Source organism: Streptosporangium sp. OZ121 (genome assembly GCF_051918885.1).
Lineage (GTDB): Bacteria > Actinomycetota > Actinomycetes > Streptosporangiales > Streptosporangiaceae > Streptosporangium.
In genome coordinates this window covers 57,340-113,997 of record NZ_JBPXMC010000017.1, presented here as the reverse complement: position 1 = coordinate 113,997, position 56,658 = coordinate 57,340, and the positions used below count along the sequence as shown (strand labels likewise).

Annotated in this window: 48 protein-coding genes (2 of these 48 cut by a window edge); 23 read left to right on the top strand and 25 right to left on the bottom strand. The window is 72.0% G+C overall.

From position 1 onward, the window contains the following. From ACTOQ1_RS27035 to ACTOQ1_RS27025, 3 genes are all read right to left on the bottom strand, one after another. Position 1 carries a 1-nt sliver of an ABC transporter permease gene (locus tag ACTOQ1_RS27035; RefSeq protein WP_440070811.1) on the bottom strand. Its footprint begins 965 nt before the window's first position, so only 1 of the gene's 966 nt is visible here; only part of the start codon is in view: it crosses the left edge, with 1 base visible at position 1; its stop codon lies beyond the left edge, outside the window. Positions 2–65: 64 nt separating this feature from the next. Next, a complete protein-coding gene (locus ACTOQ1_RS27030; RefSeq protein WP_440070810.1) occupies positions 66–1,073 on the bottom strand; it encodes an ABC transporter permease in 1,008 nt (335 codons plus the stop codon). Beyond that, positions 1,070–2,878: an ABC transporter substrate-binding protein gene (locus ACTOQ1_RS27025; RefSeq protein ID WP_440070809.1), complete on the bottom strand. Its 1,809-nt coding sequence runs from the start codon at positions 2,876–2,878 to the stop codon at positions 1,070–1,072. Before ACTOQ1_RS27025 ends, ACTOQ1_RS27030 begins: the two co-directional genes overlap by 4 nt. Positions 2,879–3,169: 291 nt before the next feature. Between ACTOQ1_RS27025 and ACTOQ1_RS27020 the strand changes: the two genes are divergently transcribed. After that, entirely contained in the window at positions 3,170–4,417 is a 1,248-nt protein-coding gene (locus tag ACTOQ1_RS27020) for a M20/M25/M40 family metallo-hydrolase (protein WP_440070808.1), read from the top strand. After that, positions 4,414–5,247: a GNAT family N-acetyltransferase gene (locus ACTOQ1_RS27015; protein ID WP_440070807.1), complete on the top strand. Its 834-nt coding sequence runs from the start codon at positions 4,414–4,416 to the stop codon at positions 5,245–5,247. Before ACTOQ1_RS27020 ends, ACTOQ1_RS27015 begins: the two co-directional genes overlap by 4 nt. A gap of 37 nt (positions 5,248–5,284) precedes the next feature. Here the strand turns inward: ACTOQ1_RS27015 and ACTOQ1_RS27010 are convergent, their stop codons facing one another. Next, on the bottom strand, positions 5,285–6,271 hold the full coding sequence (locus ACTOQ1_RS27010) for a LysR family transcriptional regulator (RefSeq protein ID WP_440070806.1): 987 nt from the start codon (positions 6,269–6,271) through the stop codon (positions 5,285–5,287). 312 nt (positions 6,272–6,583) lie between these two features. Here ACTOQ1_RS27010 and ACTOQ1_RS27005 point away from each other — a divergent pair, with 312 nt between their 5' ends. Together ACTOQ1_RS27005 and ACTOQ1_RS27000 are read left to right on the top strand one after the other, a co-directional pair. Next, entirely contained in the window at positions 6,584–7,297 is a 714-nt protein-coding gene (locus ACTOQ1_RS27005; protein WP_440070805.1) for a sensor histidine kinase, read from the top strand. Between the two features lie 272 nt (positions 7,298–7,569). Then, a complete protein-coding gene (locus tag ACTOQ1_RS27000; RefSeq protein WP_440070804.1) occupies positions 7,570–8,658 on the top strand; it encodes a cellulose binding domain-containing protein in 1,089 nt (362 codons plus the stop codon). Between the two features lie 150 nt (positions 8,659–8,808). On the opposite strand, the gene ACTOQ1_RS26995 is transcribed toward ACTOQ1_RS27000, so the two are convergent. Next, entirely contained in the window at positions 8,809–9,375 is a 567-nt protein-coding gene (locus ACTOQ1_RS26995; RefSeq protein ID WP_440070803.1) for a ferritin-like domain-containing protein, read from the bottom strand. A 137-nt stretch (positions 9,376–9,512) separates the two neighbouring features. On the opposite strand from ACTOQ1_RS26995, the gene ACTOQ1_RS26990 reads away from it, so the two are divergent. Together ACTOQ1_RS26990 and ACTOQ1_RS26985 are read left to right on the top strand one after the other, a co-directional pair. Continuing rightward, the gene (locus tag ACTOQ1_RS26990; RefSeq protein ID WP_440070802.1) at positions 9,513–10,565 is read left to right on the top strand and encodes a YihY/virulence factor BrkB family protein; all 1,053 of its coding nucleotides are present in this window, start codon (positions 9,513–9,515) and stop codon (positions 10,563–10,565) included. A 249-nt stretch (positions 10,566–10,814) separates the two neighbouring features. After that, positions 10,815–12,914, top strand: coding sequence for a tetratricopeptide repeat protein (locus ACTOQ1_RS26985; protein ID WP_440070801.1), 2,100 nt, complete (start codon positions 10,815–10,817; stop codon positions 12,912–12,914). A 71-nt stretch (positions 12,915–12,985) separates the two neighbouring features. On the opposite strand, the gene ACTOQ1_RS26980 is transcribed toward ACTOQ1_RS26985, so the two are convergent. The 6 genes from ACTOQ1_RS26980 to ACTOQ1_RS26955 form a co-directional block, all read right to left on the bottom strand. Continuing rightward, on the bottom strand, positions 12,986–13,792 hold the full coding sequence (locus ACTOQ1_RS26980; RefSeq protein ID WP_440070800.1) for a hypothetical protein: 807 nt from the start codon (positions 13,790–13,792) through the stop codon (positions 12,986–12,988). A gap of 228 nt (positions 13,793–14,020) precedes the next feature. Beyond that, positions 14,021–14,905: a Gfo/Idh/MocA family protein gene (locus ACTOQ1_RS26975; protein WP_440070799.1), complete on the bottom strand. Its 885-nt coding sequence runs from the start codon at positions 14,903–14,905 to the stop codon at positions 14,021–14,023. Continuing rightward, on the bottom strand, positions 14,902–16,128 hold the full coding sequence (locus ACTOQ1_RS26970; RefSeq protein WP_440070798.1) for an ROK family protein: 1,227 nt from the start codon (positions 16,126–16,128) through the stop codon (positions 14,902–14,904). Before ACTOQ1_RS26970 ends, ACTOQ1_RS26975 begins: the two co-directional genes overlap by 4 nt. 21 nt (positions 16,129–16,149) lie before the next feature. After that, a complete protein-coding gene (locus ACTOQ1_RS26965; RefSeq protein WP_440070797.1) occupies positions 16,150–17,016 on the bottom strand; it encodes a carbohydrate ABC transporter permease in 867 nt (288 codons plus the stop codon). Continuing rightward, positions 17,013–18,026 (bottom strand): carbohydrate ABC transporter permease, encoded by a 1,014-nt coding sequence (locus tag ACTOQ1_RS26960; protein ID WP_440070796.1) that lies wholly within the window; start codon positions 18,024–18,026, stop codon positions 17,013–17,015. The genes ACTOQ1_RS26965 and ACTOQ1_RS26960 overlap by 4 nt, the downstream gene beginning before the upstream one ends. 34 nt (positions 18,027–18,060) lie before the next feature. Next, a complete protein-coding gene (locus tag ACTOQ1_RS26955; RefSeq protein WP_440070795.1) occupies positions 18,061–19,461 on the bottom strand; it encodes an ABC transporter substrate-binding protein in 1,401 nt (466 codons plus the stop codon). 147 nt (positions 19,462–19,608) lie between these two features. Here ACTOQ1_RS26955 and ACTOQ1_RS26950 point away from each other — a divergent pair, with 147 nt between their 5' ends. From ACTOQ1_RS26950 to ACTOQ1_RS26915, 8 genes are all read left to right on the top strand, one after another. Further along, positions 19,609–20,655, top strand: a complete 1,047-nt coding sequence (locus tag ACTOQ1_RS26950) for a zinc-dependent alcohol dehydrogenase (protein WP_440070794.1) — start codon at positions 19,609–19,611, stop codon at positions 20,653–20,655. A 14-nt stretch (positions 20,656–20,669) separates the two neighbouring features. Further along, the gene (locus tag ACTOQ1_RS26945; RefSeq protein WP_440070793.1) at positions 20,670–21,488 is read left to right on the top strand and encodes a TIM barrel protein; all 819 of its coding nucleotides are present in this window, start codon (positions 20,670–20,672) and stop codon (positions 21,486–21,488) included. After that, a complete protein-coding gene (locus tag ACTOQ1_RS26940) occupies positions 21,485–22,894 on the top strand; it encodes an MGH1-like glycoside hydrolase domain-containing protein (RefSeq protein WP_440070792.1) in 1,410 nt (469 codons plus the stop codon). The genes ACTOQ1_RS26945 and ACTOQ1_RS26940 overlap by 4 nt, the downstream gene beginning before the upstream one ends. Then, entirely contained in the window at positions 22,891–24,894 is a 2,004-nt protein-coding gene (locus ACTOQ1_RS26935) for an amylo-alpha-1,6-glucosidase (RefSeq protein WP_440070791.1), read from the top strand. The genes ACTOQ1_RS26940 and ACTOQ1_RS26935 overlap by 4 nt, the downstream gene beginning before the upstream one ends. A 48-nt stretch (positions 24,895–24,942) precedes the next feature. After that, complete coding sequence (locus ACTOQ1_RS26930; RefSeq protein WP_440070790.1) at positions 24,943–25,311, top strand: TetR/AcrR family transcriptional regulator C-terminal domain-containing protein; 369 nt, start codon at positions 24,943–24,945, stop codon at positions 25,309–25,311. Positions 25,312–25,537: 226 nt separating this feature from the next. Continuing rightward, positions 25,538–26,572 (top strand): LacI family DNA-binding transcriptional regulator, encoded by a 1,035-nt coding sequence (locus ACTOQ1_RS26925; protein ID WP_440070789.1) that lies wholly within the window; start codon positions 25,538–25,540, stop codon positions 26,570–26,572. A 406-nt stretch (positions 26,573–26,978) separates the two neighbouring features. Further along, positions 26,979–27,722 carry a hypothetical protein gene (locus ACTOQ1_RS26920; RefSeq protein ID WP_440070788.1) on the top strand — a complete coding sequence of 248 codons (744 nt, stop codon included), beginning with the start codon at positions 26,979–26,981 and terminating at the stop codon, positions 27,720–27,722. A gap of 174 nt (positions 27,723–27,896) precedes the next feature. Continuing rightward, on the top strand, positions 27,897–28,331 hold the full coding sequence (locus ACTOQ1_RS26915; protein ID WP_440070787.1) for an ester cyclase: 435 nt from the start codon (positions 27,897–27,899) through the stop codon (positions 28,329–28,331). Positions 28,332–28,568: 237 nt separating this feature from the next. Here ACTOQ1_RS26915 and ACTOQ1_RS26910 read toward each other — a convergent pair whose 3' ends face one another. After that, positions 28,569–30,185 (bottom strand): FAD-dependent oxidoreductase, encoded by a 1,617-nt coding sequence (locus tag ACTOQ1_RS26910; protein ID WP_440070786.1) that lies wholly within the window; start codon positions 30,183–30,185, stop codon positions 28,569–28,571. 349 nt (positions 30,186–30,534) lie between these two features. Between ACTOQ1_RS26910 and ACTOQ1_RS26905 the strand changes: the two genes are divergently transcribed. Next, positions 30,535–31,233 (top strand): neutral zinc metallopeptidase, encoded by a 699-nt coding sequence (locus ACTOQ1_RS26905; RefSeq protein WP_440070785.1) that lies wholly within the window; start codon positions 30,535–30,537, stop codon positions 31,231–31,233. A 331-nt stretch (positions 31,234–31,564) separates the two neighbouring features. Here ACTOQ1_RS26905 and ACTOQ1_RS26900 read toward each other — a convergent pair whose 3' ends face one another. The 4 genes from ACTOQ1_RS26900 to ACTOQ1_RS26885 form a co-directional block, all read right to left on the bottom strand. Continuing rightward, positions 31,565–32,473 (bottom strand): tetratricopeptide repeat protein, encoded by a 909-nt coding sequence (locus ACTOQ1_RS26900; protein ID WP_440070784.1) that lies wholly within the window; start codon positions 32,471–32,473, stop codon positions 31,565–31,567. 142 nt (positions 32,474–32,615) lie between these two features. After that, positions 32,616–34,031 carry a hypothetical protein gene (locus ACTOQ1_RS26895; RefSeq protein WP_440070783.1) on the bottom strand — a complete coding sequence of 472 codons (1,416 nt, stop codon included), beginning with the start codon at positions 34,029–34,031 and terminating at the stop codon, positions 32,616–32,618. Positions 34,032–34,326: 295 nt separating this feature from the next. Next, the gene (locus tag ACTOQ1_RS26890; RefSeq protein ID WP_440070782.1) at positions 34,327–34,467 is read right to left on the bottom strand and encodes a hypothetical protein; all 141 of its coding nucleotides are present in this window, start codon (positions 34,465–34,467) and stop codon (positions 34,327–34,329) included. A 201-nt stretch (positions 34,468–34,668) separates the two neighbouring features. Continuing rightward, on the bottom strand, positions 34,669–37,428 hold the full coding sequence (locus tag ACTOQ1_RS26885) for an AAA family ATPase (protein ID WP_440070781.1): 2,760 nt from the start codon (positions 37,426–37,428) through the stop codon (positions 34,669–34,671). 1,282 nt (positions 37,429–38,710) lie between these two features. On the opposite strand from ACTOQ1_RS26885, the gene ACTOQ1_RS26880 reads away from it, so the two are divergent. The 3 genes from ACTOQ1_RS26880 to ACTOQ1_RS26870 all read left to right on the top strand — a co-directional run bounded on the left by ACTOQ1_RS26880 (position 38,711) and on the right by ACTOQ1_RS26870 (position 41,369). Continuing rightward, entirely contained in the window at positions 38,711–39,745 is a 1,035-nt protein-coding gene (locus ACTOQ1_RS26880) for a carboxymuconolactone decarboxylase family protein (RefSeq protein ID WP_440070780.1), read from the top strand. Positions 39,746–39,855: 110 nt separating this feature from the next. Continuing rightward, positions 39,856–40,416: an RNA polymerase sigma factor gene (locus tag ACTOQ1_RS26875; protein WP_440070779.1), complete on the top strand. Its 561-nt coding sequence runs from the start codon at positions 39,856–39,858 to the stop codon at positions 40,414–40,416. Beyond that, a complete protein-coding gene (locus tag ACTOQ1_RS26870) occupies positions 40,413–41,369 on the top strand; it encodes a hypothetical protein (RefSeq protein ID WP_440070778.1) in 957 nt (318 codons plus the stop codon). Before ACTOQ1_RS26875 ends, ACTOQ1_RS26870 begins: the two co-directional genes overlap by 4 nt. A 63-nt stretch (positions 41,370–41,432) precedes the next feature. On the opposite strand, the gene ACTOQ1_RS26865 is transcribed toward ACTOQ1_RS26870, so the two are convergent. The 3 genes from ACTOQ1_RS26865 to ACTOQ1_RS26855 all read right to left on the bottom strand — a co-directional run bounded on the left by ACTOQ1_RS26865 (position 41,433) and on the right by ACTOQ1_RS26855 (position 45,138). Continuing rightward, on the bottom strand, positions 41,433–42,383 hold the full coding sequence (locus ACTOQ1_RS26865; RefSeq protein ID WP_440070777.1) for a winged helix-turn-helix transcriptional regulator: 951 nt from the start codon (positions 42,381–42,383) through the stop codon (positions 41,433–41,435). A 45-nt stretch (positions 42,384–42,428) separates the two neighbouring features. Beyond that, the gene (locus ACTOQ1_RS26860) at positions 42,429–43,655 is read right to left on the bottom strand and encodes an acetyl-CoA acetyltransferase (protein ID WP_440070776.1); all 1,227 of its coding nucleotides are present in this window, start codon (positions 43,653–43,655) and stop codon (positions 42,429–42,431) included. A gap of 178 nt (positions 43,656–43,833) precedes the next feature. Then, positions 43,834–45,138, bottom strand: coding sequence for a pyridoxal phosphate-dependent aminotransferase (locus ACTOQ1_RS26855; protein ID WP_440070775.1), 1,305 nt, complete (start codon positions 45,136–45,138; stop codon positions 43,834–43,836). 371 nt (positions 45,139–45,509) lie between these two features. Here ACTOQ1_RS26855 and ACTOQ1_RS26850 point away from each other — a divergent pair, with 371 nt between their 5' ends. Next, positions 45,510–47,909, top strand: coding sequence for a hypothetical protein (locus ACTOQ1_RS26850; protein ID WP_440070774.1), 2,400 nt, complete (start codon positions 45,510–45,512; stop codon positions 47,907–47,909). Positions 47,910–48,129: 220 nt separating this feature from the next. Here ACTOQ1_RS26850 and ACTOQ1_RS26845 read toward each other — a convergent pair whose 3' ends face one another. Continuing rightward, positions 48,130–49,032 carry an AraC family transcriptional regulator gene (locus tag ACTOQ1_RS26845; RefSeq protein WP_440070773.1) on the bottom strand — a complete coding sequence of 301 codons (903 nt, stop codon included), beginning with the start codon at positions 49,030–49,032 and terminating at the stop codon, positions 48,130–48,132. Between the two features lie 157 nt (positions 49,033–49,189). Between ACTOQ1_RS26845 and ACTOQ1_RS26840 the strand changes: the two genes are divergently transcribed. The 3 genes from ACTOQ1_RS26840 (at position 49,190) to ACTOQ1_RS26830 (ending at position 51,365) form a co-directional block, all read left to right on the top strand. Next, positions 49,190–49,495 carry a putative quinol monooxygenase gene (locus ACTOQ1_RS26840; protein ID WP_362694653.1) on the top strand — a complete coding sequence of 102 codons (306 nt, stop codon included), beginning with the start codon at positions 49,190–49,192 and terminating at the stop codon, positions 49,493–49,495. Positions 49,496–49,549: 54 nt separating this feature from the next. Then, a complete protein-coding gene (locus tag ACTOQ1_RS26835) occupies positions 49,550–50,512 on the top strand; it encodes an alpha/beta hydrolase (protein ID WP_440070772.1) in 963 nt (320 codons plus the stop codon). A 94-nt stretch (positions 50,513–50,606) separates the two neighbouring features. Further along, on the top strand, positions 50,607–51,365 hold the full coding sequence (locus ACTOQ1_RS26830; protein ID WP_440070771.1) for an SDR family NAD(P)-dependent oxidoreductase: 759 nt from the start codon (positions 50,607–50,609) through the stop codon (positions 51,363–51,365). A 334-nt stretch (positions 51,366–51,699) separates the two neighbouring features. On the opposite strand, the gene ACTOQ1_RS26825 is transcribed toward ACTOQ1_RS26830, so the two are convergent. From ACTOQ1_RS26825 to ACTOQ1_RS26805, 5 genes are all read right to left on the bottom strand, one after another. Then, on the bottom strand, positions 51,700–52,071 hold the full coding sequence (locus ACTOQ1_RS26825; RefSeq protein WP_440070770.1) for a YciI family protein: 372 nt from the start codon (positions 52,069–52,071) through the stop codon (positions 51,700–51,702). Between the two features lie 441 nt (positions 52,072–52,512). Then, complete coding sequence (locus tag ACTOQ1_RS26820; protein WP_440070769.1) at positions 52,513–53,334, bottom strand: phosphoenolpyruvate hydrolase family protein; 822 nt, start codon at positions 53,332–53,334, stop codon at positions 52,513–52,515. After that, positions 53,331–54,551, bottom strand: coding sequence for a Tm-1-like ATP-binding domain-containing protein (locus tag ACTOQ1_RS26815; protein ID WP_440070768.1), 1,221 nt, complete (start codon positions 54,549–54,551; stop codon positions 53,331–53,333). Before ACTOQ1_RS26815 ends, ACTOQ1_RS26820 begins: the two co-directional genes overlap by 4 nt. Positions 54,552–54,826: 275 nt before the next feature. After that, the gene (locus ACTOQ1_RS26810) at positions 54,827–55,186 is read right to left on the bottom strand and encodes a PRC-barrel domain containing protein (protein WP_440070767.1); all 360 of its coding nucleotides are present in this window, start codon (positions 55,184–55,186) and stop codon (positions 54,827–54,829) included. 352 nt (positions 55,187–55,538) lie between these two features. Continuing rightward, a complete protein-coding gene (locus ACTOQ1_RS26805) occupies positions 55,539–55,757 on the bottom strand; it encodes a hypothetical protein (RefSeq protein WP_440070766.1) in 219 nt (72 codons plus the stop codon). Positions 55,758–56,331: 574 nt separating this feature from the next. On the opposite strand from ACTOQ1_RS26805, the gene ACTOQ1_RS26800 reads away from it, so the two are divergent. Continuing rightward, on the top strand, positions 56,332–56,658 hold the beginning of the coding sequence (locus tag ACTOQ1_RS26800; protein ID WP_440070765.1) for a cellulose binding domain-containing protein. It continues 972 nt past the right edge of the window; the window shows 327 of its 1,299 coding nt (coding positions 1–327); its start codon is at positions 56,332–56,334; its stop codon lies off the right edge, out of view.

The window sequence follows — 56,658 nt, the reverse complement described above, 5'->3', positions numbered from 1 at the left end:
TGCGACCACCTCCGCCACCGGTGTGACCTGCGGGCCGCCTCCTGCGGCTCCCCTGATTCGCCCGGTCATGACGCCTCCTGTCCGGAACGGACCCGTGGGTCGATGGCGGTGTAGAGCATGTCGGCCACGATGTTGGCGATGACGATCGCCACGGTGATCAGCAAGAAGGCCCCGCCCATCAGCGCGTAGTCGCGGTCGGTGATGCTGTTGAGCAGCAGCAGGCCCAGCCCCGGGTAGGTGAAGATCCGCTCGATGAAGATCGCGCCGCCGAACAGCAGGCCCAGCGAGAGCGCCAGGATGGTGAACAGCGGCAGGATGGCGTTGCGCGCCACGTAGCGGAAGATGATCCCGCGCTTCATGCCGCGCAGCTCGGCGGCGAGGATGAAGTCGTCGCCCAGCACGGTGACCACGCTCGACTTCATCGCCAGGATCCAGCCCCCGTACCCGGCCAGCGCGTAGGTCAGGACCGGCAGGGTGGCGTACTGGACCAGCGAGCCGATGTAGGCGGCGTTGAGGCCGGGTTCGAGCGTGACGTCCGCGGTGCCGCTGGAGGGGAAGATCGGCAGCAGGGTCGTGAAGACCGCGCTCAGCAGCAGCGCGAGGACGTACTGCGGCAGGCCGTGCAGGAGCGAGCCGGAGACGGCCAGGATGTCGCCCAGCTTGCTCGACCGTTTGATCGCCGCGTAGACGCCCAGGATGATGCCGACCGCGAAGCTGAGCAGGGTGCCGACGAGGACCGGCAGGATCGTCCAGGTGGCCGCCGAGCCGAGCAGGGTGGTCACCTCCGCGCCGGGGACGCTCAGCGACTGGCCGAGGTCGAGGTGGAGCAGGCCCCGCATGTAGTCGAGGTACTGCTCCCACATCGTGCCCTTCGGCATGAACCCGTACAGCACCGCGACGGCCCGCTCGGCCTGGTCGGGCGACATGCCCTGCTCGACCAGCTTCTCGTAGCGGGCCCGCATGGGGTCGCCGGGGATGTTCCTGATGATCACGAAGCTGATCGTGGTGACCACCAGGATCATGGCGAGCCCGCGGACGAGGTGGCCCGCGAGGCGGCGTGCGATGACCGTCATATGTGGCCCTTCCTCTTGACCATGCCGAGCTGGAGCCAGACCCCGGAGGTGAGGCGCAGCGCGTCGCTGTCATCGCCCGGGAATCCGGTGAAACGGGTGGTGTTGACGACCTGGGTGTTGACGTAGTCCCACAGCTGGATCACCGGGAGGTCCTGGTTGGCGGTCCTGGCGAGGGTCGAGACGATCCGCCGCTGCTCGGCCTCGGGGACGGAGTTCAGCTTCACCGCCAGCTCACCGGGGTTGACCCTGCCCACGCCCCTGACGTCGATGAGCTCGGCGCCGCCCATCCAGTTGCCCTCCGTGCCGGGGGCGACGTGCTTGAGCCTGCCGCCGAAGAGCTGCCAGCCGTTCTGGGCCCCGTACAGGCGCTGGAAGATGTTGTACGGTGCGGGGCCGAGCGCCACCAGCCAGAAGCCGAGGTCGTACTTACCCGCCGCCATCTCCTCCAGGTAGAGCGGGTAGTCGGCGGTGGTGACGACCTGCGCGTCGATGCCGGCGTCGTTGAGCTGGCTGGTGACGGCCTTGGCGCCGGCCAGCCAGTCGGAGAAGGACGCGGGCACGTTGATGGTCATCTTCCAGGGGCTGCCGTCGGGCATCGCCCACCTGCCGTCGACCTTCCTCATGCCCGCGGCCCGCAGCTCGCTCGCGGCCCTGGCGGGGTCGTGCCGGTACGGCTCCAGGGCGGCGAGGCCGTCGCCCAGCCACGCCTTCGCGGCCTCCTGGTGCAGGCCCGAGGTGGTGACCGAGGCGGTGCCGCCCTCGGGGGAGGCGACCTTGGTGACCTGCCTGCGGTCGATCAGGTAGGCCAGCGCCCGGCGGACGTGCACGTTGTCGTAGGGCTTCCTGGACTGGTTGAACGCCAATCCCTCGCTGACGGGCGAGTATCCCCTGACGACGGCGTTGCCCGAGGTCTCGGTGATCCGCCGCATCACGCCGGCGGGGACCGCGGTGAACGGCGCGCTGTCCAGCCTGCCGGCGACCAGGTAGTTCCAGACCTGCTCGTTGCCGGTGTAGTTGAGGATGCGCACCTGGTCGGCGGCGACGTTGGCCGCGTTGTAGAAGTTCTTGTTCTTGACCAGCAGCGCCTCGCCCGGGTTGACGCGCTTCAGGACGAACGGCCCCGCGGAGACGTCCTTGGCCGGGGCGAAGGAGATGACCTTGTCCGCGAGGCTGGTGATCCCGGCCCGCGCCGCCTCGGCCCCGGGGGCGGTGCTCTGCGCGAGCTTCAGCTTCTGCCAGAAGTCGGCGGGCAGCACGCCGCGCCAGACGTGCTCGGGGACGATGACGGTCTCCATGACGCTGCGGACGAAGGAGGAGCTGGGATTCCTCGCCGCCTGGGTGATCTTGATCGTCCTGTCGTCCACGATCGTGATGTCGGAGGCCGTACCGGCCGCGGAGGGATCGAGGGCGTAGGCGGTGCCGCCCTGGGTGTACGCCAGGCCGATGGAGAACTTCACGTCCTCCGCGGTGATCGGCTCGCCGTCGGACCACTTCCCGCCCGGGCGGAGCCGCAGGGTGATCGAGGACTGGTCGGGGGCGATTCGCCAGCTCTGCGCGACCCCCGGGTAGAACTGGTTCGGGTCGGTCAGGTGGTTCTTGGTCCACCCGAGCCACTCGGCGTTGTAGCCCCGGAAGGCGTTGCCCTTGGGGTTGTACGGGTTGATCGGCGCGTTCGCGTCGATGCCCGGCTTGAGCGCGTCGATCGTGGTGAAGACGCCACCGGCGGAGCTGTCGCCGCCGCCGCCACACGCCGCGGCACCGGCGGCGAGGCAGAGGGAGACCGCTGCCGCTGCTAGTCGCTTCATGAACCGCTCCGTTGGGTGTTCTTCGAGGTCAAGGCACCAATACCGAGGCGTCGGCGTTGTCCGGACAATACGTTCGACCCACCGTTCGCGTCAATTATCTCCACTTCCGTGATACTCCCTGTAACTTTCCTTCACCGACCGGCCGCCCCGGCGCCGCCCCGCGCCGGTCGTCGCCGGCCCCGCGCGGGGCGGGCGATCCGGGCCGGACGGCGGAGTGGACGATCTCGGCCTGTCATACGGTCGCGGTAACAACGGATCGGCGGAGAGGCGACCACGGTGAACCTGGACGGCATGCTTGAGGACCTGCGAGAGCTCGTCGCGTGCGAGTCGTTCTCGGCCGACCACCGGGCGGTGACCCGCAGCGCGCGGGTGGTCGCCGACCAGGGGCACCGCCGGCTCGGCGTCAGGGCCGAGACGATCGTGATCGGCGGCGTCACCCACCTGCGGTGGACCTTCGGCACCCCCAGGGTGCTGCTGCTCGGCCACCACGACACCGTCTGGCCGATCGGCTCGCTCCTGGCCCGCCCCTGGTCGGTCGCCGACGGGATCGCCCGGGGTCCCGGGGTGTTCGACATGAAGGCCGGGCTGGTCCAGATGTTCCACGCGCTGGCCGCGCTGCCGTCGCCGGAGGGGGTGTGCGTGCTGGTCACCGGGGACGAGGAGGTCGGGTCTCCGACCTCTCGCGCGCTGGTCGAGGAGTCGGCGCGCGCCTGCGCGGCCGCGTTCGTCCTGGAGGCGAGCGCCGAGGGCGGCGCACTCAAGATCGCACGCAAGGGCACGTCGATGTACGAGGTCGTGGTGCACGGCCGTGGCGCGCACGCGGGGCTCGACCCCGGCAGGGGCGCGAACGCGGGGGTCGAGCTGGCCCACCAGATCCTCGCCGTCACCGGCATCGCCGAGCGGGTGAACGGCGGCCGGGAGGACGGCGACCGGACGAGCGACGGCCGGGCGGGCAGCGGCCAGAGCCACGACCACCGGACCGGCGGCCGGGAGGACGGCGGCCGGACGAGCGACGGCCACACCGGCGGCGGCCGGGCCCCCGGGCACCGGACGGGCGGCGGCCGGGTGACGCGAGGGCCCCTCGGACCTGCCACCGTCACGCCCACCGTGCTGTCGGCCGGGACCACGGCCAACACCGTGCCCGCGCTGGCCCGCCTGGCGGTGGACGCCCGCGTGCCCACCCTCGCCGCGCAGAGGCGGGTGGACGAGCTGATGAGGGCGCTCTCCCCCCGGATCGCCGGGACCCGGCTGGAGATCACCGGCGGCCCGAACCGTCCTCCCCTGGAGCACGCCTCGTCGGCCGGGCTGTTCGCCCTCGCCCAGGAGGTCGCCGCCGATCTGGGACTCGCCCCCCTCACCGGTGCCGGCGTGGGCGGGGCCTCCGACGGCAACTTCACCGCCGGGGCGGGCTGCCCCACCCTCGACGGGCTCGGCGCGGTGGGCGGCGGCGCCCACGCCGACGACGAGCACGTCGTCGTGGCCGAGATGCCCGGCCGCGCGGCGCTGCTGGCGGGCCTGATCAGGGCGGTGCTCTCGTGAGCGGCGCGATGTCACCGGCGAACCGGGGAAACGCCCGGGTGAACGACCCGGTGTTGCGCGAGCTGCGCTCCATCGAGGAGTTCGAGGACGTCTTCCGCCTGTTCGACGGCATCTGGCACCCTGCCCCCGGCGGCGCGCCCGTCACCGTGGAGCTGATGCGGGCGCTGTCGCACGCGGGCAACTACGTGGCCGGAGCGTACGAGGGCGGCAGGCTGGTGGGCGCGTCGGTCGGCTTCCTGGGCGCTCCGGCAGGGCAGGTGCTGCACTCGCACGTCACCGGCACCCTGGCCGGGCGCGGGATCGGGTTCGCGCTGAAGCTGCACCAGCGGGCGTGGGCGCTGGAGCGCGGCCTGGAGCGGATCACCTGGACCTACGATCCGCTGGTGCGGCGCAACGCGCATTTCAACCTGGCCAAGCTGGGGGCCCGCCCGGAGGAGTACCTGCCGTCCTTCTACGGCGCGATGGGCGACGCGATCAACGCCGGGGACGCCTCGGACCGGGTGCTGGCCGTCTGGCGGCTGACCGAGCCGCACGTCCTGGCCGCCGTCCGGGGGGAGCCGCACCACCCGGTGATCCCGCCGGACGCGGTGAGCGCGCTGATCGAAGGAGACGACGGCAGCCCGGTGCGGGAACCGTCCGAGGCGGCCGGGGCGGGAACGGTGCTGGTCGCCGTACCCCGGGACGTCGAGGCGCTGCGCCGCGCCGATCCGCGGGCCGCCGGGGCGTGGCGGCTGGCCGTGCGCGAGGTGCTGGGCGGCCTGCTGGAGGGCGGCGCCCGCGTGACCGGCTTCCACGACAGGTCCTGCTACGTCGTGGAACGGCCTCCGTGACGTGCCCTCGGAACCGGGCCGCGGACCATCATGAGGATCACCGGTATCGGGTCGCGGCCGGTGGCTCTTTCCCCGCCGAGGGTGGCCGGGGCCCCGGACCCGCCGGCCCTGCGGCGCGGAACGGGTCGCCGGCCGGCAGCCACGCCCCCTCGTCGTCCAGACCGAGGCCGCCGACGTCGCGGGTCAGCGTTTCGACGGTGGCCAGCACGGCCTCGCGGGTCTCGTCGCGCCGGGAGACGAGGGCCCATGTCCAGCACGGTGCCGGGCCGACCACCGCGCGCCGGTGGAGGTCCGGCGGCACCGGTGCGCCATGGCCCTTCACCGAGTTGATCACGGGGCGGCGGAGCCGGCGTACGTGGTCGAAGAAGGCCCGGCCGGTGATGCCGCCGTCGTCGATGTGCACGAGGTGGGCGCCGGTGTCGCGGGCGAACTCCTCGGCGTAACGGTTCCACGAGCCCCAGGTGGCGGTGTCGGCATCCACCAGCACCGCGGTGTCCTCGGCCTGGACGGCGGAGGTCTCGGCGCCGGCGGAGACCGCGAAGAGCCGGTACGCGCCGATCAGCCGGGCCTCGAGGCCGTGACCGGCCAGGTCACCGGTCTGCGCGCAGCAGATGGCCAGGTCGATGCTGCCGTCGGCGACCCGGCCGGCCTGGATGTGCGACGGCATGACCCACGCGTCGACGTGCAGTTGCGCGACGCCGGACGCGCGGGCGGCCAGGTCGGGCGGCATCCAGCCGACGTGGCCGAGCTGGACCGGCTCGGTGGCGGACAGGCCGGCCGCGGAACGGCGCAGCTCGTCGGCCTGTTCGAGCACCGCGCGGGCTCGGGCGAGCAGGGCCCGTCCGGAGGGGGTCATCGCGACCGAGCGGCGGTCCCGGTCGAACAGGCGCACGCCCAGATCCCGTTCCAGCCCCTTGATCTGCTGGGAGAGCGACGGGCCGGCGATGCGCAACCTGGCCGCGGCGCGGCCGAAGTGCAGTTCCTCGGCCACCGCGACGAAGTAGCGCAGCTGGCGCAGCTCCATCCACGCATCATAACCCTGTAGGAGTTTTCACCTAACAGCAGGGAGCGAACCGGTCGTGGCGAGATGGCGCCGGGTGGACCCACGATGGGTGCACGAAAAACGGGGAAAGCCGCGATGCCGGCACGTCTGACCGGCGTACCGGCCGGGCTGCCGGAGGCCGGTACGCCGCTGCCGCCGGCCGAGCCGACGCTCGACGCGCCGGGGCTCGGCGTGCGGCGATCCGGTTTCCGCGAACCCGCTGAGGTGTCCGGGTCCCGCCCTGTTCGAACGAGCCGGTGATGACAGCGGCCGAAACCTGCCGAAAGAGTGAACATGAACGAAACCCAGGCGGCCCTGCCCAGTGGAGGGGATCTGATTCAGCGCCGGTTCGCCGCCGCCGCCGCCCATGAGCTCCGCACTCCCCTCGCCGGTCTCAGGGCCGAGTTGGAGGAGGCCCGGTTGCATCCCGGCCAGACCGATCTGCCCCGGCTCCTCGACGCGGCGCTTCGCGGCGTCGAGCGGCTCGAAGCGATCACCGCTGACCTTCTGCTGCTCACACGGATCGCGGAGGCGGCACACGGACGGCGGCAGCCGGTCGACCTTTCCGCCGTGGCCCGCGCCCAGGTGGCCCGGACGACCGGGGGCCCGGACATCCGGTTGCGGGCCACCTGGGCGCGGGCCCCGGTCGTCATCGACGCGGTGCCCGCGCTCCTGGACAGGCTGGTGGCCAATCTGCTCGACAACGCCCGCCGGCACGCCCGGCACTCGATACGGATCCAGGTGCTCCGGCACGAGACCACGGCCGAGCTCGTCGTCGCCGACGACGGGCCCGGCATCCCCGTCTCGGACCGCGAAAGCGTCTTCGAGTGCTTCTCCCGGCTCGACAGTGCCCGCTGCCGGCACCGCGGCGGTACCGGTCTCGGCCTGGCCATCGCTCGCGACATCGCCCACGCTCACGACGGCACCCTGAGCGTCGAGGACGCCGACGCGGGAGCGCGCGTCGTGCTTCGCCTCCCCATCGCCAGGAACGCCGCCGGCCGGCCATGACCATTCTCACGAGCCTTCATCCGCCTTCCCGTCCCCCGGAAGAAGGGCGAGGCGCAGAACACACCGGCGGACGGCCGACGTCCCCGTCCCCGGCCGCTCGGCGGCACCGCGGGCCCGCGTGGAGGGCGAGGGCGACACGAGATCGGGGCGGGTTGAAAGTTACACCCCCGCCTGCGGCGGTCGCGCAGGTCAGGTCCTCCCGGGTGGGCGGGTGGCTTCCCGCCCCCATCCGGGGCGCCTAGCATCGGCCCTCACCGAGTCGGGAGCGCGAGATGCGAAGGACGGCACGCGGAAGCGGCACGGTTCTGACGGTTCTGACGGCCGCGGTGACCGCGGTCGCGACCCTGGGGCTCCTCCTGGCGGGCACCGCGGCCCCCGCGCGGGCGGCGGCCACCAGGATCATGGCGCTCGGCGACTCCATCACCGGCTCCCCCGGATGCTGGCGGGCCCTGCTCTGGAACCGCCTCGTGAACGCCGGCCACACCGGGATCGACTTCGTCGGCACCCTGCCGCCGCAGGGCTGCGGCGTCGCGCACGACGGGGACAACGAGGGGCACGGCGGGGCGCTGGTCACCAACGTCGCCGACCAGAACCAGCTCCCCGGCTGGCTCGCGGCGGCCAGGCCCGACATCGTGCTGATGCACTTCGGCACCAACGACGCCTGGAGCAACCGCCCGACCGCCACCATCCTGTCCGCGTACGGCAAGCTGGTGGACCAGATGCGGGCGAGCAACCCCGACATGAAGATCCTCGTCGCCCAGATCATCCCCATGAACCCGAGCACGTGCGGTGAGTGCGCGCAGCGGGTCTCCGCGCTCAACGCGGCGATCCCCGGCTGGGCGGCGGGCAGGACCACCGCGCGGTCGCCGGTGGTCGTGGTCGACCAGTGGACGGGCTTCAGCACCGCTTACGACACCTATGACGGGGTGCATCCCAACGCGTCGGGCGACCAGAAGATCGCCGACCGGTGGTTCCCCGCGCTGGCCGCGCTGCTCGGCTCGGGCCCGACCCCGACCCCGACACCCACGCCGACACCGACGCCCACCCCGACCCCCACGCCCGGTACCGGCTGCACGGCGGTCTACCGGACGGCCGGCCAGTGGTCGGGCGGCTTCCAGGGCGAGGTGACCGTCAGGAACGACGGCCCGGTGGCCCTCACCGGCTGGACGGCGAGCTGGACGTTCACCGGGCGGCAGATCAACCAGTGGTGGAACGCGACGGTGACCCAGTCGGGAGCAGCCGTCTCGGCGCGGAACGCCGCCTGGAACGGCTCCCTGGCTCCCGGCGCGACCGCGATCTTCGGTTTCCTCGCCTCCGGGGTGCCCTCCCCGGTCTCCGAGGTCTCCTGCACGACCGGCTGACCGGCCGGGCCGCGCCGGGCGACCGGCGCGGCCCGGCTGCCCACCGTCCGGGTGCCGACCGCCCGGCCCTGTCCCTCGTCGTCCCTCGTCGTCCCTCGTCGTCCCCTGTCGAGGCCGGGCGCCCGGCGCCGGACAGCCTGCGCCCGCCGCTCAGCCCTGTCCCTGGGAATCCCCGCCGGCCAGGGCGCCGGGAAGTCTCTCCAGCAGGCCCTTGAGATCGTCGGCGTGCTCCTCCTCCTGGGCCAGCAGGTCCTCGAAGACGCGCCTGGTGGTCACGTCGTCGTTGCCCAGCCAGTTGATGATCTCGGTGTAGGAGGCGATCGCGATCCGCTCGGCGACCAGGTCCTCCTTGACCATCTCGATCAGGTCGAGGCTGTCGTCGTACTCGGCGTGCGAGCGCGTGGCCAGCGTCTCGGGGTTGAAGTCCGGCTCGCCGCCGAGCTGGACGATGCGCTGGGCGAGACGGTCGGCGTGCTCCTGCTCCTCGGCGGCGTGCTCCAGGAACTCCGCGGCCACCAACCCGGCGTGGAGGCCCGAGGCGGTGTAGTAGTGCCGCTTGTAGCGGAGCACGCAGACCAGCTCGGTCGCCAGGGCCTCGTTGCACACCTGGATCACCCGGGGCAGATCCGCGCCGTAGGCCGACGTGATGGGACCCTTGTCGATCTCCTGGCGCGCCCGCGCCCGAAGCTCCTTGATATCTGTGAGGAATTCAGCCATGAGGCTGCACTACCCAGAATCGGCCTCTTATCCAGTGTCCTCGGCCACAGTCGGAGGCGTTTTGTTCGTGACGTCGTTCACGGGGTAGCGGGTCCGGCGATATGGGAACAGCGACGAAGGTCCCGCAGACGCGGACCATGAACGGCGAAGAGCTCTCTGCCGACCACGCGTGGACGACCCTGCGCAAATACGGCCGCTGGCACCTGGTCCGCGACTCCGTCGCCAGGTTCAGGTACGGCGAGGGCATGACCAACGCCAGGGCTCTGGCCTTCCAGATCTGCCTGTCGATCATCCCCGGCGCCATCGCGCTGGTCGGGCTGAGCTCGGTGATCAACCAGGAGCATCTCGGCGAGGTGCTGGAGCTGGTCCTGAGCCGGCTCGCGCCGGGGGCGGGGGTGGACGCGGTCAAGGACGTGCTCGCCGACAGCCACCGGCAGGCGGGCCGTACCGGGGGTGCCCTCGCGCTCTGGTTCGGCCTCGTCACCGCCCTGTTCTCGCTGACCAGCGCCATGGCCCAGGTGGAGCGGGGGGCGAACCGCATCTACGGCGTCGAGCGGGACCGGCCGTTCCATCGCAAGTACGGCAGGGCCCTGGTGATGGCCCTGACCGCCGGAGCCTTCATGACCGCCGGTTTCGTGGTGATGGTCGGCGGCGGCGCCATCAGCAGGGCCCTGGCTCAGGTCTACGACTGGGACGACGGGGCCACGGAGGCGTTCAACCTGGTGCGCTGGCCGCTCGGTTTCCTCCTCGCGCTGCTGTCGACCTCGGTACTGTTCCGCGCCGCTCCGCGCAGGCGACAGCCCGGTCACACCTGGCTGGCGTTCGGCGCCCTGGTCTCGCTCACCCTGTGGACGGTCTTCACCCTCCTGCTGGCCTTCTACACCGAGAGCAGCGGCACCTTCGGCGCCACGTACGGGCCGCTCACGGCCGTCATGGCGCTGTTGCTGTGGTCGTTCCTCAGCTCGATCGCCCTCTTCCTGGGGCTGGCGTTCGCCGCGCAGATGGAGGCCGTCCGCGCGGGGCGGGCCGGCCCCATCCACCCCGACCCGGGCCCCACCGCCGCCGAGGAGCGGGAACCCCTGGTCGGAGCGGCGGGCGCGGCGACCGTCGCGGTCGCCAGGACACTCGTGAAGTCCCTGCGCAGGCGCCGGGCCGCAACCGGGCCAGGCCGGCGGGCCGGGGAACGGTAATAGGCGGTGGAAACGCCGCCCTCCGGCCGGTCCGCCGATCACCCGACGGGACGTTCTCCCTCTCGTGCCCCCGCGCGGGAACCGGCGTTCCGACCGCGTTCCGACCGCGTTCCGGCCGACGTCACGCGCGGTACGGCCGATGCCAGGGGCGACGCGGGACCGTTCGTCGCGATAGTCAACTCGTCAACCTGAGGTTCGCCGAACCATAGTGAGATATATTCATGTGCGGTGATCTTAGGGGGTGGAGGGGTGTCGGCACAGGAACGCAGGCTCGCGGCCATCGCGGCGGCGTCGGCCGACGCCTTCCGCGGCGGCGACTACCACCAGGTGAGGGCCGAGGACGTCGCGGAGCGGGTGCGGCTGCCGCGGGGTGCCGAGGGCGGCAGGGGCCGCAGCGCCGTCTGGCTGTACAACGAGGTCAGGAGCCGGCGCGTGCTGGTGGCCCTGGCCGTCAAGCACGCCTTCGACGAGTTCACCTCCGGCGACGCCGCACCGGAGCCACCGCGCTCCCTGCTCGACGCGCAGCGCCTGGTCACGGCGGCGCTGCGCAGGGTGGCGCGCTTCCACCAGGTGGAGCGTTTCATGCTCGCCCAGGTGCGCCTGGGCATCGGCGACATCTCCACCTCGGAGAAGCGCCCGTCGGCCGGGCAGGTCCAGCCGGTGTGGGAGGTGGCGGAGGTCTACGGCGCCACGGCCGCCACGGGATGGGAGGGCCGTGTCACCGCGTACGCGCGGTATCTGGCGCCCAGGCTCGAACTCGCCGCGCTGACGGTCGGCGTCCCGCCCGCGGGGTGGGCCACGGCGAGCGCCGAGCGCCTGTCGGAGCTGGCCTTCCGGTCGATGGCAGACGACCCCGAGGGCCCGGCGGACCGCCAGGCGGCCGCGCTGTGCGCGCACTGGCTCGCCCGTGACCTTTTCCCGCTGGCCGGGGAGTGGGCCGAGCGGCTGCACGCCGCCGAACGTACCGCCGAGTTCACCGAGCGGGCGGGCTCCGGCGGCCATGCCAGGGCTCGCGCCCTGGAGGTGGTCCTTCAGGTCCTGCTCGACGGCAGCCCGCTGCTGGCCCGGGCGGCGGAGGTCGGCGGGGAGCTGGCGGACCTGCTGGCGGCCGGCCCTCACGACCCGCGGGCCCTGTGCGACGTGACCAGCAGGCAGGGTCTTGCCCTGCTGCGCCTGGGCGACCTGGCGAGCGCGAGGTCCTGCTTCGAGCGGTCACTGCGGGCGGCGGGCGAGTTCTCCGGCTCCGCGGACGTGACGCCGCTCACCGCCCGGGCGCGGCACAACCTCGCCGAGGTGCTGGTGGAGGCGGGCCGTCCCGCCGAGGGCCTGCGCGAGCTGCGGAAGGTGAACGAGCAGCGGGCCGAGGGCGTCCCCGCCACCGGGGTCGCCCCGGCGTGGCGGCGGTTCACGCTCACCCGGCAGGCGATGGCCAGGGCCGCCTCCCGCGCGGGCCGGGTCGTCACCGGCGTGACCGTGGCCGAGGCGACGCTGGCCGACCGCGAGCAGCGCCTCGGGCCCGACAGCGTCAACACCGCCTCGGCCAGGGTGACCCTCGCCGAGGCGCTGCTCGCGGCGGGCCAGCCCGCGCAGGCGCGCCACCACCTGACCGAGGCGCTCCGGCTGCGGGCGCAGCACCTGCCGCCCGAGGGCTACTGGCTCCAGTACGACGCGGTGCGCCTGGCGGAGATCGAGCTGGCCTCGGGGTTCCCCGCCCAGGCGGTGCGGCTGCTCACCGGGGTCGCCGTCACCACGGAGTGGTTCGCGCGGCAGGTGTCGCCCCGGCTGGGCAACGAGGCGGCGCTGGTCCGCGCCATGGCGCTCACCGCGTCGGGCGAGCCCGCCCAGGCGCTCGCCGCCCTGCGGGCGCTCCCGCCCGAGCGGCCGGTGCGGCGGGCCCAGGCCACCGCGCAGCTGGCCCTCGGCGACGCGGCCGGTGCGGCGCGGGTGCTCGCGTCCCTCGCGAAGGACGAGCGCGGCATGGACGACGACTTCCCCGGCCAGGCGGAGCGGCTGCTGCTGACCGCCCGTGCCGCGTACGCCCTCGGGCACGAGGACGAGTCGGAGGCCGCGAGCGCGGCGCTCGTCGCGATGGGCGATGACACGCTGGACGCCTCTCACCCGCTGGTCCTGGCCGGGCGGCTGGACCTCGCGCTGCGCAGGATGGGCTCGGGCGAGGTGGAGGAGGTGGCGCCCCTCCTCGCGCCGCTGCTCGACCGCCGCCCGCTGGCCCACGGCCGCCCGCCCCTGGGCGAGGGGCACCCGCTGCTGGCCGCGGCGCGGTCCGTGGCCACGCGGGTGGGCGAGCCGCCGTCGAGCACCCCGGAGGACCGCCTCTGGGAGGACGGCTGACCGCCTCGCCACGGCGGCCGCTCCTCCCGCGACCTGGCCCCTCTCCCCGAAGCCGCCCCGGACGTGTCGTCTCAGCAGGCGCCCGAGGTCCCGCCGAGGTGGGTGAGCGTGCTGGCCAGGTCACGCGCCGCCTTCGGCCTGAGCGGGTCGTCGTCGGGAGTGGCCCGCAGGAACAGGCCGAGGTGTCCCGCCGCCCGCTCCAGGTCCGCGGCACTGCCGTTGGCGAGTCCCCTGCTCCGCAGGAGCCCGCCCAGGGCGAACGCCGCCTGGTACGTGGCCGGGTCGCCCTCCGGCAGGTGAGGGAGCACGTTCTCGAGCAGGGCGACGGCCTCGCCGAGATCCGCGGGCCGCGTACCCGGGCCGGTGACGCGCGTGGCCAGCACCGTGCCCAGCCGGTAGCGCAGGTAGAGGGCCGACTCCCCGTCGTCGCACTCGCGCAGGGCCGCCCTGAGCCTGTCGACCGCCAGGTCCAGGTCATACGGCACGCCCCGGTCGGCGTGGCGGCTCAGCAGCAGCTCGGCGAGGGCCTCGTGGTCGGCGGCGCTGAACCAGGCGCCCTCCTCGCGCAGGTCGTCCGCCTCGGAGAGCATGGTGATGGCGACGTCGCGGTCGGCGGGGTCGCCGAAGTCCTCCCACCGGACCTCGTGCACCCGTCCCACCAGGGCGAAGGACCACTGGTCGCAGTCGTGGGCGAGGAGCCAGCCCGCGTGTTCGGCCGCCTCGTCGAGATCCTCCCGGGTCGCGGTGCCCGAGGGTTCCTCGTCCGTGCACCGGCACAGGATCGCCTGGGTGAGAGCCTGGCGCCACCCGGCTTCGCGACAGGTGCCGGTCACCTCCGCCCGCAGGGCACGCAACCGCGTGACCGCATCCCCAGCCATGCCGGATCTCCCTTCCGAGCCTGTATGAAGCTATATGAATTGAATCCTCTCATTCTTGTGGTCGGTAAAGAAGCCGCTGAGGGAAGGAAGCCGCCTGATCACCGCCGGACATCGTTCCGGTGGCCGTGCTCGGCGGAGGACCGCGGCGGCCGTGGCCGGCCCCGCGGCGGCCGGAGCGGTGACGGCCGGCGAAGCCGTGGGCGGCGCGGCGCGGTCAGTGCGACCGGGTCAGCGCGACAGGGTCAGCGTCGCGGCGTCGATCAGTTCCTGCAGGCGCAGGCCCCGGGCCGCGTCCAGCTCACCCGGGCGGCCCGACCGCACGGCGGCGGCGAACTCGGCGCGCAGGACGGGCCAGCACTCCTCGTGGTCGATCCCGGAGGTGTCGAAGACGAGCTCCCCCTCCGGACCGAGCAGCTCGATCCGGGTGCGCGCCCTGGGCAGCAGGACGCTGCCCGACAGGGACGCCTGGCTGACGGCGCCGTTCTCGTGCTCGCAGGTCAGCTCCACCCAGCGGCGCGGGTCGCCGGTCGCCCGGATTCCGGTGATCGGACCGACCGCGGCGTCCAGCAGGTCCAGCAGGTGCGGGCCGAGGTCGAGCAGGGCTCCCTGTTCCAGCCGCCAGCCGGTGGCGAACTCCCCGCCGAGGAAGGCGCCGTGCAGGTAGCACGAGCGGGCGCCGGTCGTCTCCAGTCGCGCCGCGCGGCGCAGGAACTCGCGGGTGGCGGGGTGGTAGCGCTTGGTCAGCACCATCTGCGAGACGACGCCCGCCTCGGCGACGGCCTCCGCCACCGCGCGCGCCGACGCGAGGTCGGGCCCCAGCGGCTTCTCCAGCAGCACGGCCTTGCCCGCCTTGGCCGCGCGCACGGCGAGTTCCGCCTGGACGGCGGGGGGCACGGCGAACGCGACGGCCTCGCACCGGTCGAACAGTTCCTCCGGCGTGCCGGCGACGACCGCCCCGTACGGCTCGGCGATCTCCTGGGCCGCGGGGGCGCGGCGCGCCCAGACGGCGGAGAGGCGGGTCTCCGGGCCCGTGGCCAGCATCCGGGCGTGCATGGTGCGGGCCCACGGGCCGGCGCCGATCAGGCCGACCTCGACGGGTGTGGTGGTGTTCACGATTCGACTCCGGCAGGTGAGCGGTGGTGCGGACGGGCCGGCGCCGTCAGGCGGGCGTCGGCCTGGTCGGGGGCGTACAGGTGCTCGACCACCATCGCGGTGGCCCCGGCGAGCGCGGCGCGGTCGCCGAGCCGGGAGGTGACGACCTGCAGGTTGCGCGTGGCCCGGGGCAGGGCACGCTGGTAGAGCAGCTCGCGCACCCCGGTGACGAAGTGGGTCTCCGCCAGTTCTCCGGCGATCATCAGCACGCCGGGGTTGAGCAGGGTGACGACCGTGACGAGCACCTCCCCGCAGCGCCGTCCGGCCTCGCGGGCCAGGCGGCCCGCGTCGGGGGAGCCCGCGTCGAGGTGGGCGCGTACGTCGGCGCCCGACTGGGCGGGCACGCCGAGGGCGGCGAGCTGTCCGGCCAGGGCGCGGCCACTGGCGACGGCGGCCAGGCAGCCGTACGAGCCGCACATGCAGCGGGCCTCCGACTGGTCGTGCAGGCGGATGTGGCCGAGGTCGCCGGCGCCGCCGTCGATGCCGCGGAAGACCTTGCCGTCGACGACGACGCCGGCGCCGATGCCGGTGGAGACCTTGACCAGGACGAACGCGGAGCAGTCGGCGAAGGCGTGGCGCTGCTCGCCCAGGCCCATCAGGTTGGCGTCGTTGTCGACCAGGACCGGGACGGCGACGTCCACCCCGGCGTGCCGGGCGAGCGAGCTCTGCATCCGCCAGGGAACCGGGTAGCCGTCCCAGCCCGGCATGATCGGCGGTCGTACGACCCGTCCCGACGAGGAGTCGACGGGCCCGGGGAGCGACAGGCCCACCCCGCAGACCGCCTCCGGAGCGGCCCCGGCCGCGGCCAGCAGGCCGGCGAACCACAGGCCGAGCCGGTCCAGGACGACCTCCGGGCCGTCCTCGATCGGCAGGGCCTCGGTGCGCTCGGCCAGGACGCCGCCCGCCAGGTCCATCACCGCGGCGCGGGCGTGGGTGACGTCCAGGTCGGCGGCGAGGACCACGGCGTGGCCGGTGTCGAACTCCAGCAGGTTGGAGGGGCGTCCCCCGGTCGACTGCCCGCCGGGGACGGCGCGCAGCCAACCGGCGTCGAAGAGCTGGTCGAGCCGCTGGCCGACGGTGGAGCGGGACAGGCCGGTGACGCGCTGGAGCTCGCCCCGGGTGCGCGCCTGCCCGGTGCGGATCAGTTCCAGGAGGTGGCCTGCGGTGGTCCAGGGCGTTGCCATCCGGTGTGTCTCTCCTCGGCTCTAGCTCTTGTCCGCGCCGCTGGTGAGACCCTCGGTAAGGAGTCGCTCCGCGGCGTAGAAAAGAACTACCACGGGAATCGTGAGGACCACCGACCCCGCCATGAGAACCGTCTTGGGGACCTCGATGCCGTTGGCGAGTTGCTGCAGGCCCAGCGAGACCGTCCACTGGTCGGGGGCGGCGGCGAGGAAGAGCAGCGCGAACAGGAACTCGTTCCAGGCGATCATGAAGACGTACAGGCCGGTCGCCATGAGCGAGGGCGCGGCCAGGGGCAGCACGATCCGGCGCAGGATCTGCGCCCGCGAGCAGCCGTCGAGCGCCGCGGCCTCCTCGACGCTCTTGGGGATGGTGACGAAGTAGTTCTTCAGCATGTAGATGGAGACGGGCACGGTCTGCGCGATGTAGACGATGACGAGCCCGGTCAGGCTGCCCTGCAGGCCGATCTTGGCGAACATCACGAACAGCGGGACCGCCAGCAGGGTGGACGGGAAGAGATAGACGGCGAGGAACACCGCGCTGACCTGGCGGCCACCGAGGAACCGCAGGCGGCTGACCGCGTAGGCGCCGGGCACCGAGGCCAGCAGGGTGAGCGCCACGGTGGCGAGGGCGACGAGCGCGGAGTTGCCGAGCATCCGCAGGAAGCCCTGGCCGCCGTCCTCGACCGACTGCAGGACGTTGCGGTACGTGTCGAACGTGAGCTCCGAGAGGGTCACCCACAGCCGGCCGGGGTCGAGCAGCAGCTGGTCGATGGGCTTCACCGACAGCAGCAGCATGTAGTAGAAGGGGAAGAGCGTGATGACCGCGAGAAAGGCGATCACGACCCACCGCAGGACGGCGAAGGTCCTCTCCTCGACCTGTGCGCGGCTCATGACGCCTCCTCCTGGACCCTCTTGGCGAAGAACTTGAAGTAGATGCCGAGCAGCACGGCGAGGACGAGCGCGAGGACCAGGGCCTGCGCGGCCGCCGCCCCCACGTCGTAGCGGGCGGTGAGGAAGTCGTAGACCCGCACCGCGACGACGTCGGTGCCCGAGCCGCCCCCGGTGAGCAGGTACACGTCGTCGAACTTGTTGAACGTCATGATGAACCGCAGCACCGACAGCAGCGCGATCACCGGCATCAGCTGGGGCAGCAGGATGTGGCGGAAGCGCTGGGTGAGCGTGGCGCCGTCCACCGTGGCGGCCTCCTCTATCCCGGCGGGCACGGCCTGCAGGCGGGCGAGCAGGAACAGGAAGGCGAACGGGAAGTACCGCCAGATCTCGAAGGCGATGACCGTGAGCAGGGCGAGCGGCAGCTCCACCTGCCAGCCGAGGAGGGAGACCTCGTGGGAGCGGGTCGCCAGGAAGGCGATCGGCTTCTCCCAGCCGAGCAGCCGGGTGCCCAGCTCGTTGACGATGCCGAACTGCGGGCTGAGGGCGATCTCCCAGACGAACGTGACGGCCACCACGGGCGCGACGTAGGGCAGCAGCATCGACCCGCGCATCAGGGCCCGGCCGCGGAAGGGCCGGCGAAGGGCGAGGGCGGCGACCAGCCCGAGGGCGATCGACCCGGCGGTGCTGCCCGCGGTGTAGACCAGGGTGGTCCACAGCGAGGTCCAGAAGCCGGGCGAGGTGAAGACCTCGGCGAAGTTCTCCCAGGTCCAGTTGGACAGCAGGCCCATGCCCTGGATGTCGATCAGCCGCGCCCGCTGGAAGGCGAGCAGCACGGTCCAGGCGATGGGCAGGATGACGACGACCAGGACCACGAGCACGGTGGGCGTCACGAAGCCCAGCCCGGTCCTGTTCTCGCGCTGGGCCAGGGTGAGGGTCCTGTCCCGCCGGGCCTCGGGTTCCGGGCTCGTCTCGGGGGGTCGGCGCCGCTCGGCGCCCTGTGTGGTGCTCATCGTGGGTTCCTCGGGGGGACGGGGCCGCGGGGGCTCACTGGAGGGACTTCTGCAGGGCCGTGACTTCCTCGTCGGCCTCCCTGGCGGCCTCTTCCGGGGATATCTGGCCTGAGGTCATGGCGCCGACCGCCTTCGGGATGGGAAGCTCGCCGAGCGTCGCGCCGACCAGCGCGCCCTGACCCTCGGTGAGGCCCCAGCGCCGCATGTCGCTCACGCCGGAGGCGAGCTGGTCGAGGAACTCGGCGGAGAAGACCGACTTCATCGGTTTCTTCGTGTCGACGCCGACGTCGCTGGCGCGCCAGGCCTCGCGGTATCTGTCGGGATCCTCGGCCGTGCCGTCGCGAACCGGGATCTTGCCCTCGGGGGCCATCCCGAACCAGCCCTCGTACCCGGTGCTCATCATGTACCTGACGAACTTCTCCGAGGCCGCGGTCTCGGCGGTCCGGGTGACCACCCAGGAGGAGATCTCGCCGAACTGGGCGGGCTCGGCGGCTCCGGGGCCCTTCAGGGCCGTGACGATCCCGCTGTTGTCCGAGAGGAAGGCGGGATCCTGGGCGCACTGCGCGCAGCTGGGCAGCGCGTCGGCGCGCAGGCCGGCCAGCTCGTCCAGCAGGAAGGTGGACCAGACGATCATCGCGGAGCGGCCGGCGAAGTAGGTGGCGCGGGTCGAGTCCACGCTCTGCGTGCCCGGGGCCCCGTAGTCGGCGGCGAGCCGGTGGTAGGTGGCGAAGGCCTGCCGGCACTGGGGGCTGTCGAGGCCGACGTCGCCGCCGGGGCCGACGAGGCCGCAGCCGTTGGCGAGCGCGAGGTCCTCGAAGCTCTGCTGGGTGAAGACGTCGCTCGGGTCGGTGGCGAGTGACATGCCGCTGACCTCACCGCCGTTCAGGGTCTTCGCGGCCTGCAGCATGGTGTCGTAGGAGTCGGGGACGGAGAGCCCCGCCTTGGCGAACAGGTCCTTGCGGTAGACGAGGATCTGCATCCAGGCGTCGCTGGGGACGCTGAGGCGGGTGGTCTTGTCGCCGGTCAGCGCCAGCGCGTTGCGGTTGAAGGTGCCGGCGCCGAGCCCCTCGACGATCCTGCCCGCCGCGGCGGTGTCGAGCAGGCCGTTGGTGTACATCTGCCAGACGGGGGCGAGCGGGACGGCGCCGAGGACGTCGGGGAGGGTGCCCGCGGCGGCCGCGGACATGATCAGCTGTGGCAGCTGGCCCTCGTCGATCCCGACCAGGTCGACCTGGACGCCGCTCTCCTTCTCGAAGGCCTCGACGATCTTCTTGGTCACCTCCATGCGGGGGGTGAGGTTCTCCAGGCTCCAGACCGTGATCCTGTTGTCCGGGGCGCTCTCACCCCGCGCGCCGCAACCGGACGTCAGCCCGATTCCCAGCGCGACGGCCACAGCGGCCGCCAGTGCCCTCGACCTTCGAGACCGCCTGCGCATAGATCTTCCTCACTGCCGCCGTGTTACGTACGTGTTGCATCAGAGCACCACTTTTGCTTATTGACAAGACCTAAGTTTGGGATATCTTCGACACAAGTTAGCGGTATTTGTCCAACCGATACACAAAAACGATCTTCCGGAGCTCCTGTGGAACGTGTCGTCCAGTTCACCGGCCCCCGTCAGGTGGAGATCGCCACCGGCGAGTCGCTCCCCCTGCCGCCTGGCCATCTGCGCGTCCGGACCCTGTACTCCGGCATCTCCGCGGGCACCGAACTCACCGCCTACCGGGGGACCAACCCCTACCTGACCCGCACCTGGGACCCCGAGGCCAGGATCTTCCGCGACGCGGGGCCCGGCATCTCCTACCCCGTGGCGGGCTGGGGATACTCGGAGGTCGGCGAGGTCGTCGAGGTCTCCCCCGAACTCGCGGGCACGCCCGGGCTGCCCGAGGCCGGCGAGACGGTGTGGGGCATCTGGGGGCACCGCGGCGAGGGTCTCGTCCCCGCCGAGCGGATGATCGGCCACACGCTCCCCGAGGGGCTCGCCCCGCTCGCGGGCGCCTTCGCCAGGGTCGGGGCCATCGCGTACAACGCCGTCCTCGCCGCAGACATCCACCTCGGCGAGGACGTCGCCGTCTTCGGCCAGGGCGTGATCGGCCTGCTCACCACCCGGCTGGCGGAGCTGAGCGGCGCCCGCGTCACCGCCGTCGACGCGCTCGACTCCCGGCTCGCCAAGGCCGCGGAGTACGGTGCCGCACGCACCCTGAACGCGCGCACCGACGCCGTCGCGGAGCGGATCCGCGAGGCCACCGGTGGGCTCGGCGCCGACGTCGCCATCGAGATCAGCGGCGCCCACCCGGCCCTGCACGAGGCCATCCGCTCGGTCACCGTGGGCGGGCGCGTCGTCGCCTCCGGCTTCTACCAGGGAGACGGCGTGGGGCTGCGGCTCGGAGACGAGTTCCACCACAACCGCGTGCAGCTCGTCTCCTCCCAGATCGGCGGGGTCCCTCCGCAGCTCGCCGGGCGCTGGAGCGTGGACCGGCTCCAGCGGACCTTCCTGCGGCTCGTCGCCGACGGCCACGTCGACGTGAAGTCCCTGGTGAGCCATGTCGTCCCGGTCGCCGACGCGGCCGAGGCATACGTCCTCCTGGATGAGCGTCCCGCCGACGCGCTCCAGGTCGTCCTGGAGTTCTGAGAGGCTGACGAACGATGCTCAAGATCGCCTGCCAGGAGCAGCTGCTCCCCGGCGAGACGCTCCAGGAGAAGTGGGAGTTCGCGCAGAACGCCGGCTACGACGCCATCGAGCTGCGCGGCAAGGGGGCCTTCCACTTCCGCGACCGGCTGCCCGAGCTGCGCAAGGCCCTCGCCGACGGCGTGGTCATGCCGACCGTGTGCGTGGACATGCTCCACTTCCTCGGCGCCTTCGACGACGACCTGCGCCGCGACGCGATCGAGCAGATGAAGTCGCAGCTGTCGGTCATCGGCGAGCTCGGCGGGCTCGGTGCCCAGACCCCCGCCTCCTACGGCATGTTCTCGCGCCGGCTGCCGCCGTTCGAGCCGCCGCGCAGCGAGGAGCGGGACCGCGAGGTGCTGCTCGAAGGTCTCACCGAGCTGGGCGAGCACGCCCGCGGAGAGGGCGTCACGCTCTTCCTCGAGCCGCTCAACCGCTACGAGGACCACATGGTCAACCGGCTGGAGCAGGCCGCCGACCTGATCCGCGCCGTCGGCCTGGACTCGGTCCGCATCGGCGTCGACAGCTACCACATGAACATCGAGGAGACCGACCCCGCGGCCGCCGTCCTCGCCGCCGCGTCCCTGGTCGGCCACGCGCAGGTCAGCGACTCCAACCGCATGCAGCCCGGAGCGGGCCACCTCGACTGGCCCGCCTGGCTGGGCGCCCTGGACGCCATCGGCTACGACGGCTACCTGGCCGTCGAGTGCAGGCTCACCGGAGACCCGGTCCAGGCCGTCCGCTCGATCCCGCCCTTCCTGCGGCGCGCCTCCTTCCCGCACCGGCCGGCCGGATGACCGCCGTCCTCGAAGCGGCCGCCACCTCCGGCACCGGCCGCCGGGCCCACCTGCGCCGGGCCGCCACGCACGTCCTGCTCGGCAACTGGACCGGGGCGGCGACCGTTCCCTCGCGTGCGCTGTACCCGCACCAGTGGAGCTGGGACTCGGCCTTCGTCGCCATCGGGCTGCGCCACCTCTCCCCGCGCCGGGCCCAGCGCGAGCTGGAGACGCTGCTGGGCGCGCAGTGGGGCGACGGCCGGATCCCGCACATCATCTTCAACCCGTCCGTACCGCTCGGGGCCTACTTCCCCAGCCCCGACTTCTGGCGCTCCTCGGGCACGGACCGCAGGACGGGCGCGCCCTCCACCGTCGAGACCTCCGGAATCGTCCAGCCGCCCGTTCACGCCCTGGCCGCCTGGCTGGTGCACCTCGCCGACCCGGCCGAGTCGCGGCGCCGCGGTTTCCTGCCGCGCGTCTACCCCCGGCTCGCCGCCTGGCACCGCTACCTGGCCGTCTCCAGGGACCTGGGCGGCGGCGGGCTGGCCGCGGTGACGCACCCGTGGGAGCCGGGACTGGACAACAGCCCGAGCTGGGACGCGGCCCTGGCCAGGGTCGAGCCCGCGCCGCGGGACTCCTTCCGCCGGGCCGACCTCGACCACGGCTCCCCCGCCGACCGGCCCACCGACCTGGACTACGCGCGGTACGTGCGCCTGGCCGCGACCTACCGCGACCACGGCTACGACGACGCGCGCACCCCGCACGCCTTCGCCGTCGAGGACCCCTCCTTCAACGCCCTGCTCATCGCCTCCGAGCACGCGCTCGCCGCGATCGCCCGGGTGGTCGGCGCGGACGAGGGGACGCACCGGCGGCGGGCCGAGGCGGCGACCGGCGCCCTGCTCGACCGGCTGTGGGACCCGGCCGCCGGTGTCTTCCTCCCCCGCGACCTGGTGACGGACGAGCCCATCGCCGGGTACGGCGTGTCGGGGCTCGTCCCGCTGATCGTCCCCGGCCTGCCGGAGGACGTCGCGGCGGCCCTGGTGCGGACCGCCCGCGGACCGCGCTTCCGCCTGGGAGAGGTCCGGCTCGTGCCCAGCTACGACCTCACGGCGGAGGAGTTCGACGGCAACCGCTACTGGCGCGGTCCCAGCTGGTTCAACATGGCCTGGCTGGTCCACCGCGGCCTGGTGCGGCACGGCGACGCGAGGGCGGCGGGCCGGCTGCGCGCGCAGGTCCTGGACGCGGCCCACAGCACGGGGTTCGCCGAGTATCTGGAGCCGTACACCGGGGAGGGGCGCGGCGTCCGGCGCTTCAGCTGGACCGCCGCCCTGGCCCTGGACCTGCTCCACGCCTCCGACTCCTCCGGAAGCGTGTCCGAGGGCGACGCGTCCGGAGGCGGATCCGGCGAGGAGGGCTCCGCCCGATGAGCGCCGGCCGCCTGCTGGTCAACAGCGGCACCTTCGCCGCCGTGACCGCTCACGGGGACGTCCACGGCACCCGGGGCACCGCGACGGACGGGCTGTTCGTCAGGGACGCCCGGCACCTGAGCCGGTGGCTGCTGACCGCGGCCGGCGCGGCGCCGTTCCCGCCGGACGCACCGGCCCTGCCGGCCCTGCCGGCCCCGCTGACCCTGCTGACCTCCTCCGGCGACGGCTGCGTGCTCACCCCGGCCGGCACCCGCGACCATCCTCCCGCCTACACCGTCTTCCGGCGGCAGGCGGTGGCCGAGGGCGCCCTCACCGAGCACGTCCGCCTGGTGAGCAACAGCGGCGAACCCACCGTCGTGGAGCTCGAACTCCACGTGGACGCCGACTTCGCCGACCAGTTCGAGCTGCGCGCCGACCACCGCGCGTACGAGAAACCCGGCGCGCGCCGCACCGCGCACGACACCCCGGACGGGGTCGCCTTCCACTACCGGCGCGGGGAGAGCTGGTCCTCGCGGACCACCGTCACCGCCTCGCCGCCGCCGCACCGGACCCGCCCCGCCGGCGGCGAGGGCGAGGGTACCGCCCGCGTCCTGACCTGGCGGTTCGCGCTGCCCGCCCACGGCACGGCGGATCTGCGGCTCACCGCCCTGGCCGTCCCGCACGGTACGGGGGAACCGTCCCCACCCGGCTCCCCCGGCACCGTGCGGGAACGGCTGGAGGCCGACACCGGCGAGTTCGCCGGCGCGCGGCCCCGCCCCCGCGACCTCACCTCCTGGGAGGAACTGGCCCGGGCCTGCGAGCAGGGGCTGGCCGACCTGGCGCGGCTGCGCGTCCCCACCTCGGGCCCCGCCGGCGAGGCGCTGCGGGTGCCCGCGGCCGGCGTCCCCTGGTTCCTCGGCCTGTTCGGCCGCGACTCCCTGCTGACCTCGCTCTTCGCCCTGCCGTACCGGCCCGCGCTGGCCGCCGACACCCTGCTCGCGCTCGCCGCCGTACAGGGGACGCGGAACGACCCCTCCCGCCTGGAGCAGCCGGGCAGGATCGTGCACGAGGTGCGGCACGGCGAGCTCGCGCACTTCCGGCAGGTCCCCTACGGCCGCTACTACGGGAGCGTCGACGCCACCCCGCTCTTCCTGGTGCTGCTGGAGGCCCACGCCGCGGCCACCGGCGACCCCGCGCTGGCCGGGCGCCTCGAACCGCAGGCGCGCGCGGCGGTGGAGTGGATGTTCCGCGACGGCGGCCTCGGCGGGAACGGATACCTCCGCTACACCTCCGACGCGGCGAGCGGCGGCCTGGTCAACCAGAACTGGAAGGACTCCGCCGACGCCATCCGCTTCTCCGACGGCGCGCGGGCCGAGGGCGCCCTGGCGGTCTGCGAGGTCCAGGGGTACGCCTACGACGCCCTGGTCCGCACGGCCCGGCTCGCCCGCGCGGTGTGGGGCGACCCGCGCTGGGCGGGCTTCCTGGAGGAGGCCGCCGCCGACCTGCGAGACCGTTTCCGCCGCGACTTCTGGATGCCCGAGCACGCCTTCCCCGCGCTCGCCCTGGACGGTGAGGACCGGCGGGTCGACACGCTCGCCTCGGACGCCGGGCACCTGCTGTGGTCCGGCATCCTCGCCCCGGAGGAGGAACTGGCGGTGGGCCGGCGGCTGCTGCGGCCCGACTTCTTCTCCGGCTTCGGCATCCGCACGCTCGCCGCGGGCCAGGTCCCCTACCACCCGCTCTCCTACCACCTGGGCAGCATCTGGCCGCACGACAACGCCGTCATCGTGCTCGGCCTGGCGCGCCGCGGGCTCGCCGAGGAGGCCAGGACCGTCGCCCACGGCCTGGTCCGGGCGGCGGCCGGGCACGGCTGGCGGCTGCCGGAGGTCATGGCCGGGTACGGGCGCGACGAGCATCCGGACCCGGTGCCCTACCCGCACTCGTCCTCCCCCCAGGCCTGGGCGGCCGCGACACCGCTCGCCCTCCTCACCGCCCTGCGGGAGGCTGGCACGGATTCCTGACCGCTCTCCTCCGCCGTAGCGCACCGTTGACGTGCCCCCACCTGCCTGATGGCGCGGGCCGTGTGGGAGGTGATCGACGGCGACAAGGACCTGGTGCGCATCATGCTGCGCGAGTTCACCGCGTTCCCCGAGATCTTCGAGCCGATGTGGCAGGGCGTGCTCGCCACCCTCTACCACGAGTGCGCCGCCTGGATCGAGGCCCAGCGGGCGCTGGGCGTGGTGGAGGCGGCCGACCCGGAAGCCACGGCCGCCGTGCTCCTCTCGTCGCTGACCTACCTCCCGCTGCTGGAACTCCTCATCGGCCACACGCCGGGTGAGCTGGGCCGGGAGGTGTTCCTCACGGCGTGGACCGAACACGCGGCCCGTACGCTGGCCCTGCGAACGAACCCGAGCCCGAACCCGTCGGCGGCGGACTGAGCGGCCGCCGCGAGAAGCCCGGGCGTCCGTGGAAGCGCGCGTTGGCGCTCACAACCGCGATACGAGCCGGTGAACATTTCTGTCGATCACAAAAATTTTTCCGTCCGGGGTTCGCAGAAAACGTTCAAGCGCGGGTGGCGTACCGCGCGAGAGCTCCAAGAGGAGGAAGAAACGTATTCCCAGGCCACCGGGCACACTCCGAAAGGTTTCGGATATGCTGCCGGTCATGCCAGGTAAGCCCCGGGTGACGATCGCCCGTATCGCCGAGGAGGCGGGCGTCTCAGCCCCCACGGTCTCCAAGGTGATCAACGGCAGGTCCGAGGTGTCGCCGGAGACCCGCAGGCGGGTCGAGCGGCTCCTGCGCGAGCACGGTTACATCCGGCGCGCGACCGGCACCGACGGTCCGGCGGGCCTGATCGACCTGATCTTCGCCGAGCTGGAGAGCCCGTGGGCGATGGAGCTCATCCGCGGTGCGGAGAAGGCGGCCGCGGAGGCCGAGGCCAGCATCGTGATCTCCGTCCTGCACACCCACGAGGGTCCCGGCCGCGACTGGCTCGACCGGCTCGCCGCCCGCCGCACCGACGGTGTGATCATCGTCGGCTCCCGGCTCTCGGCACAGCGGTACGACCGGCTCAACTCCCGCTCGATCCCCTTCGTGGTCGTCGACCCCGAGGGCGAGCCGGCCCCCGGCGTGGCCTCGGTGGGCGCGACCAACTGGCAGGGCGGCCTGACCGCCACCCGGCATCTCCTGGAACTCGGCCACCGCAGGATCGGCATGATCGGCGGCCCGCCCGACGTGCTGTGCAGCCGCGCCCGCATCGACGGCTACCGGGCCGCGCTGGAGACGGCGGGGGTCGAGGTCGACCCCGCGCTGATCCTGCACGGCGACTTCCTCGTCGGCTCCGGCCACGACCACGGCCACACCCTGCTCTCGCTGCCCGACCGACCCACCGCCATCTTCGCCGGCAGCGACCTGCAGGCCTTCGGCGTCTTCGAGGTGGCCAGGCAGCGCGGGCTGCGCGTCCCCGACGACCTGAGCGTCGTCGGCTTCGACGATCTGCCCCTGTCCAGGTCCGCCTGGCCGCCGCTCACCACGGTCCGCCAGCCCCTGGAGGAGATGGCCTTCCTCGCCACCCGGATGGCCCTGGGCATCTCCCGCGGCGAGTCACCCGAGCCGCGCCGGGTCGAGCTCTCCACCGACCTCGTCGTCCGCGAGAGCTCCGCTCCCCCGGCTGCCCAGTACTCCGGCGTCAGTTCGTGATCGGCGGCTGTCCTCGCCGGTAGTGGCCGATCTTTGCGGCGTAGCGGTGACGGCGGCGACGGCGGGACCACTCCCGGATCCGGTCGAGGTCAGGTGGGCTTGTGATCATGTGTGCCGGCAGACGCCGGATCTCTCCCCTCGGGAGGGGACAAGGCCGTCCCGACAACACGTGCCGTCGCGCGAGGCGCCGACCGCAGAGACCGGTTCCGCTCCCGGCTCCGATGCGGGTCAGCCTCACCTGGAATTCCTGCAACCACCACCTGAATTCAGGCAGAGCTTTTTTGCACGGCGGTTCGCCCTCGGCCGACGAAAGAAGTGAGATGACCGAGGAAACGAGTATCAAGGCGTAGCCCAATGGGGATCCCCGTCATCGGCGTGAACACCGAGAAAAGGTGGTCATGCGCACATGCACGGCCTCGCCGACTTCACACTGCTCCGCCACCGTCCTCCTGGCCTCACGCTCCGTGACGGGGTTCGGCGGGTGAAGGCCCATACCGTTCAAGAGAAGGGAGTTCACGTCGATGCGGAGCGCTTTTTTCAGAAAGACTATAGTGATTGGAGTGCTGCCCCGTTAACCATACCGTCTTTATTGAAACGGAGGGCGAGAGAGGTGCATGAATGGAAAAAGAAGCCTACGGCACACCGGGACGGCGACTTCCACGGCCAGGCGATTCACGACACTCTGCTGACCGACCAGGAGATCCTGGCAGCCGAGGAGGGCATCAGCCCCGCCACGATCGGTGTGCCCGATCTCGCCGGTGGGACACAGCGGCCGGACGTCCGGTTCGTGCACTTTGGGAACGTGGTGATCGAGCTTCTCCAGTATCGGGACGCGACGCAACCCTCCGGCACGGGCCACAGCTTCGCCGAGCCACGTGATCACATGAGCCCGGCCTATCCGCGGTCGATGCACATCTGTTTCCACATCCGCGACGACGTGGACCCCGACAAGTTCATCGCCGACCTCGATGCCGAGAGCGCACGGCGCGGCATGACCCAGGTCAAGGCCAACCGAGTGGTCACCGTCCGCACCGAGGCGGCTCGCCGGTCCGCACAGCGGATCGAAGAGGCAGGAATCACCCCCGATCACCGTATCGGCGGCCACCACCGCGGCCACTCCCGACGCTGGACCGTACGGGTGGTCACCTGAACCCGAGACCGAGACCGAGACCGGGAGCGGGAGCGGGAGCGGGAGCGGGAGCGGGAGCAGGAGCGGGAGCGGGACCTTGACGGTTTTGCTCGTGCCGGCCTCGGGGCCCCGGCTCCTCCGAGAGAGGGGTGTTAACCTGGGGATGCGCGCGGGGCGCGAGTGGGGGTGGTGCCGATGACGAGTGCCCGGCAGCTCAAAGACAAGATCATCGATGCCTTCAACGAGCACGATGTGGAGGGCATCGTGCAAGGATTCGCCCCGGAGGCCATCCTGGTCTCGCCCGCGGGGATCGTGGAGGGGCGCGAGCAGATCGGCTGGTACTACGCGCACCTGTTCGAGGGGTTCCCGGACATGAGGTTCACCGCCTGGAACAAGCCTGTGCTCGACGATCCCGCGGTCACCGAATACATGCTCACCGGCACGCACGACGGACCCTTCCTGCTCGCCGACGGCACCGTGCTGCAAGCCACGGGCCGGCACATCGCGGTGCGCGGCGCCGCGGTGGCCAGTTTCGAGAACGGGTTCATCGTCACCGACCGTGACTACTACGACCAGCTGGAGTGGTACACCCAGCTCGGCATCCCGGTCGCGGTGAACGCTCCGATCTGACAGGCATCGCGGCTCCGCCGGACCGGCCCTGCCATCCGACTCCGGACCCGGCATGAGCGCGTCCGGGCACGCCGTGCGCGTGGGACCCGCCGGGTGGAAGGGCCGGGACGAGGAGCGCCGTCACGGGCGTGTCCGCCGCATTCGCGATCCAAGGCCCCGATACCAGAGGAGTCGCAAGGGATGGTCGAGCAAGGGGTCGTCTGGACTTCAGCGCCGGTCCGGGCCGCGAGGCCCGCCTCAGCCGCCGAGGACCGCGTGGACCGAGGAGACGGCGCCCGCGCCCTCTCCGACCGCGGTGGCCACCCGCTTGGTCGAGCTCGAACGGACATCGCCCACCGCGAAGACGTGGCGCGCACTGGTCTGGAAAGGCAGCGGTGCCTCGTGCGCCCCCGGGGGCAGGCGGCTGTCCGTGACGACGAAGCCGTGGTCGTCCTTCGCGATGTCCTTCATCCAGTCCGACTCCGGTGTGGCGCCGATGAAGCAGAACAGCCCTCGGCAGTCCAGCCGCTCCGACTCGCCGGCGGCGTCTGTCACGACGATCGACGTGAGGGTCTCGTCCCCGTCGAGGTGCCGCACCGTGCTCGCCGTCCGGACGTGGATCCGGGGATGGGCCAGGATCCGGTCTGCCAGGTACGCCGACATCTTCGCCCCGAGGTCGGCGGTTCGCACCACCAGGTTCACCGTGCAACCGCGAGCGGCCAGGGACAGGGCCGCCTGCCCGGCCGAGTTGGCACCGCCGACCACTGCCACCGGCTGTGACTCGTACCTGAGGACCTCCAGTTCGGTCGCCGCGTACCGGATGCAGCCTCTTTCCTCGAACTCCGCCCATCGCGGGATGTCGAGGCGCCGGTAGTGCGCTCCGGTGGCGACGATCACCGTGGAGGTTTCGATGCGGGAGCCGTCCTTGAGCTCCACCACCGGTCGCCTCTCCTCGGACAGGTCCAGGCCGACGACCTTGCAGGGGGAGAAGATCTGGACGCCGAACTTGAGCGCCTGGATCATCGCCAGCCGGGTCAGCTCCTCACCGCTGACCCCCTGCGGGAAGCCGAGATAGTTCTCGATCCGGGCGCTCTTCGCGGCCTGGCCGCCGATCCCGCAGCCGTCCAGCAGCACGGTGGCGAGGCCCTCGGAGGCACCGTAGACCGCCGCTGCCAGACCGGCCGGTCCGGCGCCGACGACGACGAGATCGGGGATGCAATCCGTGGCGTGATAGGTCAGGCCGAGCGCCTCGGCGACCGTTCCCGGGGTGGCGCGGCGCAGCACCAGGCCGTTCGTCACCGCGATCGGGAGGTCGTCCTCGCCGGTGCCGGTCGACCTCAACAGCGCGCGCCCGGACAGTGACGTCGCGTCGAGCCATGCGTGCGGCAGGAGCATCTGCGTCACGTACGTGCGCAGGCAAAGCGTCTCGGCGGTATCCGGCCGGCCGACGATCTCCAGCGCGCTGCCGGCCGCGGACCGCATGAGCTCGCGCCGTGCCCGGAACGTCTCGATCAGCACGTCGGCGATGTCGACCTGCTCGGCGAGGACCCGGCGCAGGGCGTGCGCCGGGATCCGGACGACGGTTCCGGCGGTTGCGACGCGGGCCGTCAGATAGACCTGCTGACCGGTCAGCAGGTTGAGCTCGCCGAGGAACTCGCCCGGCCCGCGCCGGTAGATCAGGCGTTCCGGCTCGATCGCCGTCGCGTTCCTGACGACATCCACCGTCGCCGTCCGCAGCAGGAAGAGGTCGTAGGCGGTGTCACCTGAGGAGTACAGGTTCTGCTCCTCCCGGACATCCTCCGCCTCGCCGTACCCCGCGAGGCGGTCCAACTGCTCCTCGTCGAGGACGGTGCTTTTGCCGTCGCCGGTTTCCATGCTCGGCATGATAGGGCGCGCTTGTTGACGAAGACTTCACGACGCACGGCGGGAGGCCTTTCCAGGTGACTCGGCTGTTCGGCGTGGCCGTCACGATCGTCCCCGCCCGCGAATCGGATACGTCGTCGGCGCCGGAGTGCCCTCCGGTGCCCGCTCCTGCTTCGCCCTGATTTACGACGCGCCTCTAATCCCCCGAATCCAGCGACTAATTAACGCGATATTCCATACGATCTCGCGATAGCGCTTCTCTCGTATTACCTTTCCCCATATGGTGACCGTGCTCTGCGAAAAAGCCCTGCGATAAACCATTGCATCCGGTATGTGGCCGCCAGCGACAGGGGAGAAGCCCATGGCCGCTTCACGACGGAGAACCACTCGTCTCGCACTCGTCGCGCTGCTCGTCGGCGCGCTGATCGCGGTCCCCACCGGCACCGCGGCCGCCACGACGAGCGGGACCGCCCCGGTGAGACCCGCCGCCGCGAGGAGCCTCGACGACATCAACGAGGACATTCGCAGTGCCCAATACGCCATCAACCGGTTCTGGGCGACGCACTGGTCGGAGTTCTTCCCCGGCAGGTATTCACCCCCGCGCGTTCTCGGCGCGTACGACGGCGCGTGGGGCGACGCGCCGACGTGCCAGGGATATCCCCTTCCCGATGACAACGCCCTGTACTGCTGGCCGCCCTACGACTTCGTCGCGTGGGACGTCGACCTCATGCGAATGGGATACCGGCAGGGGGACGCCTGGGTCTATCTGATCATCGCGCACGAGTGGAGCCATGCCGTCCAGGCCCGCCTTCCCGAGAGGCTGCTGTCCCGGCAGCTCGAACTCCAGGCCGACTGCCTCGCCGGGGCGGCGCTCTTCGGAGCCGCCGATGACGGCATCCTGTACTTCGAGGCCGGTGACACCGCGGAGATCTCGGCGGCTCTGCGGGAGCACGCCGACGACACTCCCTGGACCGATGTGAGCGACCACGGCACCGCCGCGCAACGCCTGGGCGCCTTCAACCGGGGCGCGCGCCAGGGCGTGGGCGGATGCTTCGCGTGACGAGGGCGGTCCCGGCGCGCGACCGCACCCGCGATCCTGCTCGCGACCACGCCCACGAGCGCGCCCGCGACCGCCAGAGCACCCGGCCCACCGCCGGGTAGGACCCCGGCCTGGGTGATGGAGGGGTCACCCGGGCCGGGGTCACGAACCCCGATCGCCGGCCGAGGCCGCGCGCTGCTCATGGCCCGCGCGCGGGTCTCCCCTCCCGCACGCGGGCCCCGGCCCGCGCGAGTCCCCTCCTCCCGCGCGGGACGCGGATCTCGCCCTCACCTCCGTGTTCACCTCTCCGTACGGGAGCCGGAGCCGACCAGCCCGTACGGGAGGCGGAGGCTCAGACGCGGCTGCTTCCGGAACGTTCCATCAGGGCGGCCAGGCGGTTCGCCCGTTCGGTGTCGCCGGCGCGCAGGGAGGCGGTTCTGGCGATCTCCAGTGGCTCCATGGCCGCCGGGAGGCGCCCCGCGTCCATGAGGAGGTCCGCCCACTCCCCCGCCACGGCGGCCAGGTAGTCGTGGTCGGCGGCCCGGGCGTCCTCCGATCGGGCCAGCCGGTGGCGGATCGTGACCGACTCGGCGTAGGCGGCGATGGCCTCCTCGCGGCGCCCGAGTGCGGCCAGCTGCCAGCCGAGGCCGTGCAGCGCGGTGGCGAAGGCCACCGAGTAGGCGGGCGGGTTCTCCGTGGCGAGCCGCCGCCGGATCGAGACGGCTCTCGTGCTGTGGAGCACGGCGTCCTCCAGCCGCCCCAGCGCCGCCGTCCGCTGAGCCAGCGTGTGCAGCGCCATCGCGAGGCTCGGCTCGTGTGCCGCCGGGCTCCGGACGGCGAGCCCCTCGTAGATGCCGACCGCCTCGCGGGCGGCGTCCAGGGCGGCCTCCGGCATGCCGATCCGGCCCAGGTCGCAGGCGAGGCCGTTCAGCGAACCCGCCAGGTGGGGCAGGTACTCGTCGGAACGTGCCTCCACCAGCTCGCGCCTGACGGCCACCGCCTCGCGCCCCACCTCGACCGCGTCGTGCCTGCGGCCCAGCCGGACGTACCGCATCGCCGCGCCGGCCAGGCACAGGGCCAGGTCGGGGAGGTAGGTGTCGCGGTCGTCCCCGGCCAGCCGCCGGGTGATCTCCAGCGCCTCCTCGCTCGCGGCGAGCGCCTCCTCGTGGCGTCCGGCGGCCGCGAGCTCGCTGGAGCGACGGCTCAGCGACAGGGCCAGGCGGCGCTCGCGGTCCACGGGATCCCTCTCGCCTCCTCTCACCGAACCTCCTCTCACCGAACTCTCAACACCTCTCACCGACCTCTCGCCGGCCTGGCCCCGTCGAGGGCGACGACCAGGTCGGCCGATGTTTTGGAACGCTCCCGTTCGCGGGGTGACGAGACCCGAAGAAGGCCTCGCGCGGTCAGACGAAGCTGCGCGCCGACGCCCCCCTCGTCTCGGCGGTGGGCCACCTGCCCTGGAGGTCGAGAACGGCGTCGGAGTCCTTCCTCCTGGAAAGCGGTTCGGCGCCCCGCGGCCCGTCCGGCAGCACCTGCCAGACGGGATCGCGCTGGATGACCGGCCGGTCCCGTTCGGGTTCCCCTTCGGGGAGGGGTGTCCAGAGCGTGCGGACGCCGTGCTCGTTGACGAGCCTCAGGTGGGTACGGCACCCGGGGCAGCGGATTCCTCCGGTGCCGAGGTCCTCGCGCCGCGCGGTGAAGTAGCCGTAGTGATCCACTCCCCGCTCGTCCCACGACAGGTCCAGGTGCCGGTCCCAGTCGACCTTCGCGGCGGCCCTGCCCCGGGGGGCGCAGACCGGGCAGGGCACCCGCATCTCGTCCCAGAATGGTGAGGCCGCCAGTTCGGGATCGTGCCGGCCGACCCGCTTGGCCGTCTCGGTGACGGCCTCTCCCCGGCCCGCCGGAGGCCTGCGGACCCGCGGGGCGGTGGTGATCGGGTCGGAGTTGTTGATGAGCCTGGCGAAGCGGTCGGCGTAGGCGTCGCCCAGCAGGGGGACGCCCAGGACGGCACGGGCGGTGAGATGTTCCAGCCGCCGGATGCCGCCCGAGGGCCGGGCGGCGTACGCGGAGGTGATCATGGGCGGCGTGGAACCGCGCGGCAGCAGCCACAGCGTGGCCAGCAGCTCGCTCACCGTCCAGAACGACGAGAAGTAGTCGGGCGCGGGATGGACGATGGCCCTCCCCGTCGCGATGATCTCGTACATCAGCCGCGCCACGCCCTCCCACATCTGCTGCCGGGTGACCACCTCGGCCGGGTAGGAGTACTCGCGGGGCGGCACCATCCGCACGGTGACCGAGTGGGCCTTCTCGAAGCCCGCGCGCCACTCCCCCGCCTCCTGCCGGTGGTCGCCGTGAAAGCTGAGGAAGTAGTCGGCCGGGTTGTCGAACATCCAGTAGTGCTCCCGGGGCGCGGGCAGGCGCGGCGCGGGCAGGCGGACCGTGCCCAGCGCGCGGCGCAGGCGCCGCTCCAGCCACTCGCCCAGCTCCGGGTTGCCCAGGGTCTCGCCGTGCACGGGGGCGTGGCTGGCGCGGGTCAGCACGTTGCGGGGCAGCGGGGTGCGGCTGAGGACGATGCTGCCGGGGTCGAGTTTGGCGCGCATGTTGAAGGCCGCGTAGACGTCCTCGGGTCCCTCGACCGAGCAGTCCCACACGACGAAGGTCGACGCCCGCTGCGCCGCGAGCGCGGTGCTCTGGCCGGCACCGGGAAGAGCGACCGCCAGGCGGACCCCCAGCCTCGCGCAGATCGGCCGTATCCAGTTGTCCAGCAGGTCGTGGCCGCTCTCGGTCGGCGGTGCGAAGACCGTCATGGTGGCGTTCACGTGGCGGCCCCGGCCGATCCCGCGCGGCCGTTCCACCCGGCCCGTACGACCGGAACGCCCCGCATGTCCGGCGCGCCCTGCCTGCCCGGCTCGGTCCTCACGGCCCTTACAACCCTTACGGCCCGCGGGACCGTCACGACCGGCGGCCGGTGGTACGCCCGGCCCGCCGCCGGCCGGCGGCGGTGTTCCCTCCCGAGGTGGGACGTGGTGCCCATCTGATGCTCTCCCCCCTGGCGTGACACTCCGTGGACGACTGCCTTCCGCGCCGGCGGGCACGCGGCACCCTCTCGCGCGATCATCCGTCCAGGTGGGTTTCCAGGAGGGTGACCAGCTCGATGACACCGTGGAAGGGGACGGGCGGCGCGCAGTCATCGGATTCGACCGTCCCGGCGATGTGACCGGTGGCGGTCCTCTGGACGTCGATGGTCAACCGCATTCCGGCCTCCTGTCGGCGGCACCGCTCTCCCGGCGCTCTGGCAGTCGCTCACGGTAGTGGCCGGAGACCGGGAAAGCGTCCAGGTACCACCCCTACGGATGGCACGACAAACCCCGACATGCCCGTTTCCCGTACACCGGCGGGGCCGCGGCGCCGTTTCGCGCGAGCCGGATGCCGTCCGTTCGCCTTACTCGTCATTCGTCATTCGTCGGGGTCGGACAGGACCGCGCGGAGCTCGACCCGGCTGGTGACGTTCAGCTTCGCGTAGATGCGGTTCAGCTGCGTCTCCACGGTGCTGATCGCCACCAGGCGCTTCTGCGCGATCTGACGGGTGGTCATGCCCTCGCAGACCATCGCCACGACCTCGCGCTCGGCCCCGGTGAGACTGCTGAAGGCGGCGTTGGGGCCGTCCACGGAAAGCCTGAGCTCCCCGGCCGTCTTCAGGGCGAGGGCGGCGTAGGCCGCGGCGCCGGTACGGTTGAAGGTGACCAGCGCCCGCCTCAGCAGCCGTTCCGCCTCGGCGTGGCGGCCCCGGGCGTGCTGGGAGCGCGTCATCACCAGGTCGATCCTGCCTGCCTCGATCGGCAGGCCCACCTCGCGGGCCAGGGAGAGGGCCTCCTCGCACTCCCGTACGGCGCCCGCGTGGTCGCCCCGGACGGCGGCGATCTGGCCCCGCACCCTGGCGATGGACATCAGGGTCGAGCGGCGCCCGCTCGACGCGGCCCTGTCGCTGAAGACGCCCAGCGCGACGTCCGCCTCGTCGGCCCGGCCGAGCCGGGAGAGCGCGTCGGCGCCGATCGGGCCGAACAGGTGGGTGCCCGGTTCCAGGGAGTCGTAGTGCAGCTCGATGGCCTCGGCCGCGCTGAGCAGCCGCTGGACGTCGCCCTGGGCCTGGGCGATCGCCGCGCGCGCCCCCGCCGCGTAGGCGAGGCTCGCCCTGCTCTCGACGAGCGGCGCCCACTCCGTGGCCTGGCGGGCGTGCTCGCGCGCCAGGTCCCACTCTCCCCGGGCCGCGCGGGGGAAGCACGCCAGGGAGTGCAGGAGCGCGTAGTCCCAGACCCGCTCGTTCTCCTCGGCGTCGCCGACGGCGAGCCGGGTGAACTGCACGGCGTCGTCGAGCCTGCCCCGCCGGTACTCGGCCTCGCCCAGGAAGCCGAGTGCCTGGCCGACCCGCAGCGCCTCACCGCGCGTGGCCCGCGCGACGCTCTCCCGCAGGTCGGCGGACGCGCCCTCCAGGTCGTCGGTCCACAGCCGGATCATTCCCCTGGCCACCAGCCCGTCCAGCCCGGCCACCGAACCCGGCAGGTCGGCGTCCGCCAGGGACGCCAGCGCCTCCTCGGCCCGTCCGGCCAGGGTCCAGCCCAGGGACTGGGCGAACCAGGCGAACGCGCGCACCCACGGCTCGTGGCTGCCCGCCGCGACGGCCGCCGTGCCGTACTCGACCATCTCGGGGTAGGAGATCTCGACCACCCCGATGATCGCGAGCTGGGCCGCGATGCGCGCCCGCAGGTCCGCGGGCGCGTGCGGGCTCTCCGCCCTGTCGCGCCCGGCGGCGCCCAGCGCCTGGACCAGCAGCAGCTTGGCCTCCGCGACGCGCCCGGAGATCAGGGCCTGGTAGCCGGCGACGTAGTCGCGCCAGGGGCCTCGCGGCGCCGCGAGGATCTCGCTCTCGTAGCGCCGGGCGACGGTGGCGTCACCGGAGACCAGCAGGGTCTCCACGGCCGTCAGCAGGCGGGCCACCCTGTCCGGTCCCGGCGGGGTCAGCTCCGCGGCGTGGCGGGCGTACACCGCCGCCAGGGGGAGCCTGCCGCGCGACAGCAGGGACTGGGCCTCCTCCTGCGCCAGCGCGGCGAGCTCACCGTCCGTACCGCCGCCGGACGCCGCGATCCCGTGCCACAGCGCGCCGGGACCGCCGAGCAGGGCGGCGTTGCGGTGCAGGGCACGGCGGCGCTCGACGCCGGAGTCGTAGTAGATGCGGTCCCAGACGAGCAGGGTGGTGAACGCGAACTCCTGCCCCGCCGTCCCGGGAATCTCCTTGACCAGCCCGGCGTCGACGGCCTCCGCGAGAGGCGTCGTGGCGTCGTCGACGCCGGAGAGCGCGCGCAGGTCGGCCAGGCCGAAGCGGCGGCCGAGCACCGCCGCCGCGCCGACGACCTCGCGGGTACGGCGGCCGCACGACGCCAGCCGCGCCACGACGGCCTGCGTCATGCCGCGGGGGGCGGGCAGCGGGCCGTTGCCGAAGTTGATCGAGTGCATCTCCACCTGGTCCAGCAGGAGGACCGAGTGCAGCGCGTTGCCGTCGGTGTGCTCGTGCAGCCTTCTGGCGCCGGAGGGGGTGAGCCCGTCGTGGCCGGTCGCGACGGCGAGCCTCACGAGGTCGTCGGCGGGGAGCCCCTCGACCTGGAGCAGGCGCCCCTGCGCCGAGTCGAAGATCCGTTCCCATCCCTCGTGGAGCTCCAGGCGGGGAGCGTCCGGCGCCGCTCCCGTCGCGTACCCGGGGGCCTGGTGCACGACCAGGAGCATGACCTGGGCGTTGCGCAGGCGCCGGGCCGCCAGGCGGAGCGCGGCCATCGACTGCCGGTCGCCGCAGTGCGCGTCGTCGACGACCACGATCAGCGCGTCCGCGGCGGCGAACTCGGCCGCGAGGGCCTGCCCGACGAAGGCCGCCTCGGACTGGCCCGACAGCGTCCTGGCGAGCGCCGGGGTCGGCAGCTGCTCGGCGATCTGTTCCAGCACCCCCCACGGGTGGGCGAGGGCGTCCTCGTCGCCGAAGGCGCGGACGGTCCGCACGCCGGGCACGGTACGCAGGAAGCGTTCGACCAGCTCGGTCTTGCCCATCCCCGACGCCCCCCGGACGCCCACGATCCGCGCGTCACGGCGTCTGGCCTCGCCCCACGCCTCCCCGAGGAAGTCGAGTTCCCGCTTCCGGCCGATGAACAGCGGAGAGGTTCTGCCGTGCAACGCAGCGCTCCCTTTTCACGATCCCCATGTTCTTGACGGCGATTATGGGTCAGGAATCAGCCTGTCGGCATGGATTTCATCTGAAGATTCTTCACGAAACGGATCCGAATGAATTTCACATCAGCCGGGTACCCTCCGGATTCCCTCGTTCGCGGAACGCTCCGGACGCGGACCGCGACCGCCCGGACACGCTGAAAACCCGCCCTGGAGGCTCGCGACGCCCACTCCCACCTGGTGTTCTCTGGAGCCCATGCGGGTTTTCCCGGAATGGGACCGATCCACTCACGCCAAGACCTGCGGCGGTTCACGAATGCGGCCGGCGGCGAAGAGGCCGTGGCCATTGATTGCCGCACGCGCGACCGGATTTCGCGCAATTGACGATTTCTGCGCTCGGTAAGTATCCGGTGACACGAAGTGTGCAATACCTCGCACATTACGCGAGAAAGTACACGGCGGATACCGAGTGCGATTTCCCGACCACGGTCCGGGGTGTTCGCTCAGCGCTCCGGCCGGGGCCGGCGAGCACCTTCCCGCGCACCTTCCCGGCCGCGTCGCGCGGAAAGCCCGTCGACGGCGAACATCCGAGGGGCCTCCGGTGGCCCGCGACCCGCCCGGAGCCGGAGGCGGGTCACGTCCTCGCCGGTCACGGCGGCTCCCCGGGAGCCGCGGACGGCCCGCCGGGTCCGGCCCCCCACGAGCCGGACCCGGACGGACGATGACCGGGCGGGCCCGGCCTGGACACCTCGGAGCCCGGCGTCCCGGAGTCCGGCGTCGCGGAACCGGGTGTCCCCGAGCCCTGCGGGGCGGGGGTCGCCATGCCGCGAAGTCCGTACCGGGAGCCGTCCCGCGCGGCGGGGTGGCCCGGTCGTAGTATTCCAGCCATTCGGTCACCGTCCCGTCCGCCACGCTCAGCGCGCCGCCGAGAGGGACGCGGGGTGCTCCCCTCGCGCGGCACCGCCCCCGCGGGAATCCGCCGCACTCCCCGGCGGCCTCGAAGACGTCTCCGGTTCCCAGGCGGCCCCGTCCCCGGCGTCGCCGGAAGGCCGGACGCGAGCGTCGATCCCGTGCGGTGGCGCCGCTGATCCCGGCGCGGTAGTTCCGCCGCCTCCCCTGCTCCTCGCGGCGTAGCCGAAAGAACCTCCCCGGGCACCACGACCGCGGGCCGTCGCAGGGGCGACGATCGCAGCCCACGCTCGTTCGGGGGAACCCTTCCGGCCCGCCCCGACCCGGTGTGCTCCGGGCAACCCCTCCGGCAGCGCGACCGTCAGCGAAAGGACGCTCCGTGCCCTCACTCTTCCGCCACATCACCCCGGTGCCGCCCGAGACCGCCACCGGGCAGGTCGCCGCCGTCTACGACCAGGTCAACGCCGAGTTCAGCAGCATCGGCCCGGCGGTCATGATGATGTCCCCCGCCCCCGAACTGCTCGCCCCCGGCTGGGCTCTGCTGCGCGAGTCGCTGCTGGCCGGGTCCGTCCCCCGCCGGCACAAGGAGGCCGTGGCGGTCTCCGTCTCCCAGGTCAACCGGTGTGAATACGACATAGCCGGACATATGGTCTTCCTTGAGCTGTCCGGGGGAGGCGACGTCGCGCGGGCGCTCCGCCGCGGTGACGACCCGGCGGACGAGGACGCCGCGGCCGTCGTCCGGTGGGCGAGGTCCACCGGCGCCCCGGGCTTGCCGGCCCCGGGGGCACCGGGGGCCCCGGGGGCGCCACCCGTCCCCGAGGCGCTCGCCCCGGAGTACGTCGGGACCGCGCTGGCGCTGCACTTCGTCAACCGCATGGTCCTGATACTGCTCGCGGAGCACCTGCTTCCCGGCGGCATGCGGGAGTCGGACACCGCACGCCCCTTCGAGGGCGCGCCGATCGCCCGCGCCGTCGAGCGGCGCCGCTCCGGCGACGGCCTTCTCCTGCTGAAGGACGGCGAGGCCGGGCCCGCACCCGCCTGGGCGGGAAAAAGTACCGTCGGACCCGCGTACGCGGCGCTGCGGGACTCGGCGGCGAAGGGCGGGTTCCTGCTGTCCGAGGACGCCCGCGCGGCGGTACGCGACACCGTCGGCCGTCACCTCGGCGGCTATCTCCCCGCCGACGACGGGTGGCCCGCCACCTCACTCGACGCGCTGTCCCCCGGCGACCGCGCCGGGGCCACCCTGGCGATCCTCGCGGCGCTGGCCCCGGACCAGGTCACCGAGGACGACGTCACCCGCTGGCGTGGCGACCGGTACAGCGACCACTGCCTGCTGCACCTGCTCGCCTTCGGCGCGATGATCGCCGTCGAGCGCGTCGAGGCGGGCATCGGCCGGGCACCGGCCACCGGCTGAGGGGCATTTCCAGAAATTTCTGGGTCTGGGAGAAATGATGCCGGCGCCTTCGACATGGATGGGTGTCCACGATCCCCACCAGAGGAGGCGTCCTGCCATGGGAACCGCCCGTGCTTGACGACCGAAGAGCCCGGTTCGAGCAGGTCTATCTCGACACGTACGAACAGATCCTCGGCTACGCGACGCGCCGCTGCGACTCTCCGGAGGACGCGGCCGACGTGGTGGCCGAGACGTTCGAGATCGCATGGCGCCGGGTGGACGACCTGCCACCCGGCGAGCAGGCGAGGCTGTGGCTGTACGGCGTGGCGCGCAACGTCCTCGCCAACCACCGGCGGGGTCGGATCCGCCGTCACGCCCACCAGACGGCGCTGCGCGAGGACGTCGCCGATCTGTACGCCCGCACCGCACCGCCCGCGGAGGGGATGGAGCTCAGGGCGATCGGACGGGTCTTCCGTGAACTGTCCGACGGCGATCGCGAGGTGCTGTCGCTCGTGGCCTGGGAGGGCCTGGACGCCGGAGAGATCGCGTCCGTCCTGGGCCGTTCCCGCAACGCCGTACGCATCCGGCTACACCGGGCCCGCCGGCGCTTCTCGCGCGGGCTGGCGGAGGCCGGGATCGAATTCACCCCGATGAGCCGGGCCGAACGGGTCCCGACATGGAGGTCCTCGTGAAGAACACCGATGAACGGGTGAGCCCGCCGCCCCGCGTCCGCGACGACGAACTGGCCGGTCAGGTGTCCGCGGCGGGGGCGCGGGCACTGCTGGCGTCGATCGTGTCCGAATCCGGGTCCGAGGTCGCCGCGGCCTCGCCGTCGCACCGCCGGTCGTGGAGACCGCGCCTGGTGACCGGGGCGCTCACCGCCGGGGTGCTCGTCGCCGCACTCGTCGCCGGCCCCGGCCTGCTGCGCGACGGGAGCGCCACGAGCTACGCGAACTCCGCCGTCGACATCGTGCTGGACGGCGAGCAGTACGTCGCCCGCATCAAGGACCCGTTCGCCGACCACGCCGAGTACACCGAGGCGTTCCGCGCGGTCGGCCTGGACGTCACGCTGCGTCCGGTACCCGTCTCGCCGGGCAGCGTCGGAGAGATCATGGGAATGATGATCTCGGGTGACGACGGACCCGACACGGGGACGCCGCCGGATCCCTCCGGTCCCCGGTTCGGCGGTGTCCCTCTCTCGATGGAGACGGCTCCCGGGAGATGCGAGCCGGGCAGGGACGCCGGGTGCGTGATGGTGATGCGGATTCCCGCCGGCTTCACCGGCAGGGTGGACGTCAAGCTCGGGCGCCAGGCGAGGCGAGGAGAGGAGTACGCGAACTTCGACCTGGCCATGGCCCCCGGCGAGATGTTCGCCGGGGTCCGGCTGAGGAACGGCCGCCCGGTGGACGAGATCCTGGCCGAGGCGCGGAAACGCGGCCTGGCCGCGGTGTTCAGCCTCATCCGGGCCGACGCGGAGACGGGCGGGCTGTCCTTCGAGCCGCTCCCCGCCGACCGGGTCGGACGTGACTGGACCGTCTGGAACGCCTGGCAGGTGAAGGCCGGGGTGATCCGGCTGCTCGTCACGCCCGGGCGATCGGCCGAGAACCCGTTCTACAACGGAAGCGCGCCACCGCCCGCCTCCTGACCGCGCGGGAACCGGCTCCCGCCCTCCGGTGAGGGCCGGGAGCCGAACGGTCTCGTCCTCACCTCACGCCGGGCCTCGCACCGCGATCCCGTGCCCGCGCAGCGGTGCCGTGCAGGCGTCGCACGTCAGCCGGGTGCGGAAGTCACTCCCGCACGCCCGGTGGGTGTGGACCAGGGCGGGCCCCTCGGCCGCCCGGAACCACCGCTGCCCCCAGTCGACGCCGGTCATCGTCACGGGGAAGAAGGCGCGCCCCTTCTCCGTGAGGCGGTAGCTGGGCCAGTCCGGCCGTCCGGCGCCGGGCACCTGCTCGAAGACGCCGAGCCCGCAGAAGACCCGGAGCCGGTCGGCGACGATGGTGGGCGGGGCGCCCAGGCGCTGCTCGAAGTCGCGGAAGCGGTGCAGCCCCTGGAAGGCGGCGCCCAGGATCGCCGCCGACCAGCGGTTGCCCACCAGCGCCATCGTCTCGGGGAACATGCCCGCGCCACCGTCGGCGGTGGAGCCGGAGCGGCGGCGGGTCGTGGCGGCGGGCACCGAGCGTTCCCAGGTGCCGCTCGGCCCGAAACCGCCGACGACGTCGCGGGGCCGTACGGAGCGCGAGCAGGCGGCGCAGGTGAGGACGGGCAGGAACTCCCGTCCGCAGGGCCGGTGGACCATCCTGGGCAGCGACTCCCGGTGCTCGGGCACCCAGCGCGACTCCCACGCCCACACCGACAGCAGCATCGGCCACAGGTCCCGTCCCCGCCTGGTCAGCCGGTACTCGAACCGCCTGGCCCCGCTCTGGTACTCGACTCGCTCGAAGACGCCCATCTCGGTGAGGAACGCCAGCCTCCGGGTCAGCACGGCGTGCGAGATGGGCAGCTCCTGCCGCCACTCCCCGTAACGGCGCACCCCGAGCAGCGCGTGGCGCAGGATCAGCAGGTTCCACTCGTCGCCGATCAGCCCCAGGGTGAGGCCGACGGCGTTGGTGTGCCCCGGGGGAAGCCGCGTGGGACGGTCCGCGGGGTGCACGAGCACGCGCGTCCCCCGCGGCCCACCGTCCCGGGTGCCCTCCGTCTCGGCCTACCCGGCCCCGACGACGAAACCGACGGTCGTGGTGGTGCTGCCGCCGATGTTGAGCGTGCCGAACCGGCGCGCCCCCTCGACCTGGTAGGCGCCGGCCCGGCCGGTGACCTGGCGGGCGGCGTCGAGGAGCATCCGGACCCCGGTGGCGCCGACCGGGTGGCCGCCGCCGATGAGACCGCCGCTCGGGTTGACGGGGATGCGCCCGCCGATCTCCAGGTCGCCGTTCTCGATGGCCTTCCAGCTCTCACCGGGTCCGGTGATGCCGAAGTGGTCGATCGCGGCGTACTGCGACATCGTGAAACAGTCGTGCGTCTCGATGCCGTCGAGATCGTCGACGCCGCCGACACCCGCGCGGGAGAACGCGTCGAGCACCGTGTTGCGCACGTGCGGCAGCACGTACGGCTCGTCGCGGCTGCGCTCCAGCTTCGCCGCCAGCGGGAGCCCGACGGTCCGGTGCCCCCAGCCGAGCACCCGGGCGAGGCGGCCCTCGCGCGCGAGCCCGGGGTGGCGGGAAAGGAAGCGCTCCCCGACCAGCACCACCCCGGCGCCGCCGTCGGTGATCTGACTGCAGTCCGTACGCCGCAGCCTGCCCTCCACCACCGGGTTGGCCTCGTCGTCGGCGGCGAAGGCGGCCTCGGCGAACGTCCACCCGCGCGTCTGCGCGTTGGGATTGGCCCTGGCGTTGCGGAGGTTGAGCTCGGCGACGGCCCGCAGGTGGGCGTCGTCGAGGCCGTAGCGCCGGTCGTACTCGTCGGCGAGGGCGCTGAACATGTGGGGCCACACGAACTTCGCGTCCCGCCCCTCGTGGCCCACCCACGCGGCGGCGCCGAGGTGCCCGGCGGCGAGGTCGCCGGGCACGGTGCGCTCCAGCTCCAGGCCGAGGACCAGGGCGCAGTCGTAGCGCCCGGACTCGATGTCGGCCATCGCGGCCAGCGCGGCGACACCTCCGGAGGCGCAGGCCGCCTCGTGCCTGGCCGAGGGGACCTCCCACAGCCCGGGCTCGACGGTGGCGGGCATGCCGCCCAGTTGCCCCTGCCCGGTGAAGAGCTGGCCGAAGGCGTTGCCGACGTGGATGACGTCCACCTCGGAGGCGGCGAGACCGGCGTCCTCGAGGGTGCCGCGCACGACCTCACCGGTGAGCTCGTCGAACCCCTGACCGGCCCGCGACCAGTTGCGGGCGAAGTCACTCTGGTAGCCGCCCAGGATCCATACCGCGTCCGGCACGGGCGCCTCCTCGCTGAGATCCGTCTGCTGTCCGCCTCTTACTACAACAAGAAGAGTACGCGGTCAACGCGCCTCGGACCGTTCTTCCAGGTCCGTACGGGAAAGTCCCTCGGCCGGCGTCGCGGACTCCCGGATCCTCGGCGAGGGCCCCGGCGTCAGGTGGCCGGGTGCGGGCGTCTCAGATGGAGGGCGGCACGGCCGACAGCATGTCGAAGCGGCGGTCGCCCTCGTACAGGGGCGTCTGCGCCTGCGAAAGCGTCTGCAGGGGCGTCGAGAGGGACGCGGGCAGCGGGTCGTACAGAGGCGTCGGGGTCGGTGCCGGCAGGGGTGGCGGCACCGAGCTCAGCGACCGGTTCCCGCTCTCGTAGAGGACGGCGTACAGCCCGCTGATCAGGCGCCGCACGTCCCGCTCCGGCCGGACCACCAGGCGCATGAACTGGCTGGTCATGCCGAGTTTGTCGCCGCACTCGCGGACGAAGAGGTTGTGCTCGTCGAGCAGCTGGTCGCGCAGCGCGGCGCCGTCCCTGCCACCGGGGAGCCGTACCAGCAGGAAGTTGCCCTGGGAGGGGAAGACGGTGAGGCCGGGGACCCGGGTCAGCTGGTAGCGCATCGACTCGCGGTCCAGGGCGAGCAGCCGGAGGCTGTCCAGATACTCGGACATGTGCTGGCGGATCATGAAGACCACGGTCTCGGCGAAGGAGTTCAGGTTCCACTTGGGCAGGGCGCGCCGCACCCTGCCCGCCAGCGCGGGGTTGGCCACCATGTAGCCGAAGCGGATGCCGTGCAGCCCGAAGTTCTTGCCGAGGCTCTTCAGCACGACCACGTTGGGCCGGATGGCGGCCTCGTTCGCGACGCTCGGATACGGCTCGGCGTCGACGAAGTCGATGAACGACTCGTCCACCACGACCAGGTCGAGGTCGACGAGCCTGTCGAGCAGGGCGATGACCTCGTGGCGGCGCAGGTAGCCCCCGTCGGGGTTGTTCGGGTTGCAGATGACCGCCACCCGGGAGCCGCGATGCCGGACGAAGTTGACGAAGGCGTCCACGTCCAGCGCGAACCCCTGGTTCTCCGGCAGCGGGTACATGTCCACCCGCTTGCCGGTCTCCATCGGCTGGTCGGTCCAGCGGCCGAACGTGGGGATCGGCACGGCCAGGCTCTCCCTGACCAGCAGGTGGTCGATCCAGGTGATGAGTTCCGTCGACCCGTTGCCCATCACGACGGTCTGCGGGTTCAGGCCCAGCACCCCGCAGAGCTCGGCGGTGATCGTGTCGGCGTCGCTGGGGTAGAACTTCAGGATCGTGCCGAGGTTGCGTTCCAGGATGCCGAAGACCTCCGGTGTCGGGAAGTAGGGGTTGCAGGGGATGCAGAAGTCGACCAGTTCCTCCCCCTGCTCCGGCTGCTCCGGCGCGGCCCGCATGAGCGAGAAGTACGACGGGCTGTGCGCTGCGGTGTGCACTCGGCTGCGATCGGTGGGACCGGCCAACTGGGGCCTCCTCCTGACGGACGTTCAACGCCTCTGACACCCCCAGCTACGCACCTGGATACGGGCTGGTTCAGCGGGGCCCGCGTCGGAACAGGCGATCGTCAGGTCCTGTGGATCGAGATTTCCAGGGCGTCTTCGTCGTGAACACGCCGCACGGGTCGTGCCCGTGGTCCGCGAACGGCTCGCGGTGGCCGAGGTCGCGGCGCATCTGCTTCCGCCCCGGCCAGGGGCGGCCATGTCACCGAGACGGTCACTGTCCACGATCGTCCGAGGCCATTACGATTGGCCGGCATCGCGCTTCCCACCCGGCAACGGCATTCCCGTCACGCGCGACCGACGGGACCTTTCACCGGCGCTTTCGGCGAGGACTCATGGCCGTTGACCGCAATCCCCTGCACGAAGACTTCGTGTTGTTCAACATGTACATGACGGCACTGGATCACGTGCTCTCCCGGCCGGAGATAAAGAACGCCATGGAGGATTTCGGTCTGCGGGGAAGCACGCTGCGGGTGATGCTGCTGGCCGACGCGCGGCGGATCCTGAGCCTGGCGCCGCGGGAGTTCGCCGCGTACCAGGCCGAGCTGGTCCACCGGCAGGACGTCGGCCGTGACGGAACGGACCTCCGGCATCGCGTCGACGAGTTCGGCGAGCTGGCCTGGCTGGGCCGGGGCATCGCGGCAGCGGGCGCCGCGATGATCGTCTGTGGCCTCGCGACCCGGTGGCTGTGGGACTGGTCGTGGATCCTGTTCTGGGCGGGTGGGTCGGCACTGCTGGTGGCCGCGACGATGTGGCTGATCAGCCTGCTCAACCGCCGTTCCGAGGGGAGGTTCTTCCAAGAGAATCTCTTTTCTGAGATGAACGCCGACCTCGTACGCGCCCGCGACCGCCTGATCGTCGCCGTCAGCGGGGTCGAGTTGCTCGCCCAGGTCCGCACGCTCATCAACACGATGCGCACCGACCGGTTCGACCATGCCTTCCTGGTGACCAGCAGCCCTGGCCTGAGCGAGGTATACGACAGCACGTACAACGTGCCCACGCGCACCGTGCACGAGGTGAAAGCACTTCTCGACGGTGTCTCGGGCATGAGCCTCGGCATCGCCGGCCCCCGGGGGTCGGGTAAGTCGACCATCGTCCGGCAGTACTGCGGCCCGGCCCCGCGGCCTCCCCGACCGGACTCCGGGGGCGAAGGCTTCGACTGGAGCCGGTTCCGGGAGACCCGTCCGCCCGACGACTCCGCGGGAGATCTCCGCTGCATGGTCTCCGCGCCCGTCGACTACGCCGCGCGAGACTTCGTGCTCCACCTCTTCGCCACGTTCTGCCGCAGCGTGATCGCCCGATTGTCCTCCCGACATGGCGCGGAGTACGTTTTCTTCCGCCGGATCTTCTGGGCGCGCAGGGTCTGTCGGATACTGGTCGAGCTGTCCGGGCGCGTCGCCCTGTACGGCATCGTGATCTTCGGGTTGCTCACGTGGGCTGGCTCGGTCTCGGCGTTCCTGGGCGTACCGCGGGAGGGGATCGCCGCTGTCGCCGTTCTTGCCGGCGCGTTCGGGCTGCTGCGGTTCTCGAACTGGCTGACCGGCAGCATCCGCCGCTGGCGGAAGGCGGTGGCGAACGGCCCGGCCCCGAGCATCGTGGCGGCGGCCAAGCGCCACCTGCTCAAGGTGCGGTTCCTGCAGTCACGAAACCTGGGCTGGTCAGGCGGGCTCAAACTGCCCGTGGGGATCGACGGCCAGGTGTCCGCGAGCGTCACCCATGACGAGCAGCCGCTCAGCTATCCGGAGCTGGTGGAGCATTTTCGCTCTTTCACCCGGCGCGTCGCCGAGTTCGTCCACGCCCGCGGTGACAACGTGTTCATCGGCGTGGACGAACTCGACAAGATCGGCTCCGCCGACCAGGCCGAGCGCTTCCTCAACGAGATCAAGGGTATTTTCGGCGTGCCGCACGTCTACTTCATGATCTCGGTCTCCGATGACGCCCTCATGGCCTTCGAGCGCAGGGGGATCCCGCTGAGGGACGCGTTCGACAGCTCCTTCGACGAGATCGTACGCGTCGGCCTGCTCAGTTATGTGGAAAGCCGCAGGCTCCTGTACCGGCGGGTCATCGGACTGAGCGAGCCGTACGTGGCGCTGTGCCATGCGATGTCAGGTGGGCTCGCCCGCGACCTGATCCGGTCGGCACGCCAGCTGGTGCGCATCGACCAGTCCCTGGTCATGGCGCGGGACACCGACGAAGAGCAGATCCAGGAGGGGATCGAGGCCGACCGTTACCTGCTGCTTGCCGGGGGCGACGGCATGCCGGAGATCACCCGGGTCCCGTCGACACTGGCGAGCCTGTGCGCCGCGCTCGTCCAGGAGGAGCTCGCCCGTAAGGCCCGTGCCATCGCCCATGCCCTGGGCGGTGCGAGTCTGGGCAGAGTAGAGGGTTTCCACCAAATCCTCTACGACGTCGGTTACGGAGACAGCGCGGCGAAGTCGCCGATGGAAATCCTGGACATCCTGGCGGAGGGCGGCACGGACGAGTCACCGGACGTGGGCCGGCTGCGCCTGGACTTCACCGCCTACGCGTATTTCTGCGCCACCCTGCGCGAGGTGTTCGACGAGTCCCTGGACGGCTCCCGCATAACCCGGTGCACGAACGACGCGGACTGGCCGGGCAGTTTCGACGCGCTGGCCTCGGCGCGGCATGCGTTCGTCATGGACGCGCGCATCGCCTGGAGGGCCGTGACGAGGTTCCGGCTTTCCTGGAACCTCGAGGTGCGCGAGTTCGACTGATGCCCTCCAGCGAGCCCGTTCCGATACCCCGTTGACCGGTCGGCGAGCTGACGGCCGGTCGTCCGGCCGGTGCGACGGTGGCGGCGGCCATGGAACGAGGGCGGTCCGCGGACGCCGCGATCGGTGGGGCCGGACGGCCGACCGGGCCTCCCGGCGGGTGTTCACGCCTGTGATACCCCCGGCCGCGCGCAACGACCCGGCCCGGCTGTCCGAACGGCTCCTACACCAGGGCCGGTGCGGTGCCGGGTGTCGCCCCGCGCAGGCGGGCGGCGTCCTCGCTCGGTGGCGCGCCGAACTGGCGACGATACTCGCGGCTGAACTGGGACGGGCTGTCGTAGCCGACGCGGTGGCCGACCCCGGTGACGTCGTGGGGATGTGTGGCGAGCAGCAGCCGGGCCTCCTGCAGCCGGATCTGCTTCTGGAACTGGATGGGGCTCATCGCGGTGACCGCCTGGAAGTTGCGGTAGAACGCGGAGACGCTCATGCCGGACAGCTGCGCCACGTCCTCCACCCGGAAGGACTGCGTGTAGTGGTCACGGATCCACCGGACCGCCCGGGCGATGTGGGTGAGGTTGCTGTCGGCGAGGCCGAGCTGGCGTACGACGGCGCCCTGCTCGCCGGTGACGAGCCGCCAGAGGATCTCCCGCTTGATCAGCGGTGCGAGCACCGCCACGTCGCGTGGCCGGTCGAGCAGGCGCAGCAGCCGGATCACCGCGTCGACGAGCGCGTCGGGCGCGTCGCTGACGGCCATGCCGGACGGTGTGCCGCCACCGGGCGGGAGATCCCCGGGGGCCGCCTGCAGCAACAGCTCGGCGACGGTGGCCGGGTGCAGGATCAGGCCGAAGCCCATCGCCGGCCGCTCGGGGCCGGCCTCGGTGAAGTGGCCGGTGATCGGCATGTCGACCGAGGCGACGAGATACTGCCCGGCACGGTACTCGTACACGCGGTCGCCCAGCGCGATCCGTTTCGCGCCCTGCGCGATGAGTGCCAGCACCGTGCCCGACATCGACGGCGACGGCGGATCCGGCTGCTCGACCTTCGAGACCAGGACGCCGTCGATGTCGGTGGTCATGTCGGGCCGGGCATGGCGCGCGATCAGGGCGCGCAGCTCGTCAAGGTCCATGACCCGATTGAAGCACAAGCCTGATAATTCCCACAGCGATAGAATCAGGCAAGAGGTCGGGAGCATCATTCTAACGTTTCCACTGGCAGCGATGCTTACATGAGGTTATCGAAATCCCTGGAGCGCAAAAGTGCTCCACGAATGAGGAGATACCCCCATGGCCGTCGACCACGGTTTCCACGCCACCATGACCGCACAGCCCGGCAAAGGTGACGAGCTGGTCGCGTTCCTGCTCGACGCGCCGTCCCTGTCGAACGAGGACTGCGTCGTCTTCCTGGTCAGCCGCTCGGCCGGCGACCCGGACATCGTCTCCGTCACCGAGGGCTGGACCAGCGAGGAGGCCCACGGCAGGTTCTTCGCGACCGAGGAGGCACAGGCGCTGGTCGCGAAGCTCCAGCCGCTGCTCGCCGGCGAGTCCCGGTACACCGACGAGGTGCCGGTCGGCGGCAAGGCCGCCTTCTGAGAACCCCGGCCGGCCCCGCCAACCTCAGCGAACCTCGGTAAAAGGAACCCCACCATGACACCGGCACGCCCCGACCTCGACCCCGAACTGCGCGCTCTCCTCGCGGAGATGCCGCTCATGTCCGAGCTCAACCCCGAGGTGCTCGCCCAGCTGCGCCGATTCCCGTCGACGCCGATCGACTCCCTCCTCGACGGCCGTGCCGTCGACCGCAGGGAGCTCACCATCCCCACCCCGGACGGCACGCGGCTCCCGCTGTCGGTCCTCGGCCCCGCCGGTACCGATCGCGCCGCGGCGGCACCGTGCGTCTACTGGATCCACGGCGGCGGGATGGTCATGGGAGACCGCTTCTCGCAGATCGACATCCCCCTCGACTGGCTCGACCGGCTCGGCGCCGTCGTGATCTCCGTGGACTACCGGCTGGCGCCGGAGGCCGGCGGCACGACGCTGGTCGAGGACTGCTACCACGGCCTGCTCTGGGTCGCCGAGCACGCCGGCGAGCTGGGCGTCGATCCCACCCGCATCGTCGTCGCGGGCGCCAGCGCCGGGGGCGGCCTCGCCGCCGGAGTCACCCTGATGGCACGCGACCGCGGCACCCCGGCGATCGCCGCCCAGGTACTGGTCTGCCCCATGCTCGACCACCGCAACATCACCACCTCCAGCAGGCAGTTCTCCGGCGGGGAAGGCGTCTGGACCCGCGAGATGAACGAGTTCGGATGGCGATCGGTTCTCGGTGACCTCGCCGGCCAGGACGTGCCCGGCTACGTCTCCCCCGCGGTGGCCGACGACCTCTCGGGCCTGCCGACCACCTACATCGACGCCGGCACGGCCGAGGTCTTCCGCGACGAGGACGTCGACTACGCCACCAGGATCTGGGCGGCGGGCGGTCAGGCGGAGCTCCACGTCTGGGCGGGGGGCTTCCACGGATTCGACGCGCTGTACCCGCAGGCGCGCGTCTCGGCCACGGCGCGCCGGACGCGCGGCGACTGGCTCGCCCGGGTCCTGAACCCGGCGGCCTGAACACACCACGGGTTCAGGACCCGGTGGCTTGAACACACGAAAGCCGGCACCGCCGAGCCGGTGCCCCTCCACGAACGAACAGGAGAGTCCAATCATGCGGATAGCCATCGTCACCGGTGCCAGCTCCGGTATCGGGCAGAGCGCCGCCATCCAGATCGCCAGGCGCGGAACGGGAGTGATCCTGACCTATCACGGCAACGAGCCCGGGGCCCTGGACACGGTGGCGACGATCGAGAAGGCGGGCGGCACCGCCGTCGCGCTGCCGCTGGCCGTCGGCCGCTCGGAGACGTTTCCGGCCTTCCGCGAGTCCGTCGCCGGGGCGCTGCGCGACACCTGGCGGCGCGACACGTTCGACTTCCTGGTCAACAACGCCGGTTTCGGCCAGATGGCGATGTTCGAGGACACGACCGAGGAGATGTTCGACACGCTCATGCGGGTGCTGCTCAAAGGTCCGTACTTCCTGACCCAGACCCTGCTGCCGTTGCTGGCCGACGGCGGCGCGATCGTCAACACCACGAGCAACGCGGCCCTGTTCTCCGGCCTGGAGCCCGGCTACTCCGCCTACGGCACCATGAAGGGCGGCCTGGTCGTGCTGACCCGCTATCTGGCCAAGGAGTTCAGCGAGCGCGGTATCCGCGTCAACTCCGTCTCCCCCGGTTCCACCCGCACCCGCATCGGCGGCGACGCGTTCGAACGCCACCCCGAGGTGATCCCCGCGCTCGCGGCCAGGACCGCCCTCGGACGGCTCGGCGAACCCGACGACATCGGCATGGTGATCGCGACACTGCTGACCGAGGAATGCCGCTGGATGACCGCGCAGGACATCGAGGTCTCCGGTGGCTACAACCTCTGACCAGGGGCACACCGGTCACCGAACGGGGCAGCCAGACCGAGATCGATTCCTGGGTCCTCAGCGTTGTCTTTCGCTGGAAACCACGGGCGGCCCCTTCGCGGACGAGCGGGCGCGCTCTCCGCGACGGGCGTGGCTGTCGCTCCATTGGAGCGATCGGTGATTGCGGGGATCAGGCCAGGTCCGGGGACCGGGCGTCGCCCCACGCCCGATCCCCGGGGCACCGCCTCGCGTTCCCCGTTCAGGCCGATCCGCAGACCCGTGTCGTCGACCGCCGCCACGAAAGTCCTGCTCTAACGTGGCAGGCCCTCCTCGATCAGACGTCGCCGGGATGTCATCATCGCCGGTCGGCCTGGCGGAGCATCGCGTCCGTCTCGGGGTCGGGCATGAGCTCCCGGACCTCCTGCGCACAGCGGCAAGCGACGGCGATCTTGGCAGCCCACGCCAGCGCCTCTTCCCGTGAGGCCACGTCGACGACCGAGAACCCGCCGATGACCTCCTTGGTCTCCGGGTAAGGGCCGTCGGTGACCATCCCGTCCGTGGCCACGACGCTCGCCCTCTGCCTTTCCAGTCCGGCGCCGAACACCCACACGCCGGCGTTCACGGCCTCCTGGATCACCGCGTGCGAGGCCTTGCCCACGTCGGGCCAGTCCTCGTCGGGGATGTGGTCCATCGCGCCGTCATTGAACGAGATCAAGTACTGCGTCATCCCATCACTCCCTTGTACCGGCGGTCCCCTCCGGCCGCCTCTCACCTGTTCTACGAACGACTCGCCCCGGATTCGACACCATGCCAAAGAATTTTTCATGAGACCTCCGCCGCTCGGTGCCCGCGAGTGTCGTGTCGCCCCTGTTCGCGGAGATCATCGCCGCCGCCACCGGCAACGAGCTTCTCGCGCCCGCGAGGACGGCCCGGCGCCGACGCCCCCACCTCTCCGGAGACGAGGCTCACGCCGCCGGCCGTCGTGGCGCTCGCCGACGGCCTCGCCGCGCCCGGCCAGACCCCCGGCACCTGAACACCGCCCACACCGGCTCCAGGCCGGGTACCGCCCGGAGCCGATCAAGGGCGAGAGCCGGACGCTCACCGCAGAGCTGGGGACCCGGCGAGTCCCACGGATACGTCGAGGCGACCTGGCGGATGGTTTCCGTGGCTACAACGTCAGCGACTTGAAGGCGCGTACCTGCTCGGTGATGGCGCGCTCCGTCGGCAGGCGCTCCACCGACGACGCGCCGAAGAAGCCCGCCACGCCCTCGGTACGGGCCAGCACGTGGGCCGCGTCCCGCGGCTCGGCGATGGGCCCGCCGTGGCAGAGCACGAGGATGTCGGGGCGGACGGCCACCGCGGCGTCGCGCATCGCCTGGACCCGTTCGACCGCCTCGTCCAGGGACAGCGCGGTGCCGGCTCCGATGCTGCCCTTGGTGGTGAGCCCGACGTGCGGGACGAGGACGTCGGCGCCGGCCTCGGCCATGGCCCGCGCCTGGGCGGGGTCGAAGACGTAGGGGGCGGTGACCAGGTCGCGCTCGCGCGCCAGCCTGATCATCTCGACCTCCAGGTCGTAGCCCATCCCGGTCTCCTCCAGGTTCTGCCGGAAGACCCCGTCGTACAGGCCGACGGTCGGGAAGTTCTGCACCCCGGCGAAGCCCATGGCCGCGAGCTGGTCGAGGAACCTGGGCATCAGCCGGAACGGGTCGGTGCCGCACACCCCGGCGAGCACCGGGGTGTCCCTGACGACGGGAAGCACCTCGGCGGCCATCTCCACGACGATCTGGTTGGCGTCGCCGTACGGCAGCAGCCCGGCGAGCGAGCCCCGGCCCGCCATCCGGTAGCGGCCGGAGTTGTAGATGATGATCAGGTCGACGCCGCCCTCCTCGGCGCACTTGGCGGACAGCCCGGTGCCGGCGCCCGCGCCGATGATCGGCCGGTCCCCGGCGACGGTACGGCGCAGCCTGGCGAGGACGTCCCCCCGGTTCACGCCGCGTCCCTCACGGTGATCATCAGGTGCAGCCGGTCGGCCATGGCGCGGCCGAAGGCGGGGTCGTTGACGTGCAGGTCCAGCTCCTCGACCTCGACGGCCGAGCCGCGCAGCCCTTCGTCCAGGGCGTCGAAGCAGGACTCGTCGGCCTTGGGATCGTGGAAGGGCGCCCCCTCGGCGTCGAGGGCGGAGACGCCGCGGCGCGGGACGAACAGCACGGTCGGGCCGGTGGCCGAGCTCAGCTTGGCGGCCATCCGGCGGCCGAGCTCGCCCATCTCCTCGGCCGTGGTCCGCATCAGGGTCACGGCCGGGTTGTGGACGTACAGCAGGCGATCGCCGAAGGGGTCGGGAACGGTGTCGCGAGGACCGAAGTTGACCATGTCCAGCGCGCCGGGGGCGACCACCTGGGGCACGCCGCGCGCTCCGGCCGCGGTCAGCCGGTCGGGTCCGGCCGACAGGACCCCGCCGACCAGGTCGTCGGCGAGTTCGGTGGTGGTGAGGTCGAGCACGCCCGAGATCAGGCCGCTCCCGACCAGCGACTCCAGGGCCCGCCCGCCGGATCCGGTGGCGTGGAAGACCAGCACCTCGTAGCCGAGCTCGTCCAGCCGTTGCCTGGCGGCGTCGACCGCCGGCGTGGTCGCGCCGAACATCGACGCGGCCACGAGCGGGCGGCCGTCCTCGACGGCCGGGGACGGGATGCTCACCATGCCGGCCATGGCCGCCGCGGCGTTGCCGAGGATGCGCGCGGAGACGCGGTTGATGCCGGCGAGGTCGACGACGCTGTACATCAGCGTGACGTCCTTGGTCCCCACGTAGGGGGACACGTCGCCGGAGGCCATGGTCGAGACGATGAGCTTGGGCAGCCCGATCGGCAGGTCCCTGACGGCCCGCGCCGCGATCGAGGACCCGCCGCTGCCGCCCACCGCGAGCACGCCGTCGAGGCGGCCCTGGGCGTACAGCTCGGCGAGGACGGCGGCGGCGCCCTCGCCCATCGCCGTGACGGCCGCTCCCCGGTCACCGGTCGCGCGCAGCGTCGCGACGTCGGCCCCGGCCGCCAGCGCGACCCGGTCGTTGCCGACGTCGGCGGGCACCCGCGCCTCGCCGACGCCCGCGTCGACCAGGACGACGTCACAGTCGAGGGCGAGCAGCCGGTCATGGAGCCAGGCGTACTCCCATCCCTTGGTGTCCAGCGTTCCCACCAGGCCTATCGTCGGCATCTCGCGCCCCGCCTCTCTGCTCGCGGACCTTCTTCGCCACGTCGATCGTGTTGACCGCCCCGGGAGACGCGTGCCCGGCCCGATGGACGATCCCTGCGTGCGCCGGTTCCCGCCCGGGGAAGCCCCGTGGTTCGCGGATCGCGTCCCCGCCGCCGGACGGCGACGCGACCGCCGGACGGGAGGGGCCGGTGGCGGGCGGGCTCTTCCCGGCTTCGTGCCGTCTCGCCGCCGTGTGCTGTGTGGTGGTGTGGTGCCGTCTCGTCGCCGTACCGGTGTCAGAGGGCGGCGGAGAAGGTGCCGTAGTAACCGCCCAGCTCCTGGCGGTAGACGCTCTGCCGGTACGTCGCCGCGTCGTACTCCGGCGCGTCCTGGACCTCCTGCTTGGTCCGCGAGATGTACATCTTGCGCTCCTGGCGGTCGATCCGGATCACCATGCTGGCCGGGAGCACGACCTTCCTGCCGGAGAGCCAGGAGCCGACGTCGACCACGACGTAGCTGTCATCGGTCACGTTGCTCTCCTCCTCCACCAGCCCGACCTTGCCGTCGACGGCCTCCACGTCGAAGCCGATGACGCTCATCGTCTCGTCGGGACCGTAAACGCCCTCGCGATAGCTCCACAGTCCTTCGCTCGTCATGTGCGGGCTCTCCTCGTCACGATGTGTGTGGCCCCCCGCCTACCCGTGGCGGCCGAGGTAAACGGTGCATCGGATGGCGGTCTTCCGCCAGGAGGCGGGCCGTACCGCGGGCGAAAACGGGCCCGGAGGATCTTCGTTCGCGCCGAAAGGGCGAGGGGCTCGAAATCCCCTCGCCTTGAGAGCGTTCCCTTGCCGACGAGCCGGGCTGTCAGGTCAGCCGGCGTCGCCTGCCCTCCCGCGAACCCTCCGACGCGGCACGTCCGCAGTTCGCCGGCCACTCCCCGGTCTTCCCGGCACGCGAAGTGCCGGTGGACGGTCTTCCTGATCCGGAGGGCGCGTGCGTCTCACGGGGTCACGCGTAGAGGAAGTAATAGCGGTAACGGCTCTCCCACTCGCATGAGTAATCGTCCCACCACTCCTGGTTGACGCCTTGGGTTCCGATCCGCTCGCACTCCGAGTAGTCCCTGAAAACGCCGGCCAGCCTCTCGGCGTGCGCCGGGGCGGCACCGATCGTCAGCGACACCCCGAGAACCATGACGGCCGAGACGAGAACAGCGCGTACCTTTCGCATTCGTCCTCCTGTGACTGTGGAGATCATGACGGTGGACATTATCACTCACCGCGCGCCAGGAATATTGTCGCGTCCGAATCGGTCGAGGAAAGGATCCGAAACTTCCGGCGGCGTTGTCGTCGGATGCTCGTGTTTCACGGGTATTCACCGCCGGTAAAGGCGATGCCGCTTCCCTGGTCGCCTGTTCCCGGGGCCTCCGGCCGTCGTCCAATTCCAGACATGGCGGCCGTGAAAGGCATCGCAGGCGCGTATCCGACCGCCTGTGCATGCCATGGATGATCTGTAGTGTCTTCGTACCACATGATCTCTAAAGTACGATTTATGCCACTTTTCCTGTTCGATGGAAACGACATGCGGAAAACTTTGACCATCGTCACTTACGTGTCATATCGTCGCCCCGCCCATATCGATGTAAGTCGCGGCACTCGAACAGGACGTTGTTCTCACAGGCGCCGCGGTCAGCGCGCTGACCGCGGCTGCCCCGGCGCGGGAGGAGACACGGACGGTCACCGGGGAAGCGGCGATCATCCGACCCGACCGGAGTCGCACCATGCAAGTTCCAATCCGCAGGGCCATGATTGTCGGCATTGCGATGACCATGCTGGCCGCCGTCGGCGTGTCAGTGCCCTTCGCGCCGCCGGCCCACGCCATGCAGGTGATCACTGACATCGCCTACGCGCCCGCACAACCCGCCGGCAGCAGGGGGCATCTGCTGGACCTGCACCTGCCGTCCACCGGCATCACGCCCCGGCCGCTGATCATCTGGCACACCGGCTCGGCGTGGACGAGCGACGACGGCAAGGCCGGCGCGGACGCGATCGCGGCCATCTTCAACCCCCTGGGCTTCGCCGTGGCCGGCGTCAGCGTCCGGTCCAGCGCCCAGGCGATCTTCCCGGCCCAG

Bases quoted from the DNA above. Each gene is read 5' to 3' on its own strand.
- ACTOQ1_RS27030 (WP_440070810.1), bottom strand. From the start codon at position 1,073: ATGACGGTCATCGCACGCCGCCTCGCGGGCCACCTCGTCCGCGGGCTC.
- ACTOQ1_RS27025 (WP_440070809.1), bottom strand. From the start codon at position 2,878: ATGAAGCGACTAGCAGCGGCAGCGGTCTCCCTCTGCCTCGCCGCCGGT.
- ACTOQ1_RS27020 (WP_440070808.1), top strand. From the start codon at position 3,170: ATGCTTGAGGACCTGCGAGAGCTCGTCGCGTGCGAGTCGTTCTCGGCC.
- ACTOQ1_RS27010 (WP_440070806.1), bottom strand. From the start codon at position 6,271: ATGGAGCTGCGCCAGCTGCGCTACTTCGTCGCGGTGGCCGAGGAACTG.
- ACTOQ1_RS27005 (WP_440070805.1), top strand. From the start codon at position 6,584: ATGAACGAAACCCAGGCGGCCCTGCCCAGTGGAGGGGATCTGATTCAG.
- ACTOQ1_RS27000 (WP_440070804.1), top strand. From the start codon at position 7,570: ATGCGAAGGACGGCACGCGGAAGCGGCACGGTTCTGACGGTTCTGACG.
- ACTOQ1_RS26995 (WP_440070803.1), bottom strand. From the start codon at position 9,375: ATGGCTGAATTCCTCACAGATATCAAGGAGCTTCGGGCGCGGGCGCGC.
- ACTOQ1_RS26990 (WP_440070802.1), top strand. From the start codon at position 9,513: ATGAACGGCGAAGAGCTCTCTGCCGACCACGCGTGGACGACCCTGCGC.
- ACTOQ1_RS26980 (WP_440070800.1), bottom strand. From the start codon at position 13,792: ATGGCTGGGGATGCGGTCACGCGGTTGCGTGCCCTGCGGGCGGAGGTG.
- ACTOQ1_RS26970 (WP_440070798.1), bottom strand. From the start codon at position 16,128: ATGGCAACGCCCTGGACCACCGCAGGCCACCTCCTGGAACTGATCCGC.
- ACTOQ1_RS26965 (WP_440070797.1), bottom strand. From the start codon at position 17,016: ATGAGCCGCGCACAGGTCGAGGAGAGGACCTTCGCCGTCCTGCGGTGG.
- ACTOQ1_RS26960 (WP_440070796.1), bottom strand. From the start codon at position 18,026: ATGAGCACCACACAGGGCGCCGAGCGGCGCCGACCCCCCGAGACGAGC.
- ACTOQ1_RS26955 (WP_440070795.1), bottom strand. From the start codon at position 19,461: ATGCGCAGGCGGTCTCGAAGGTCGAGGGCACTGGCGGCCGCTGTGGCC.
- ACTOQ1_RS26945 (WP_440070793.1), top strand. From the start codon at position 20,670: ATGCTCAAGATCGCCTGCCAGGAGCAGCTGCTCCCCGGCGAGACGCTC.
- ACTOQ1_RS26940 (WP_440070792.1), top strand. From the start codon at position 21,485: ATGACCGCCGTCCTCGAAGCGGCCGCCACCTCCGGCACCGGCCGCCGG.
- ACTOQ1_RS26935 (WP_440070791.1), top strand. From the start codon at position 22,891: ATGAGCGCCGGCCGCCTGCTGGTCAACAGCGGCACCTTCGCCGCCGTG.
- ACTOQ1_RS26930 (WP_440070790.1), top strand. From the start codon at position 24,943: ATGGCGCGGGCCGTGTGGGAGGTGATCGACGGCGACAAGGACCTGGTG.
- ACTOQ1_RS26925 (WP_440070789.1), top strand. From the start codon at position 25,538: ATGCCAGGTAAGCCCCGGGTGACGATCGCCCGTATCGCCGAGGAGGCG.
- ACTOQ1_RS26920 (WP_440070788.1), top strand. From the start codon at position 26,979: ATGCACGGCCTCGCCGACTTCACACTGCTCCGCCACCGTCCTCCTGGC.
- ACTOQ1_RS26915 (WP_440070787.1), top strand. From the start codon at position 27,897: ATGACGAGTGCCCGGCAGCTCAAAGACAAGATCATCGATGCCTTCAAC.
- ACTOQ1_RS26910 (WP_440070786.1), bottom strand. From the start codon at position 30,185: ATGGAAACCGGCGACGGCAAAAGCACCGTCCTCGACGAGGAGCAGTTG.
- ACTOQ1_RS26905 (WP_440070785.1), top strand. From the start codon at position 30,535: ATGGCCGCTTCACGACGGAGAACCACTCGTCTCGCACTCGTCGCGCTG.
- ACTOQ1_RS26890 (WP_440070782.1), bottom strand. From the start codon at position 34,467: ATGCGGTTGACCATCGACGTCCAGAGGACCGCCACCGGTCACATCGCC.
- ACTOQ1_RS26850 (WP_440070774.1), top strand. From the start codon at position 45,510: ATGGCCGTTGACCGCAATCCCCTGCACGAAGACTTCGTGTTGTTCAAC.
- ACTOQ1_RS26845 (WP_440070773.1), bottom strand. From the start codon at position 49,032: ATGGACCTTGACGAGCTGCGCGCCCTGATCGCGCGCCATGCCCGGCCC.
- ACTOQ1_RS26840 (WP_362694653.1), top strand. From the start codon at position 49,190: ATGGCCGTCGACCACGGTTTCCACGCCACCATGACCGCACAGCCCGGC.
- ACTOQ1_RS26835 (WP_440070772.1), top strand. From the start codon at position 49,550: ATGACACCGGCACGCCCCGACCTCGACCCCGAACTGCGCGCTCTCCTC.
- ACTOQ1_RS26830 (WP_440070771.1), top strand. From the start codon at position 50,607: ATGCGGATAGCCATCGTCACCGGTGCCAGCTCCGGTATCGGGCAGAGC.
- ACTOQ1_RS26825 (WP_440070770.1), bottom strand. From the start codon at position 52,071: ATGACGCAGTACTTGATCTCGTTCAATGACGGCGCGATGGACCACATC.
- ACTOQ1_RS26815 (WP_440070768.1), bottom strand. From the start codon at position 54,551: ATGCCGACGATAGGCCTGGTGGGAACGCTGGACACCAAGGGATGGGAG.
- ACTOQ1_RS26810 (WP_440070767.1), bottom strand. From the start codon at position 55,186: ATGACGAGCGAAGGACTGTGGAGCTATCGCGAGGGCGTTTACGGTCCC.
- ACTOQ1_RS26805 (WP_440070766.1), bottom strand. From the start codon at position 55,757: ATGCGAAAGGTACGCGCTGTTCTCGTCTCGGCCGTCATGGTTCTCGGG.